Source organism: Salinicola sp. DM10 (assembly GCF_017306975.2).
In the GTDB taxonomy this organism is placed as follows: domain Bacteria; phylum Pseudomonadota; class Gammaproteobacteria; order Pseudomonadales; family Halomonadaceae; genus Salinicola.
The window spans coordinates 576,717-633,946 of sequence record NZ_JAFLEN020000002.1 but is presented as its reverse complement, the minus strand read 5'-3'; the positions used below and the strand labels follow the sequence as shown (position 1 = coordinate 633,946).

At 66.3% G+C, this 57,230-nt stretch carries 51 protein-coding genes and 1 other RNA gene (2 of these 52 cut by a window edge); 19 read left to right on the top strand and 33 right to left on the bottom strand.

The window, feature by feature from the left end:
• From pstA to J0A90_RS11475, 12 genes are all read right to left on the bottom strand, one after another.
• Positions 1-276, bottom strand: partial view of a phosphate ABC transporter permease PstA gene (gene pstA / locus J0A90_RS11530; protein ID WP_207037402.1) — the 5' portion only. The gene continues 576 nt to the left of window position 1, outside the view; only the first 276 of its 852 coding nucleotides appear in the window; the start codon lies at positions 274-276; its stop codon lies beyond the left edge, outside the window.
• An 18-nt stretch (positions 277-294) separates the two neighbouring features.
• Positions 295-1,236, bottom strand: a complete 942-nt coding sequence (gene pstC, locus J0A90_RS11525; protein WP_207037401.1) for a phosphate ABC transporter permease subunit PstC — start codon at positions 1,234-1,236, stop codon at positions 295-297.
• Between the two features lie 164 nt (positions 1,237-1,400).
• On the bottom strand, positions 1,401-2,441 hold the full coding sequence (pstS, locus tag J0A90_RS11520) for a phosphate ABC transporter substrate-binding protein PstS (protein WP_035476924.1): 1,041 nt from the start codon (positions 2,439-2,441) through the stop codon (positions 1,401-1,403).
• A 445-nt stretch (positions 2,442-2,886) separates the two neighbouring features.
• Positions 2,887-4,092, bottom strand: coding sequence for a Bcr/CflA family multidrug efflux MFS transporter (locus J0A90_RS11515; RefSeq protein ID WP_207037400.1), 1,206 nt, complete (start codon positions 4,090-4,092; stop codon positions 2,887-2,889).
• 276 nt (positions 4,093-4,368) lie between these two features.
• Entirely contained in the window at positions 4,369-4,872 is a 504-nt protein-coding gene (locus J0A90_RS11510; protein WP_207037399.1) for an STAS domain-containing protein, read from the bottom strand.
• The gene (locus J0A90_RS11505; RefSeq protein ID WP_207037417.1) at positions 4,865-5,947 is read right to left on the bottom strand and encodes a PP2C family protein-serine/threonine phosphatase; all 1,083 of its coding nucleotides are present in this window, start codon (positions 5,945-5,947) and stop codon (positions 4,865-4,867) included. Before J0A90_RS11505 ends, J0A90_RS11510 begins: the two co-directional genes overlap by 8 nt.
• Before the next feature lie 70 nt (positions 5,948-6,017).
• Positions 6,018-6,764: a VacJ family lipoprotein gene (locus tag J0A90_RS11500; protein WP_207037398.1), complete on the bottom strand. Its 747-nt coding sequence runs from the start codon at positions 6,762-6,764 to the stop codon at positions 6,018-6,020.
• Positions 6,764-7,888, bottom strand: a complete 1,125-nt coding sequence (locus tag J0A90_RS11495) for a beta-ketoacyl-ACP synthase III (RefSeq protein WP_207037397.1) — start codon at positions 7,886-7,888, stop codon at positions 6,764-6,766. The genes J0A90_RS11500 and J0A90_RS11495 overlap by 1 nt, the downstream gene beginning before the upstream one ends.
• A 252-nt stretch (positions 7,889-8,140) precedes the next feature.
• On the bottom strand, positions 8,141-12,130 hold the full coding sequence (hrpA, locus tag J0A90_RS11490) for an ATP-dependent RNA helicase HrpA (protein ID WP_233076718.1): 3,990 nt from the start codon (positions 12,128-12,130) through the stop codon (positions 8,141-8,143).
• 82 nt (positions 12,131-12,212) lie between these two features.
• Positions 12,213-13,925, bottom strand: coding sequence for an AMP-binding protein (locus J0A90_RS11485; RefSeq protein ID WP_207037395.1), 1,713 nt, complete (start codon positions 13,923-13,925; stop codon positions 12,213-12,215).
• A gap of 91 nt (positions 13,926-14,016) precedes the next feature.
• Positions 14,017-15,813, bottom strand: coding sequence for a vWA domain-containing protein (locus tag J0A90_RS11480; protein ID WP_207037394.1), 1,797 nt, complete (start codon positions 15,811-15,813; stop codon positions 14,017-14,019).
• A gap of 120 nt (positions 15,814-15,933) precedes the next feature.
• Positions 15,934-16,407, bottom strand: a complete 474-nt coding sequence (locus J0A90_RS11475) for a hypothetical protein (RefSeq protein ID WP_207037393.1) — start codon at positions 16,405-16,407, stop codon at positions 15,934-15,936.
• A gap of 143 nt (positions 16,408-16,550) precedes the next feature.
• Between J0A90_RS11475 and J0A90_RS11470 the strand changes: the two genes are divergently transcribed.
• Complete coding sequence (locus J0A90_RS11470) at positions 16,551-18,644, top strand: S9 family peptidase (protein ID WP_233076717.1); 2,094 nt, start codon at positions 16,551-16,553, stop codon at positions 18,642-18,644.
• 97 nt (positions 18,645-18,741) lie between these two features.
• On the opposite strand, the gene J0A90_RS11465 is transcribed toward J0A90_RS11470, so the two are convergent.
• The 10 genes from J0A90_RS11465 to J0A90_RS11420 form a co-directional block, all read right to left on the bottom strand.
• The gene (locus J0A90_RS11465) at positions 18,742-19,191 is read right to left on the bottom strand and encodes a YcgN family cysteine cluster protein (RefSeq protein ID WP_035476897.1); all 450 of its coding nucleotides are present in this window, start codon (positions 19,189-19,191) and stop codon (positions 18,742-18,744) included.
• Positions 19,184-19,495, bottom strand: coding sequence for a YcgL domain-containing protein (locus J0A90_RS11460; RefSeq protein ID WP_035476895.1), 312 nt, complete (start codon positions 19,493-19,495; stop codon positions 19,184-19,186). The genes J0A90_RS11465 and J0A90_RS11460 overlap by 8 nt, the downstream gene beginning before the upstream one ends.
• Positions 19,492-20,610 (bottom strand): HRDC domain-containing protein, encoded by a 1,119-nt coding sequence (locus J0A90_RS11455; protein ID WP_207037392.1) that lies wholly within the window; start codon positions 20,608-20,610, stop codon positions 19,492-19,494. The genes J0A90_RS11460 and J0A90_RS11455 overlap by 4 nt, the downstream gene beginning before the upstream one ends.
• A gap of 138 nt (positions 20,611-20,748) precedes the next feature.
• Entirely contained in the window at positions 20,749-21,354 is a 606-nt protein-coding gene (gene recR / locus J0A90_RS11450) for a recombination mediator RecR (protein WP_207037391.1), read from the bottom strand.
• The gene (locus J0A90_RS11445; protein WP_207037390.1) at positions 21,354-21,680 is read right to left on the bottom strand and encodes a YbaB/EbfC family nucleoid-associated protein; all 327 of its coding nucleotides are present in this window, start codon (positions 21,678-21,680) and stop codon (positions 21,354-21,356) included. Before J0A90_RS11445 ends, recR begins: the two co-directional genes overlap by 1 nt.
• 93 nt (positions 21,681-21,773) lie before the next feature.
• Complete coding sequence (gene dnaX / locus J0A90_RS11440) at positions 21,774-24,167, bottom strand: DNA polymerase III subunit gamma/tau (RefSeq protein WP_207037389.1); 2,394 nt, start codon at positions 24,165-24,167, stop codon at positions 21,774-21,776.
• Positions 24,168-24,560: 393 nt separating this feature from the next.
• Positions 24,561-24,657, bottom strand: an RNA gene (ffs, locus tag J0A90_RS11435) — signal recognition particle sRNA small type.
• Positions 24,658-24,963: 306 nt separating this feature from the next.
• A complete protein-coding gene (locus tag J0A90_RS11430) occupies positions 24,964-26,484 on the bottom strand; it encodes a tripartite tricarboxylate transporter permease (RefSeq protein WP_207037388.1) in 1,521 nt (506 codons plus the stop codon).
• Positions 26,484-26,930, bottom strand: a complete 447-nt coding sequence (locus J0A90_RS11425; protein ID WP_207037387.1) for a tripartite tricarboxylate transporter TctB family protein — start codon at positions 26,928-26,930, stop codon at positions 26,484-26,486. The genes J0A90_RS11430 and J0A90_RS11425 overlap by 1 nt, the downstream gene beginning before the upstream one ends.
• Positions 26,927-27,913, bottom strand: a complete 987-nt coding sequence (locus tag J0A90_RS11420) for a tripartite tricarboxylate transporter substrate binding protein (RefSeq protein ID WP_035473666.1) — start codon at positions 27,911-27,913, stop codon at positions 26,927-26,929. Before J0A90_RS11420 ends, J0A90_RS11425 begins: the two co-directional genes overlap by 4 nt.
• Before the next feature lie 349 nt (positions 27,914-28,262).
• On the opposite strand from J0A90_RS11420, the gene J0A90_RS11415 reads away from it, so the two are divergent.
• The 4 genes from J0A90_RS11415 to J0A90_RS11400 are packed head-to-tail and all read left to right on the top strand — an operon-like array spanning position 28,263 to position 32,198.
• Positions 28,263-28,934, top strand: coding sequence for a response regulator transcription factor (locus tag J0A90_RS11415; RefSeq protein ID WP_207037386.1), 672 nt, complete (start codon positions 28,263-28,265; stop codon positions 28,932-28,934).
• Positions 28,931-30,325, top strand: coding sequence for a sensor histidine kinase (locus J0A90_RS11410; protein WP_233076716.1), 1,395 nt, complete (start codon positions 28,931-28,933; stop codon positions 30,323-30,325). Before J0A90_RS11415 ends, J0A90_RS11410 begins: the two co-directional genes overlap by 4 nt.
• Entirely contained in the window at positions 30,292-31,452 is a 1,161-nt protein-coding gene (locus tag J0A90_RS11405; RefSeq protein ID WP_207037385.1) for an ABC transporter substrate-binding protein, read from the top strand. The genes J0A90_RS11410 and J0A90_RS11405 overlap by 34 nt, the downstream gene beginning before the upstream one ends.
• Positions 31,449-32,198, top strand: a complete 750-nt coding sequence (locus J0A90_RS11400; RefSeq protein WP_207037384.1) for a TlyA family RNA methyltransferase — start codon at positions 31,449-31,451, stop codon at positions 32,196-32,198. The genes J0A90_RS11405 and J0A90_RS11400 overlap by 4 nt, the downstream gene beginning before the upstream one ends.
• 26 nt (positions 32,199-32,224) lie before the next feature.
• On the opposite strand, the gene mscK is transcribed toward J0A90_RS11400, so the two are convergent.
• Complete coding sequence (gene mscK, locus J0A90_RS11395; protein ID WP_207037383.1) at positions 32,225-35,692, bottom strand: mechanosensitive channel MscK; 3,468 nt, start codon at positions 35,690-35,692, stop codon at positions 32,225-32,227.
• 287 nt (positions 35,693-35,979) lie between these two features.
• Here mscK and J0A90_RS11390 point away from each other — a divergent pair, with 287 nt between their 5' ends.
• From J0A90_RS11390 to J0A90_RS11375, 4 genes are all read left to right on the top strand, one after another.
• Positions 35,980-36,903 (top strand): phospholipase A, encoded by a 924-nt coding sequence (locus J0A90_RS11390; RefSeq protein WP_207037382.1) that lies wholly within the window; start codon positions 35,980-35,982, stop codon positions 36,901-36,903.
• 75 nt (positions 36,904-36,978) lie between these two features.
• On the top strand, positions 36,979-37,320 hold the full coding sequence (locus J0A90_RS11385; RefSeq protein WP_035473675.1) for a YqjD family protein: 342 nt from the start codon (positions 36,979-36,981) through the stop codon (positions 37,318-37,320).
• Positions 37,320-37,700, top strand: a complete 381-nt coding sequence (locus J0A90_RS11380) for a phage holin family protein (RefSeq protein ID WP_233076715.1) — start codon at positions 37,320-37,322, stop codon at positions 37,698-37,700. The genes J0A90_RS11385 and J0A90_RS11380 overlap by 1 nt, the downstream gene beginning before the upstream one ends.
• On the top strand, positions 37,693-37,992 hold the full coding sequence (locus J0A90_RS11375; RefSeq protein WP_207037381.1) for a YqjK-like family protein: 300 nt from the start codon (positions 37,693-37,695) through the stop codon (positions 37,990-37,992). The genes J0A90_RS11380 and J0A90_RS11375 overlap by 8 nt, the downstream gene beginning before the upstream one ends.
• Before the next feature lie 123 nt (positions 37,993-38,115).
• On the opposite strand, the gene J0A90_RS11370 is transcribed toward J0A90_RS11375, so the two are convergent.
• Positions 38,116-39,300 (bottom strand): NAD(P)/FAD-dependent oxidoreductase, encoded by a 1,185-nt coding sequence (locus tag J0A90_RS11370; RefSeq protein ID WP_207037380.1) that lies wholly within the window; start codon positions 39,298-39,300, stop codon positions 38,116-38,118.
• A 232-nt stretch (positions 39,301-39,532) separates the two neighbouring features.
• Here J0A90_RS11370 and J0A90_RS11365 point away from each other — a divergent pair, with 232 nt between their 5' ends.
• On the top strand, positions 39,533-39,769 hold the full coding sequence (locus J0A90_RS11365) for a YqjD family protein (protein WP_051895978.1): 237 nt from the start codon (positions 39,533-39,535) through the stop codon (positions 39,767-39,769).
• Between the two features lie 173 nt (positions 39,770-39,942).
• Here the strand turns inward: J0A90_RS11365 and J0A90_RS18755 are convergent, their stop codons facing one another.
• On the bottom strand, positions 39,943-40,359 hold the full coding sequence (locus J0A90_RS18755) for a protein YgfX (protein ID WP_353057320.1): 417 nt from the start codon (positions 40,357-40,359) through the stop codon (positions 39,943-39,945).
• Positions 40,319-40,606 (bottom strand): succinate dehydrogenase assembly factor 2, encoded by a 288-nt coding sequence (locus J0A90_RS11360; RefSeq protein ID WP_035473687.1) that lies wholly within the window; start codon positions 40,604-40,606, stop codon positions 40,319-40,321. Before J0A90_RS11360 ends, J0A90_RS18755 begins: the two co-directional genes overlap by 41 nt.
• A gap of 341 nt (positions 40,607-40,947) precedes the next feature.
• On the opposite strand from J0A90_RS11360, the gene J0A90_RS11355 reads away from it, so the two are divergent.
• The 3 genes from J0A90_RS11355 (at position 40,948) to lapB (ending at position 42,824) form a co-directional block, all read left to right on the top strand.
• On the top strand, positions 40,948-41,250 hold the full coding sequence (locus J0A90_RS11355; RefSeq protein ID WP_370635775.1) for an integration host factor subunit beta: 303 nt from the start codon (positions 40,948-40,950) through the stop codon (positions 41,248-41,250).
• A gap of 79 nt (positions 41,251-41,329) precedes the next feature.
• The gene (locus J0A90_RS11350) at positions 41,330-41,635 is read left to right on the top strand and encodes a lipopolysaccharide assembly LapA domain-containing protein (RefSeq protein ID WP_207037379.1); all 306 of its coding nucleotides are present in this window, start codon (positions 41,330-41,332) and stop codon (positions 41,633-41,635) included.
• A 1-nt stretch (position 41,636) separates the two neighbouring features.
• Complete coding sequence (gene lapB, locus J0A90_RS11345; RefSeq protein ID WP_207037378.1) at positions 41,637-42,824, top strand: lipopolysaccharide assembly protein LapB; 1,188 nt, start codon at positions 41,637-41,639, stop codon at positions 42,822-42,824.
• Here lapB and pyrF read toward each other — a convergent pair whose 3' ends face one another.
• Entirely contained in the window at positions 42,825-43,529 is a 705-nt protein-coding gene (pyrF, locus tag J0A90_RS11340; RefSeq protein ID WP_207037377.1) for an orotidine-5'-phosphate decarboxylase, read from the bottom strand.
• A 269-nt stretch (positions 43,530-43,798) separates the two neighbouring features.
• Between pyrF and J0A90_RS11335 the strand changes: the two genes are divergently transcribed.
• From J0A90_RS11335 to J0A90_RS11310, 6 genes are all read left to right on the top strand, one after another.
• Positions 43,799-44,056, top strand: coding sequence for a ComEA family DNA-binding protein (locus tag J0A90_RS11335; protein WP_207037376.1), 258 nt, complete (start codon positions 43,799-43,801; stop codon positions 44,054-44,056).
• A gap of 103 nt (positions 44,057-44,159) precedes the next feature.
• Positions 44,160-44,663 (top strand): FxsA family protein, encoded by a 504-nt coding sequence (locus J0A90_RS11330; protein WP_207037375.1) that lies wholly within the window; start codon positions 44,160-44,162, stop codon positions 44,661-44,663.
• Between the two features lie 209 nt (positions 44,664-44,872).
• On the top strand, positions 44,873-45,166 hold the full coding sequence (locus tag J0A90_RS11325; protein WP_035473701.1) for a co-chaperone GroES: 294 nt from the start codon (positions 44,873-44,875) through the stop codon (positions 45,164-45,166).
• 61 nt (positions 45,167-45,227) lie between these two features.
• A complete protein-coding gene (groL, locus tag J0A90_RS11320) occupies positions 45,228-46,871 on the top strand; it encodes a chaperonin GroEL (RefSeq protein WP_035473704.1) in 1,644 nt (547 codons plus the stop codon).
• Positions 46,872-47,014: 143 nt separating this feature from the next.
• Entirely contained in the window at positions 47,015-47,734 is a 720-nt protein-coding gene (locus J0A90_RS11315) for an RNA methyltransferase (RefSeq protein WP_207037374.1), read from the top strand.
• Between the two features lie 73 nt (positions 47,735-47,807).
• Complete coding sequence (locus tag J0A90_RS11310; RefSeq protein WP_207037373.1) at positions 47,808-48,203, top strand: hypothetical protein; 396 nt, start codon at positions 47,808-47,810, stop codon at positions 48,201-48,203.
• A gap of 300 nt (positions 48,204-48,503) precedes the next feature.
• Here J0A90_RS11310 and rpsA read toward each other — a convergent pair whose 3' ends face one another.
• The 6 genes from rpsA to gyrA all read right to left on the bottom strand — a co-directional run.
• Positions 48,504-50,180 (bottom strand): 30S ribosomal protein S1, encoded by a 1,677-nt coding sequence (gene rpsA, locus J0A90_RS11305; RefSeq protein ID WP_207037372.1) that lies wholly within the window; start codon positions 50,178-50,180, stop codon positions 48,504-48,506.
• Positions 50,181-50,399: 219 nt separating this feature from the next.
• Entirely contained in the window at positions 50,400-51,080 is a 681-nt protein-coding gene (gene cmk / locus J0A90_RS11300) for a (d)CMP kinase (RefSeq protein ID WP_035473715.1), read from the bottom strand.
• The gene (locus J0A90_RS11295) at positions 51,077-53,302 is read right to left on the bottom strand and encodes a bifunctional prephenate dehydrogenase/3-phosphoshikimate 1-carboxyvinyltransferase (protein WP_207037371.1); all 2,226 of its coding nucleotides are present in this window, start codon (positions 53,300-53,302) and stop codon (positions 51,077-51,079) included. Before J0A90_RS11295 ends, cmk begins: the two co-directional genes overlap by 4 nt.
• 1 nt (position 53,303) lies before the next feature.
• The gene (gene pheA / locus J0A90_RS11290) at positions 53,304-54,404 is read right to left on the bottom strand and encodes a prephenate dehydratase (RefSeq protein ID WP_035473721.1); all 1,101 of its coding nucleotides are present in this window, start codon (positions 54,402-54,404) and stop codon (positions 53,304-53,306) included.
• Positions 54,405-54,434: 30 nt separating this feature from the next.
• Positions 54,435-55,523: a 3-phosphoserine/phosphohydroxythreonine transaminase gene (serC, locus tag J0A90_RS11285; RefSeq protein ID WP_207037370.1), complete on the bottom strand. Its 1,089-nt coding sequence runs from the start codon at positions 55,521-55,523 to the stop codon at positions 54,435-54,437.
• A gap of 191 nt (positions 55,524-55,714) precedes the next feature.
• Positions 55,715-57,230, bottom strand: the 3' portion of a protein-coding gene (gene gyrA, locus J0A90_RS11280) for a DNA gyrase subunit A (protein ID WP_207037369.1). The gene runs 1,196 nt beyond the window's last position; 1,516 of the gene's 2,712 nt are visible here — the last part of the coding sequence; its start codon lies off the right edge, out of view — the gene reads right to left on this strand; it ends in the stop codon at positions 55,715-55,717.

Sequence of the window (57,230 nt, the reverse complement as noted above, 5' to 3'; positions counted from 1 at the left end):
GGTACCCGCGGCCACGCCGATCACGGTGCCGAGGACGGTGGCCAGCGAGGTCATCATGAAGGTCCCCCAGATCGCATTGCCCAGGCCTCCACCGTTCATACGCGTGCGCTCGATGAAGATCGAGGGCGAGATCGCACTGAGCCCCTTGGTCACGAGCGTCAAAAGGATCGCGAACAGGAATACGAATCCGATCAGGGTGGCACCGATACAGGCGGCCATGACCAGGCGGTTGAGCAGCTTGCGCCGGCGATAGAGCGGCGTCGTGTGAGTCTGCATCGTCTCTCTCCTCTCGGCTCAGGCGTGGCGGCCGGTGCTGTTGCGCAGCAGATAGCGCGCGAACGCCAGCACGGCGAAGGTGATCAAGAACAGAATCAGGCCGAGCGCCAGCAGCGCCGAGCGCTGGGTACCGTCCGATTCGGAGAACTGGTTGGCGATCAGGGCCGCGATCGAGGTGCCCTGCCCGGTGAGCGTGGTGTTCAGGAACAGGTTGTTGCCGATCACGAAGGTCACCGCCATGGTCTCGCCCAGGGCCCGCCCCAGCCCGAGTACCACACCCCCCACCAGGCCGCCCTTGACCGAGGGCAGGATGACCCGGCGTGCGACTTCCCAGGTGGTGCAGCCGAGGCCGTAGGCGGATTCACGCATCACCGCCGGCACCGTGTTGATGACGTCGCGGCTCACCGCGGTGATGAACGGAATGATCATCACCGCCAGAATGATGCCGGCCGTGGCCAGGCCGGTGCCCGCGGGAAATACCGAGGGGAACCAGGTACGCAGCAGCGGAGCCAGCACTTCCATGCCCCACATGCCGTAGATGATCGAAGGGATACCGGCCAGCAGCTCGATCAAGGTACTGAGAGGCTGGCGCAGCACGTTCGGGCAGCGCTCGGTCAGGAAGATGGCGATGCCGAATGAGATGGGAACCGCAATGACGATCGCAATCAAGGAGGTCAGCAGGGTTCCGTAGATGGCGGGCAAGGCGCCGAACACTTCGACGTTGGCCGCCCAGCGATTCTCGGTGAAGAACTCCAGGCCGTAGCGCTCGAGCGCCGGCCAGCTGGAAGCGATCAGCGAGGCGATGATCGCCCCGAGTAGCAGCAGAACCGCGAAGGCAAAGGCAAACAGCGTGCGCTCGAACCACACGTCGATGCGTGCCTTGCGCTGGAGCCGCTTACGGGTGGCCTCGCTTAGTCCGCCCAGACCGCCGCCGGTTTGAATCGCTTGGGGGGTGGCCATGTCAGTTCCTCGTCGGCTTGCCACGCTGCCGCCGGAGGTAGCGGCAGTACTGTGTCGTTGCATACGCGCTCGTCACTCACGCGTTTATTGCAGATTCGATCGTTCGATACACGATCGCGACGGGAGCTCTGAAGCACTCGCCGTCGCGATCGGGGCTCAAGGGGTTACTGCTTCCAGACGGCTTCGCCGTTCGGACCCTTGATCTCGCTCCAGCTCTCACGAACCATGTCGGCTACGTTCTTCGGCATCGGCACGTAGTCGAGCTTCTTGGCCATCTCGTCGCCGTTGCTATAGGCCCAGTCGAAGAACTCGAGCGCCTGGCGCGCGGCATCCACGTCCTGCACTTTCTTGTGCATCAGGATGAAAGAGGCACCAGTGATCGGCCAGCTGTTGTCACCCGGCTGATTGGTCAGCACCAGGTACATGCCCGGGGCGTTCTTCCAGTCGGCGTTGGCGGCAGCGGCCATGAACGAATCCATGTCGGGTGCCACGGTCTTGCCGGCCTTGTTCTTCAGGTGCACCAGGTGCAGGTCGTTCTGGGCGGCGTAGGCGAACTCGACGTAGCCGATGGCGCCATTGGTGTTGGCGATCTGGCTGGCGACGCCCGCATTGGCCTTGGCCCCGACGCCCGCCGGCCATGCCACCGACTTGCCCTCGCCCACAGTGTTGGCGAAGTCCTTGCTGACCTGCGACAGATAGTGGGTGAACAGGAAGTTGGTGCCCGACCCCTCGGCGCGATAGACCGGGGTGATCTTGGTGTCGGGCAGCTTCATGTCCGGATTCAGCTTGGCGATGGCTTCATCGTTCCAGCTGGTGATCTTGCCCTGGTAGATGTCGGCCAGCGTCTTGCCGTCCAGATTGATCGCGCCGTCGATGCCGTCGACGTGGAATGCCGCGACCACACCGCCCATGACCATCGGCCACTGCAGCAGACCGTTCTTGTCCAGTTCTTCCTTGGTCATCGGCGCATCGCTGGCACCGAAAGTCACGGTCTTGGCGGTGATCTGCTGAATGCCGCCGCCAGAACCGATGGCCTGATAGTTGAGGCCAACGCCGGACTTGTCCTGATAGGCATCCGCCCACTGGGAGTAGACCGGATAGGGGAAGGTCGCGCCGGCGCCGGTGATGGCTTCCTGGGCTTGGACGGCAGCGGCGCCCAGAATCAGGGACCCGGAAACGAGCGTAGCGAAGACATGTTTGAGCATAGCGATATCCTGTTTCCACCTTGGATGGATGCGTGTGCGATAACGACGTTGCGAAGGTTGCCTGCACTCTCAGAACGCCACGTTACGTCAGACGCGTGACACTTTTATGACAGCCTTGTCATCGTCTTGAAAAGTGACATTCGACGAATTGGGTGTGTCAGGTGTATGAAAAACCACCGCACGACCGCAGCTCGCTGGCGATCGCCGGTGATCTCGAGAGCGGCCTCGACTACCGGCCGCAACCTTCGCGGCACCCACACTGCCAAGCCAAGATGACAACAGGATGACAAGGGTCAAGACGCGTAACCGCTTGCACGTATTGAGTAAACAGCATCGACGGTGGGTAAGGTCGGCTGCGAGAGCACAGCCGAACGCACCTGAGGCAGGGGTGAAGAAGGATGATGATGGCTTCAGCGATGGCGGCCGGCGCTGCGCCGCCTGACTGTTAGGCGGAGGATGTCGAGGTACGCTTGAGTGCCGGGCCCGACAGCACGCGGACACCGATATTGCCCAGCAGGGTCGCCCCCAGCATGGTCAACAACGTGGGCCAGGCGCTGGCCAGCTCGAAGGCACCGACCAGCGCCCCCGCGACCGCCCCACAGGTGAACTGCAGACAGCCCTGCAGCGCCGTCGCGGTGGCACTCATGCGCGGGAAGTGATCGAGCATGGATGACATGGCGTTAGGGCTGATCAGCCCTTGCATGCCGACGAAGACCACCATCAGCGGCGCCACGCTGTAGATCGAATCCAGCCCCGAGGCGACCAGCGCGACCAGACCGATACCCGCGCTCAGCTGCACGCCGAGCCCCAGCAGCAGGTTCTGCTGCGGCGTGCGGCGCTTGAGCAGGCGGATGTTGAGCCGGCTGGAGGAGGCCATGATCAGGATGTTGGCACCGAACACGAAAGGATAGAGCGTGGTCGAGAGGCCGTAATGCTCCATGTAGAGATAGGGCGAGCCGGTAATGAAGGCGAACATCCCGGCGAACGACATCGATACCGCCCCGATATAGCCCATCGCCTCGCGATGGCGCAGCACGCTGCGATAGTTGTCCAGGATCTGCCCCACCGAGGGCGCGTCGGGGTCGCGCCCATGAGTCTCGGGCAGCAAGCGTCCCAGCAGCCCAAGCACGAACACCGCGTAGAGCGCCAGAAACAGAAAGATCAACCACCAGTCGGCCAGGTGCAGCAGCGCACTGCCCAGGGCGGGCGCCACCAGCGGCGCCATCATCAGGATCATCACCATGGTCGACATCACCTTGGCCGCCTCGCGCCCGCTGAAGCGGTCACGCACGATCGCCGCGGAGTTGACCACGCAGGCGCCACCGCCGAGCGCCTGGACGAAGCGCCAGCCCCACAGCGTGGCCAGTGAGCCGACCTGTGTCAGCGCTAGACTGGCGAGCAGGAAAACGGCCAGCCCCGTCATCAGCACCGGCTTGCGCCCGAACCGATCGGAGAGCGGTCCGCATACCAGCTGCCCCAGGGCAAAACCGAGCAGGAATATGCTCAGTGACAGCTCGGTATGGTGCACGCTGGCGCCGATGGAGGCCGCCAGCGCCGGCATGGCGGGTAGATAGGCATCGATCGCCAGCGGCGCCAGGGCGGTATTGGCAGCCACCAGCAGTGCCAGACGACGCGCACTCAGCGGCCTCACGCTAGACTCCTCGACAACACGACTTCCTCCTCGCTGCGGGCGGATGAAAAATACCTGATCGCGGGCGTCCGCGGCGCCACACGACAATCGGCCAGCGATGCCGCTGGCACGCAAGATAAAGACACCTGAAGACGGCAGCGGTCAGCGCCGGGACCGATGATCACGCATGCCCGCGATGACGCTCGCGCGAAGAGACAGGCACAGATGGCGCGCTTTACGGACAGTGACACCGGCCCTGGCACGCGTGGCAGATACGCCCCCGCTCGCGACTCAGAGTCAGTGCGGGGACGCCTTGGCGTGCTGAGACTCGAGCAGCTCGATCAGCGGCTGAAACTCGTGCCGATTGTGCTCGCTCATGTGCATGAGAATACGATGAGCCTCGAGAATGCGCTGCTGAATCGCTTTCTCGTCGGCCTCGACGTGGGGCAGCTCGGCAAGCTCGGCCGGCTCGGTGAGTGGCGCCTCCACCAGCGTGAAGTAACGCGCGAAACCCATCACGTCCAGCATGCGCCGCACGTCCGGATGCTCGGCCACGATCGTCGGCGGCTGCTCCAGCCGCCCACGTACCGCCAGCGCCACCTTGGCCAGAAAGCCCAGCGCCGTGGAGTCGACGTTGGTCGCTTCGCGCAGATCGACCATGACCGCACGCAGGCCCGGCAGATCCGCCAGCCGCTGCGCCTCGGCATCGAGCGTCGCGCACAGCGTCAGGCGGACATCGCCGCAGAGCTTGAGCACGAATACGCCCGACTCGAAGGCCGCCTTGACTCGCCCTTCAATCATGCTCGAAACCACTCAGTGTCATCATGCTGAGATCATCCGGCAGTTGATCTCCCAGCGCCAATCCATCCTTCAGATCGTCGACGCGGGTACAACGTGTCACGCGGCGCTCGAGTTCCTTGAGCCGCGCATCCAGTGAAGCCGCCGGCAGGCATTCGAGCACGCCGTCGGAACAGAACCAGAGCTGGAATCGCTCGGGTAGCGGACAGCCATAGATGGGGTACTCGACATCCGGAAACAACCCCACCGGCGGCCCTTCTCCGCCCAGGTAGCTCGCCCCTTCCTCGCTGACGAGGATCGGCATGGGCAGCTGAGCGCCGAGCGCATAGTGCAGAAAATGGCGCTCATGGTCCAGTACCCCGGCAAAGATCGTGGCGTGCTTGCCGATACCGGTCTCCAGCAGCTCACGATTGAGCTCGCCCAGCCAGCGCGAGGGAAATGCCTCTGGCAGCAGTGTGCGCCACTGCGACAGCCAGCGGTTGCAGAGATATTTCAGCAGGACAGTGACAAACGCCGAGGAGGCACCGTGGCCGGCGACATCGGCAAAATAGAAGAAGCTGTAGCGCTCGTCACAGCGCTGGAAATCGAGAAAGTCCCCGGAAAGATAGAGCGAGGGCGCGAACCAGTAGTCGCAGCGCACGCCCCGATGGGTCATCCCCGGCGGCGGCAGCAGCTTGCGCTGCACGTGTCCGCCGGCGCGCTGATCCTCACGCAGGATCTCCAGGTGCCGCTCGAGACGATCGTTGAGCGACTGAAGCTCAGCGCGGCTCTCGTCATGGGCGCGGGCCAGCCGGTCGAGATCGAGCGCGCGACACACCAGGCGGCGCAGGATGTCGGCATGCGCCAGCGGCTCGACCAGATAGTCGATCAGCCCGGCGTCCATCGCCTTGTGCAGATCACCGTCGCGGCGACTTTCACTGACCACGATGGTCGGCTGCCCCTGGCTCAGGATCTGCCAGCCATCGTGCGAGACCGCGCGCACGTGCGCCACGACCAGATCGCAGGCTACCGGCAGCGCCGCCAAAGAGTGCGCCGCCACCACGCGCGCATCCAGGCGGGCGATCTCGCCCACCAGCATCTCGCGCTCCCGTCCCGGCAGGTCGATCACGCCGATCACGGGCTCATCGCTCAGCGTTTTGGACACGGGGTCACTCGGCGAAGTCGTCTTCGCTGTATTGGAAATCGTTGCCGAAGTCGCCGCTGGCGAACGGATCCTTGCCCGCCTTGCCGTTACTGATCAGGAATTGACGCCGCTGCAGGTAGGCATCGCGGATGAAGCTGTAGCGATCGCCCTGGATCAGCGACTCCTGGTCGAGCAGACTCGCGCGCAGATCGACGTAGCGCAGGAAGGTCAGACCGTAGCGCACCTTGTCATCTTCGACGTAGGTCACCGGATAGGTGTACATATCGAGCGGCAGGCCGCTGGTATCACGCACCGTGCTGGGACCGAGCACCGGCAGCACCAGATAGGGGCCGGAGTCGACGCCCCACACCGCCAGCGTCTGACCGAAGTCCTCCTCGTTCTCGTCGAGCCCCATGCGCGTGGCCGGGTCGAGCAGGCCGCCGACCCCCAGGATGGTATTGATGACGAAGCGGCCAGAGGCCGTCCCGGCATTGCCCCACTCCCACTGCAGCACGCTGTTGAACGCAGTGCGGATCTCGCCGAGGTTGGAAAAGAAGTTGCCGACACCGTCACGCACGGGTTCGGGCGTGACCGCCTTGTAGCCCTGGGCGACCGGCTTGAGCGCATAGCGATCTAGCGTGTCGTTGAACTGATAGACGCCACGGTTGAACCCTTCCCACGGATCCTGTGGGTTGCTGTTCTCACCGCTGGAGGCACAGCCTCCTAGCGCCAAAGCGACGGCGGCGCCGCTCAGCCAATGGATCGATTTCATCAACACGCATTCCCTTTACGCAATATGACACTGCCCGCACTGTAGCCCGCGCCGAACGAACACACCACCCCCACATCGCCCTCCTCGAGATCGTCGCGATGCAGATGCAGGGCAATGATCGAGCCGGCCGAGCTGGTATTGGCGTAGCGGTCCAAGATGATCGGCGCCTCGTGCTCGCTCGCCTCGCGCCCCAGCACGCGCCGCGCGATCAGATCGTTCATGTGACGGTTGGCCTGGTGCAGCCACAGCCGGGTGACCGACTCGCCGGTCAGCGACTGGCTCTCCAGATGCTCGAGGATCAGCTCCGCCACCAGCGGGCAGACCTCCTTGAACACCTTGCGCCCCTCCTGCACGAACAGCTTGTCATCGGCACTGCTGTCGGCGAGCCGGTTGAGGAAGCCGAAGTTATTGCGGATGGCGTTGGAGAAGCGCGTGGTCAGGCGCGTGCCGAGAATGGTGAAGTGCTCGCGCTCGCGGGCCAGATGATCCGCCTCCAGAACCACCGCGGTGCAGGCGTCACCAAAGATGAAATGGCTATCGCGATCGCGGAAATCCAGATGCGCCGAGCAGATCTCGGGGTTGACCACCAGCACTCGCTCGAGACTCCCGGCGCGAATGGCATTGGTCGCCATGTCGATGGCGAAGGTGGCACTGGAGCAGGCCACGTTCATGTCGAAGGCATAGCCGCCGGCACCCAGTGCCGCCTGCAGCTCGACCGCCACCGCCGGGTACGGCCGCTGCAGGTTGGAGCAGGCGACGATGATCAGATCGAGCTGGTCGGCGCGGATGGCCGCCTGCTCGAGCGCCTGGCGTGCCGCCGCGAGGCCCATCTCGGCCTGCAGCGAGAGCGCCGCATTATCGCGCTCTTCGATCCGCGGGCGCATCCGCTCGGGGTCGAGGATACCGCTGGCTTCCATGACGTAGCGGCTCTCGATACCCGATGCCTTGAGGATGAAGGCTTCGCTGGAGTGGGCCAGCGGCTCGCGCTCGCCGCAGGCAATGGCCTCGGCATGGCGGGCGTTCTCGGCGTCCACCCAGGTGTTGAAACTGGCGACCAGCGCCGCGTTGTCGATCGCCTCCGGCGGCGTGAACAGGCCCGTCGCCGTGATGACGGCTTGCGTCATGACTCGCTCCTTATGCGGCGAAGGCCGCAGTCCCTCTCGATAGTGCGGCGAGCGCCGCAGTCCCTTCTCGATGGCACGGCGAAAGCCGCTGTACCTCTTGATAGTACGGCGAGCGCCCTATCCTTGCTCGATGACGCAGCGAAAGCCGCGCGCCCTGCGATACGGTGCGGTCAGCGCCGTCCAGCCCCTGGGCCCCGTGCACACCTCTACAACCCATGATACGCCGGAGGCGGGTACCGGGATGCAGCGGCGTCATAGCGCCTGCCCGGTGATCTCGCGCCAGCGCCGCGCCAGGCGCTTCTCCGAGACACTCTCGAGCGTGCCCAGCTGCTGGGCGAACAGCGACACCCGAAATTCCTGCAGCCACCAGCCGAACTCGATCAGCTCGGCGGGTACGACGCCCTCGCGCTCGGCGGCCTGACGGCGGGCATCGAGTCGGCTCTCCCACTCCTGCACCTGTTGCATCGCCAGCTGATCACGACGACGATCGCGTGGCGCCTTCTCCAGCCGGATCTCGGCCGCCTGCAGGTAACGCGGATAGTGTTCGAGCCAAGGCCCCGCATCGCGCACGAAGCCCGGATAGACGAGACGCTGCATCTGGGCCTTGAGATCACTGTAGCTCAGGGCCAGGGCAAAACTGACGTTACCCTTGAGCTGCTTGGTCACCGCCAGGTGCCCCTCCAGCGCCTTGTGCAGGTCATCGAGCAGCCGCTCGGCGTAGCCCACCAGATCGCCCCGCCACTGCTCGAGGCGGGCATCGAAAGCCTCGCCCGAGCGCGGCAGCGGGTCGGCAGCGACGGTCTGCGCCAGCACCGCATCGATCACGTCCTGGGTCAGTTGCTCGCGCGTGCCCACCTTGGTGAACAGCAGCGCGCACGCCTTGAGCTGCGGCAGCTCCCGCTGCAGGTAGCGCAGAAGCTCCGGCAGGCGGCGGCGCGCCAGCGCCACCACGCCATCCCGGTGCGCCGCGGTGGCGCGCTCGGCGTGGTCGAACCAGGCGATCTGGAGCGCGTCACCGGCCGGCACCAGGGCCGGATAGACCTCGACCTGGATACCCGCCTGGCGGCTGGTGCTGGAGTCTGGCAGCGGGGTCTGCGGCAGCGCCTCCAGGGTCTCGCTGGGGGTCGCCTGCTGCTGCGCCATGGCACGCGCGCCGGCTGCGGCGGCGTCGCCGAAGCGCTCGCGCAGAGCGGCCAGGTCGCGCCCCTCGCCCAGCACCTGGCCCTCGTGATCGACCACCCGCAGATTCATCACCAGATGCGGTTCGAGCTGATCGAGCCGCCACGCCGAGGGGTCAAGACGTACCCCGGTCTTGACCCGCAGGAACTCGCCCAGCGCGGCCTCCACCGGACGCGCATCGGGGGTCAGCGTCTGCAGCGCCGCATCGACCCAGTCGGGGATCGGCACCACCTGACGCCGCAGCGTCTTGGGCAGCGCCTTGAGCAGCGCGATGCACTTGTCGCGCAAGAGCCCCGGCACCAGCCACGACAGCCGCCCCTCCGGCAGCTGGGCCAGCATGACCGCCGGCACGGTAAGGGTCACACCGTCGTCGCTCGCCCCCGGCGCAAAGTGATAGCTGAGCGGATAGCGTACGCCGTTGAAGACCAACTCGTCTGGGTACTGCTCGACGCTGACGTCGTCGGCCTCGCGCGCCATCAGCGCGGCCTTGTCGAGTTTCAGCAGCTCGGGGGTCTCGCGCTCGGCGCGCTTGCGCCAGGCTTCGAAGTCGCGCCCGCTGGCGACCTCGGCAGGGACGCGCTCGTCGTAGAAGGCGAACAGCGTCTCTTCGTCGACCAGAATATCCCGCTTGCGCGCGCGATCCTCCAGCTCCTCGACCTCCGCCACCATCGCGCGGTTGTGGGAGAAGAACGCGGCGCGAGTGTCGTAGTCGCCTTCGACCAGCGCGCGCCGAATGAACAGCTCGCGCGCCTCCGCCGGCGCCACCTTGGCGTAGTCGACGCGCCGGCCGCTGACGATCGGTAGCCCGAACAGGGTGACCTGCTCCAGCGCCACCACCTGGGCGCGCTTGCGCTCCCAGTGCGGGTCACTGTAAGCGCGCTTGACCAGATGACCCGCCTGGGGCTCGATCCACTCCGGCTTGATGCGCGCGCAGTCACGGGCGAACAGCCGACTGGTCTCGACCAGCTCGCCGGCCATTACCCACTTGGGCGGCTTCTTGGCCAACCCCGAAGCGGGATGGAGCATGAACTTGCGATTGCGCGCGCCGAGGAATTCACGGCTCTCCGGCTGCAACTGGCCGAGATGCGACAGCAGTCCGGCGAGCAGCGCCTGGTGAAGGCGGGCGGCGTCCACCCTAGGTGCGGCCCCCTCGCCCTCACCCGGCTGCATGGCGCTGCTCGGCTCGAGCTTCATCTCGCGCACCAGCTGGCGCAGCTGACGGTAGGTATCGTGCCACTCGCGCAGGCGCAGGTAGCTCAGATACTGGTCCCGGCACCAGCGTCGCAGCTGGCTGCCGGAAAGCTCGTCGCGGGCCGCCTCGAAGCCCTGCCACAGATTGAGCCAGGCCACGAAATCGGAATCGGGATCATCCCACTGGCGATGCTTCTGATCGGCGGCCTGGCGCTTCTCGGCCGGACGCTCGCGCGGGTCCTGGGTGGCCAGCGCGCTCACCACAATCAGCGCCTCGCGCAGACAGCCGAACTGCTCGCCGGCCAGCACCATACGCCCCAGCCGCGGATCGATCGGCAGCCGCGAGAGCCGTCGTCCGATGTCGCTCAGGCGCTCACCGCCGTCCACCGCGCCGAGTTCGAACAGCAGGCGGTAGCCATCCTTGACCACCCGCGGATCGGGGGCGTCGACGAAGGGGAAATCGAGTACCTCGCCGAGCTTGAGCGAGAGCATCGACAGGATCACCGCCGCCAGATTGGTGCGCTGGATCTCGGGCTCGGTGAACTCGGGCCGGGAGAGAAAATCCTCCTCGCTGTAGAGACGGATGCATACGCCATCGGCGATGCGCCCGCAGCGCCCCTTGCGCTGATTGGCGCTGGCCTGACTCACCGGCTCGATCGGCAGCCGCTGCACCTTGGCCCGGAAGCTGTAGCGGCTCATGCGCACCAGCCCCGGATCGATCACATAGCGGATGCCGGGCACCGTCAACGAGGTCTCGGCGACGTTGGTCGAGAGCACGATGCGACGCCCGGCATGGCTCTGGAACACGCGGTTCTGCTCGGCGTTGGAGAGCCGCGCGTAGAGCGGCAGGATCTCGGTACTCTTGAGCTCGAGCCGGCGCAGCAGATCGGCGGTCTCGCGAATCTCGCGCTCTCCGGGCAGGAAGATCAGGATATCGCGTGGCCCCGAGTACCAGCGCTTGTCGCGCTCGATCTGCTCGATCTCCTCGACCGCCGCCACGATCCCCTCCTGCAGCGTCAGGTCCTCCTCGTCGCGGGCCTCGCGCACCAGCGGACGGTAGTGCACCTCGACCGGGTAGGCACGCCCGGAGACCTCGACCACCGGCGCCGGGCGCGTCTCGCCGTCGATCTCACGGGCGAAGTGGCGCGACAGCCGATCGACGTCGATGGTGGCGGACGTGATGATGATCTTGAGATCGGGCCGGCGCGCGCTGAGGCGCTTGAGATAGCCGAGCAGAAAGTCGATGTTGAGGCTGCGCTCGTGGGCCTCGTCGATGATGATCGCCTCATAGCGCAGCAGGTCCGGATCATGCTGGGTCTCGGCCAGCAGAATGCCGTCGGTCATCAGCTTGACCAGGGTGGCGTCACCGCTCTGGTCGGTGAAGCGCACCTGATAGCCGACCTGCTCCCCCAGCGGTACCTCCAGCTCCTCCGCCAACCGGGTCGCCACCGAGCGCGCCGCCAGGCGCCGCGGCTGGGTATGCCCGATCATGCCGCGTCGGCCCAGGCCCAGTTCGAGACATAGCTTGGGTAGCTGGGTGGTCTTGCCCGAGCCGGTCTCACCGGCCACCACCACGATCTGATGCTCACGCAGCGCCTCGAGGATCGTCTCGCGCCGCGCCGCCACCGGCAGCGACTCGGGGTAGTCGAGGGTGACGCGCTCTCGACGTCGGCGCTCGACCTGCGCCTGGGAGGCGTCGATGCGGGCCTCGATTTCGCCCAGCGAGCGGTCGATCGGCTTGCCCTCGCGGGCGCGCCGCTCGAGCCGCGCCAGGCGCCCGCGCAGGGCGTGGGCATCGCGCAGCAGGCAGGCGTCTAACCGCGCCTGCAGTTGGGTCAGAGCTTGGGAAGCGTTGGCAGCGGTGGCGCTCAAGAGATCCTCGACATCGACAGTCCGGTGAAGTCGCCGGGAGACCACGGCGAACCCACCATTGTAGCGCCGAAAGCGTGCTAACTCACGTCGAGGCCTTGCTGCCCGATACCTTGCCATCCGAGACCGAGCCATCCGCGGCCTTGTCGCCGTCACGCAGCTCACGCCGCAGCACCTTGCCGACATTGCTCTTGGGCAGCTCGTCGCGCAGTTCGACGAACTTGGGCACCTTGTAGCCGGTCAGTTCCTTCTTGCACCACTGGCGCAGCGCCTGGGGGTCGAGCCCCTCGTTGCGCGCCACCACGAACAGCTTGATCGCCTCGCCGCTCTCCTCATCGGGCACGCCCACCGCAGCGGCCTCGAGCACGTCCGGGTGCCCCACCACCACCTCCTCGATCTCATTGGGATAGACGTTGAATCCCGAGACCAGAATCATGTCCTTCTTGCGGTCGACGATCTTGACGTAGCCATCCTCCTGCACCACCGCCATGTCGCCGGTACGCAGCCAGCCATCGTCGCTGAGCGTCTTGGCGGTATCCTCCGGGCGATTCCAGTAGCCCTTCATCACCTGCGGCCCCTTGATGCACAGCTCGCCACTCTCCCCCGGCGGCAGCGCTCGCCCCTCGTCGTCGACCACGCGCACCTCGGTGCCCGCCACGGGGCGGCCGATAGTGCCGATCTGCGGCGCATCGGGCGGATTGACCAGGGCGATCGGCGAGGTCTCGGTCAAGCCGTAGCCCTCGACGATGCCGTTACCGGTCACCTCCTGCCAGCGCTTGGCCGCGGCCTGGGTCAACGCCATGCCGCCGGAGATGGTGAACTTGAGCCGCGAGAAGTCGAGCGCTTTGAAGTCGTCACGCTGACACAGGGCGTTGAACAGCGTGTTGAGCCCGACGAAGACGCTGAACGGTGTCTGGGAGAGCGTCTTGACGAAGCCGGCGATGTCCCGCGGGTTGGGTATCAGCACATTGTGCTGGCCGGTGGTCATCGCGTACAGGCAGTTCACCGTGAAGGTATAGATGTGATAGCAAGGCAACGGCGCGATGATCGTCTCGCTGCCATTCTCCAGGGTATCGCCGAGCAGCTGCTGGGTCTGCAGCATGTTGGCGATCAGATTGCGGTGGGTCAGCATCGCGCCCTTGGCCACCCCGGTGGTGCCGCCGGTGTACTGCAGCACGGCGATCTCTTCGTCCTTCCCCGACGCAACCGTGGCCGTCCGCTCGCCCGCGGACAGGGTGCGGCGAAAATCGACCGCCTGAGGCAACGAATAGGCGGGCACCATCTTCTTGACCCGACGCACCACGAAGTTGATCAGCGGACGTTTGGGCCAGTCGTGGAGGTCGCCCATTTCGGTCACCACCACGTGGCGAATCTCGGTCTGGGCGAGCACGTTCTCGAGCTTCTGGGCCATGTTGGCCAGCACCACGATCGCCTTGGCCCCGGCATCACGGAACTGGTGGCGCATCTCGCGCTCGGTGTAGAGCGGGTTGGTGTTGACGATCACCAGCCCGGCGCGCAGCGCGCCAAACACCGCCACCGGGAACTGCAGCACGTTGGGCAGCTGGATGGCGATACGATCCCCCGGCTCGAGGTCGGTGTGGTTCTGCAGCCAGGCGGCGAAGCGATCGGCGAGGCGATCGACATCGGCATAGCTCAGGGTCTTGCCCATGCAGGTGAACGCCGGTTTGTCGGCGTAGCGATGACACGCATCGGCGATGATGTCGTTGATCGAATGAAAAGCCTCGAGACCCGTCAGGGGCACTCCGGACTCGACGTAGGCGTTCGCGCTGTCACCCATGGGATCTCCTTGATTAGGCTTGAATAACTCCCTTATATCAGGTTCCCCGCGCCCCGGCGCTGCCACCAAGGTGGTAATCGCACCGTCACTTTTACAGGGAAGGCTCCGAGCGCCGCGCCCGGCGTCTGCGGCTGACGGCGCGGCGCCAGCGCTCGAGCAGCAACAGCAACACCAGCAGCGCGATCACACCCCAGGTGACCGGCCGCTGGGCATAGCGCTCGACATAAGGACGCGCGACCTGCCAGCCCTCGCGCGCCTTGGCCACGGCGGCATCGGCCATCTGCGACGCCGACAGCCCATCGGTAAAGCTGTCGTCACTGCCACTGCCGAGGCTATCGTCCTGCTCACGCTGCTGGCTCTTGACCGCACGTGACAGATCGGCGCCGGTCAGCCCCACCCCAGCTTCAGGATTCAGGCGCACGATGGGCAGGTCGAAGTGCCAGGTACGACCGTCGAGATCGGCCTCGGCGGAGATGGTCACCGGCAGTGAGGCGTTGGGGTCGGTACGCGGCACTTCGATCGCCCAGGTGCGTGCATCGATACGCTCGACCGTCAGCGGGCTGCCGGTGAGTTCGGCGCTGAGCCGGGTGTTGTCGGCATTGAGTTCAGGGTGGTTGGCGCGGATAACGATGCGCGAGCCGTCTTGGCTCAGTTCGGCGCTGAGTGCGGCGACCACATTGACCGTTTGCACCCGCTGGCGAATCAGGCGCTCGCTGCGCGCAGTGATCACCAGGCGCGCATTGCCCAACTGCTCCGCGCCGGGCAGCTCACCGCGGAAGTGCCCCGCCTGGGGCGAGAGCGTGGTCTGTGACAGCAGGTTGCCATCGAGGTCGCGCAGCTCGGCGCGCACCGCAAGTCCGGCAGGCAGCGCATCGCCCTCCAGACGCTGACCCTTGGCTTCCAGCCACACGTCCAGCGGCGTGGTGAAACCGCGGTAAAGCGTTGCCGGCAGCGCGGTGCTGCGCAGCGCGATATCGGCCTGGATGCCGACCCGGCTGTCGTCGCCGATGGCGCCTTCGATGCGCCATTCACCAGACATCGGCTCGGGCACCTTGATCAGATCGTAACGATCGCTGCTCTGCCACTCGACCCGCCCGGGGTGATCATCGCGGGAGTAGCGCTGGCCGTCGGGGGCGATCAGTACCGGCGAGTCGGCATTCGGGGCGTGGAACAGCAGTGCATTGAAGGCCTGGATATCGTCATCGATAGTGAAGCGCTGCTGCGCGTCGATGGGCACCTGATCCCCCGGCAGGATGCGGTCGAGCACGTCGAGAAAGGCGCGCAGTAACTGATCCGGAGTGTCGGCCACCGCCGCCAGCCCGCCGGTGGTCTGCGCCACCTGCTCGAGCAGCGGCAGGTCGACGTTGCGCGAGAGCGCGATCAGATGGACGGTCACGCCTTCGGCGGCCAGCTCGGGGGCGAGCTCGTCGATCACTCGCTGCCGCGAGGCCGCGTCCTGTGCACGCTTGTCACCGCCAGTGGCGGGCAGATCGATCATGCCGTCGGTGAGCAGGATCAGATGGCGGTTGGGCCCCTGGGGCGGCGCCGCGGCGGCGCGAGTCAGGGCTTGCTCGATATCGGTGAACTGCTGGTAGTCGGTGAGCTGCGGCATCAACCGGCTCACCCGCTGACGCCAGGCGTCATCGACCCCGGCATCGGGGACCGGGTTGGCCACGGTGGTACCGAAAGTCCAGATGGAACCGCGCGCCTCCTGAGGCAGCAGGATCGCGGCAAGATCCAGCGCGTTGGCGCGCAGGTTGCCGGGGTCGTTCTGCTTCATGCTGCCGGAAACATCGACCACGATTCTGACGTCCGGCGCCGTCTGCGCCAGCACCCAGCCCGGCAGCAGACCGAGCAGACACACCAGCCATACCCTCAACGCACGCATGCCGCGCTTCCTTCTCGCCACCCGGCTCCGGCGTGGAGTGCGCACGAAGCCCTATCAAAAAAAGCGTCCGGCGCGACTCCGCCCCGGTCACCCACCGAAGCCCCGCGGGCGAGGGCTGAATCAGCCGACCATCGGTTCGCGGCGGCCGCCACCCTGGCCACGCTCACCCGTCTTTTTCGCAGCGGCAGTACGGGTGGCACCCGACTGCTGTTTGCCGCCACGTCCGCCGCTGCGGCCATCGTCACCGCCGCGGTGACGCAGTTTGCGCCACGCCAGCACGCCGATACCGGCACCCACTGCCGCCCCCAACAACAGCAGCGGCAGCGCCGCGAAGACCTGGCCGCCGTCGTGTTGCAGCACGCCCACCGCCATCACCACGATGGCCGGGGCCAGACCGGAGTAGGTCTCACCCGGCTGCGCCAGTGGCAGCGTGAAGGGGGCGACCATCCACAGCGCCCCCGCGACCACACCGACCAGCGCCAGACGCGGCAGCAACGGTAGCAGCCGCACCCCCAGATAGCCGGTGACCAGGACCACACAAGAAAGCGCGGCGTAGCTAAGCCACAGCTGCGGCAGGGAATCGGAAAACAGCATGATGACGACTCTCGATTCGAACGGTTTGGGACATGGTACACTTCCCGCCTGGAAAGCACAGCCGCCCGGGGTCCGTGCCAGAGGGTCGGGTCGCGGCGGCGTTCTCGCCATGTGAACTACCTACCCGAGCAGCCCGATAGCCTATGCCCCGCGCCCAGATCACCGAGTCCTCCCCCGTCAGTCACTTCCGCCGCGAGGACGACCCCGCCTGGCACTGGCTGGAGTCGCGCGACGATCCTCAGGTGAAGGCCTTCCTGCGCGCAGCCAATCGCCAGAGCGAGCGCTTCTTCACACCATTGAAGCCACTCGAAGACGCGCTCTACGACGGCCATCTGGCGCGGCGCGAACTCGCCGTCACCGGGCTGCCGACCACGCTCGACCACTACCGCTACTGGAGCGAGACGGCCGCCGACGCCGACTATCCACGCTGGTGGCGTCAGGCGTGCCAGGGTGACGCCGCCCCCGAACTGATTCTCGATCTGCAGGCGCGGGCCGCCGACCACGACTTCCTCGAACTCGGCGACATGGCGCTCTCCCCCGACGAGGGTTGGCTGGCCTGGACCGAGGATGTCAGCGGCAACGAGTTCTTCGATCTCTATCTCAAGCAGCTGCCGGATGGCGAGCCGCGCCGGCTGCGTCGACGTCTGGGCCCGGAGCTCTTGTGGGCGGAGGATAACCGCACCCTGCTCTTCACCCGCTACGACGCTACCCAGCGCCCCGCCAGCGTGTGGCGGCTGTGCGTGGAGAGCGACCGCTGCGCCAAGCTGTTCGAGGAGCCGGATGTCGAGTTCTGGGTCGGCGTGGGCAAGACACGCTCGCGCCAGTGGCTGGTGATCGAGACCGCCTCCAAGGATACCGCCGAGTGCCATCTGATCCCTGCCGCCGAGCCAGAGCGCGCGCCGCGCTGCGTGCGCCCGCGCGAGAGCGGCATCGAGTATGGCATCGACCACCGCGGCGATACCTTCTATGTACTGCACAATCGCGATGCTGCCCACTTCCGCCTCGACACCGCCCCGGTGTCCGCGCCCGATCAGTGGCAGCCGCTGGTGGCGCATCGCGAGGACGTCACCTTGGAAGGTGTCGACGCCTTCGCCTGGGGGTTGATTCTCACCGAGCGTGACCACCACGAGGCGCAGGTCTATCTGCGCGCGATCGAGCTCGCGCCGGACGCTGAGACCAGCGATGCCGCGGGCGTACCCGGCTATCGCCTGCCGCTACCGGAAGCGCCGTGCAGCCTGGCGCTGGGCGATACGCCGGACTTTCACGCCCGCCGTCTGCGCCTGCGCGAAGAGTCGTTCACCCTCCCCGTGCGCTGGGTCGAGCACGATCTCGACAGCGGCGAGCAGCGCCTGCTCAAGAGCCAGACGCTGCACGGCGACCTGCAGCCAGCGCAGCTGACCTGCCGCCGCCTGTGGGCGACGGGGCACGACGGCGAGCGCATTCCGGTTTCGGTAGTCGCCCGCGCCGACCTGCTGGGGCAGGCCCCGATGCCGACCCTGCTCTACGGCTACGGCGCCTACGGCGAGGTGCTCGACCCCTGGTTCTCGGTGGCTCGGCTCGAGCTGCTGGCACGCGGCGTCGCCTTCGCCGTGGCCCACGTGCGCGGCGGCGGCGACCGCGGCGAGCCGTGGTATCTGGCCGGCAAGCTGGAGCACAAGGAGAACAGCTTCCGCGACTTTCTCGCCGCACGCCACGCCCTGGTCGACTCGGGCCTCGCTGCCCCCGAACGCATCGCCGCCTACGGCGCCAGCGCCGGCGGCCTGCTGGTCGGCGCCAGTCTCAACCTGGAGCCCACCGCGTTCTGCGCCGCGGTGCTCGACGTACCCTTCGTCGATGTGCTACGCACCATGGAGAACCCCGACCTGCCGTTGACCACGGCGGAGTACACCGAGTGGGGCAACCCCGACGAGCCCGCGGCGCGCCGGCGCATTCGCGACTACTCGCCGCTGGATAACCTAACTCCGCAACCCTACCCCAGCGTCCTGCTACAGGGCAGCTGGCATGACTCGCGGGTGCCCTACTGGGAACCGGCCAAGCTCTATGCGCGCATGACCGAACTCGACAGCGCCCGCGGCCCGGTACTGCTGCGAACCGATATGGCTGCTGGCCACGGCGGTGCCTCCGGGCGCTTCAAGGCGTGGCGCGACAACGCGCGCCAGGACGCCTTCCTGCTGTGGGCACTGGGCGTCGCCGAGCCGCAGGCGACCATGCGCGCGGCACAGCAGACAAGCGAGTGAGGCGTGCGCGGCCGACCACCCGGGTCGGCCGCGGCAAGCGTCAGTCGGTGGCCGCGACGGCCGGTCCGCTGACGAGCAGGCGGGCAAAGATGGGGGGTCAATCGCGCAGCGGCAGGATATCGATGATGTGCGCTTCGTAGTCCGCCTCGTCGACCTCGCGCTCGCTGACCGCGAAGTGACGCACACTCATGCCGCGATCGTGCATGCGCCGATCGCTGCCGCTGCGCAGCGGATGCCAGCTGGCCAGCTTGCGTCCTTCGGACAGGCGGCGATAGGCGCAGCTATGCGGCAGCCAGTGAAACTCGTCGAGATTGGCCAGACTCAACTGGGTGCACTCCGGCACCCGCTCGAAGCGGTGGGCATAGTCGCCACAGCGGCAGCTGTCGATATCGAGCAGGCGACAGGCCACATTGAGCGTGGCCACGTCGCCGCTCTCCGGGTGCTCCATCTTGACCAGACAGCACTTGCCGCAGCCGTCGCACAGCGCCTCCCACTCCTGCGGGGTCAGCTCCTCGAGCGTGAACCGCTCCCAGAATCGCTCACGCATGGGGTGTGTCGTCCGTATCGCGCGGAGTGAACAGATCGAGCAGATAGCCCTCCTTGGCCGGCGGCATCTGCAGATAGAAACCTTGGGCGCGGATAGCCGCCATCACCTGATGCACATCGACCCGGGCCAGCGGCCGCTCGGCACGTAGCAGCAGCGTCATCACCGGAATCGGGCGGCCGAAGCGCTCGCGTAGCGCCTGCGGCACCGCCGCCATGCCCCGCGCCTTGTCGAGATAGAGATACATTTCATCGAGACGCGGGCTCTTGACCACCTCGCACAGCAGGCGCTGCTCGCCGGCACTCATGCCGCCCCCTCCAGCGCGGCGCGCCACGGCGCCGCCAGGCACTCACCACGCCAGCCGCCGGGCAGCGGCAACGCCCGCCCATCGAGATGCGCCGCCGCGATCATCTCCATCTCGGCGCGGTTGGAGAGCCGCTCCGGCGCCAGCCCCAGCGCCGTGGCGCGCTCGCCGACCACGCCCTTGAGCGCTTTCATGCGCCGCTTGAAGGCCGGCGCGGTGGGCACCGGCGGCGGTGTCGGCAGCGCGGTCTCGTCGGCGTGCTGCGCCTGTTTGACCAGAGCCAGCAGCGCGTCGCCTTCACGCTTGACCAGCGCCGGCGTCACGCCGTCGACCGCGGCCAGCTCGAAACGGTTGGCCGGCATCGCCTCGGCGATCGCCAGCAGCAGCCCATCCTTGGCCAGCCAACCCCGCGGCGTATCGCGACGGCGCACCTCCGCCTCGCGCCAGCGCGTCATCAGACGGTAGGCCTCGACCTGACGCGGGGTCAGCCGCCATAGCTGACGCTGGCGCAGATACCAGCGCTCGCCGGCATTGACGTCGCGCCCGGCGCCGAGCGCGGCACACTCTTCGTAAAGCCACGCAAGCCGACCCTCCGCCTCCAGCGCCTGGCGCTGCTGGGCCCAGATCTCGGGCAGGAAATAGACGTCGAGTGCCGCGTAGTCGAGCTGCGCCGCACTCAGCGGGCGCTCGAGCCAGTTGGAGCGGGTCTCCTCCTTGGGCAGATCGACCCCACAGCGCGCCTGTACCAGCCCGCGATAGCCGATCGCCGCCGACTCGCCCAGCAGCGACTCGGCGACCTGAGTATCGATCAGCGGCGCGATCTCGACCCCGGCCCACAGCGCGAGCACCTCGAGATCCTCGCTGCAGGCGTGGATCAGCTTGGGCGCACCGCCAGCGAGCAACGCGCGCAGCGCCTCGTCCGCTGCCACCGCCTGGGGGTCGATGAGATAGATACGCTCGCCGGCGCTGAGCTGGACCAGCGCTGGCACCGGATAGAAGCTGGTCTCACGGAAGAACTCCGTATCCAGCGCCAGCACCTCGGCGTCGGCCAGGGCGGCACAGGCGGCGGCGAGGCCCGCCGGCGTATCGATCCATTCAATGGGCGTGTCGACAGTCATTCGAACTCTTTCATGGTTGAGCGCGTCACGGCCACGGCCGCGTCACGCTGGAAGGCGCTTGATCGTGCAAGGTGCAGCGTGGCACGAAGCCCCGCCGCCGCATGGTGGCAATGGCAGTTGGGCCGCGCAGGGTGCGACTCACTCGCGGGCGAAGGGCTGGCGCCCGAGGAAGGCGCGACTCAGCGTGCCGCCATCGACATACTCGAGCTCGCCACCCATGGGCACACCGTAGGCCAGGCGCGAGAGCTTGGCCGCCTGCCGTACCAGGTGCTCGGCAATATAGTGCGCGGTTGCCTCGCCCTCGACCGTGGGGTTGGTGGCGAGGATCACTTCGTCGACCGCCTCGGCCGCCAGCCGCGCTTCCAACTGATCGAGACCGATATCGTCGGGGCCGATGCCGTCGAGCGGTGAGAGATGGCCGTGCAGCACGAAGTACTGGCCGCGATAGCCGCCGGCCTGTTCGATCGCCAGCATGTCGGCCGGCGATTCGACCACGCACAGCAGCCGTGCGTCGCGCCGTGCGTCCTGACACACGCCGCACAGCGTCTCCTCGGTCAGGGTACGGCAGCGCTCGCAGTAGCCGACCGACTCCACGGCTTCCACCAGGGCCTCGGCCAGCCGACGGCCACCCTCACGGTCGCGCTCGAGCAGATGCAGCGCCATGCGCTGGGCGGTCTTGGGCCCGACGCCAGGCAGCACGCGCAGGCTCTCCAGCAGCTGTTCGACCAGCGGCGAAAAGCTCATCAGAACGGCAGCTTCATGCCCGGTGGCAGATTGAGGCCGGAAGAGACCTCTTCCATGCGCGACTTGGATTGGCTCTCGACCTTGCGTGAGGCGTCATTGACCGCAGCCGCGAGCAGGTCCTCGAGCAGCTCCTTGTCCTCCTGCATCAGCGAGGGATCGATCTCGACCCGGCTGACGTCATGGCGACCATTCATGGTGACCTTGATCATGCCGGCGCCAGCTTCGCCCGAGACTTCCATCTGAGCGATCTCTTCCTGCACCTTCTGCATCTTTTCCTGCATTTCCTGGGCCTGCTTCATCAGGTTGCCCATGCCACCTTTGAACATCTCGCACTCCTTGGAACGACGATTGAATCGATTGAAACGGAAAATGTCGGGCTTCAGCGTCAACCACGCCCGCGACCGTGATCGGTCAAGAGGTCAGGCGCGGTCGCTGGTCACGCTCTCTTCCAGCAGACGCGCACCGAAACGCGACTCCAGCTCCTGAACGTGCGGGTCACCGCGCAGCGCTTCAACGGCCTGCGCGTGACGCTCACGCGCTTCACGGTCGCGCTTGTCGCGAGCGGTCTCCAGGCGGCCATCGAGCGGGCCCACCTCGATCGCCACGCGGCGCGCAAAGCCCTGCGCCGCGAGCGCCTTGGTGATGCGCTCGACGTGCATCTCGGAAAGGATCGCCGACTGCCCCGGATCGAGCGTCAGCGCCAGGGTCTGGCCATCGTCCTGGGTCACCACGCAGTGGGCGGCGAGATTACGCGTCAGGCCGCCGATCTCCAGCGTATCGAACCGCTCGAGCCAGGCCGCGTGGGTCAGATGCTCCCCCGCCGCCGCAGGTGCCATGGGCGCAGCGGCACTGGATGCGACCGGCAGAGGCTCCTCGTCGGCCTCTTGCGTCGCCGGTACAGCGGGTGCCGGCGCGGACTGCCAGTCGGCATAGGCCGCTTCGGCGGCGGCCTGGTCCTGGGCCAGATCGGCATCGTCGAAGCCGGCATCCGCCTCCCAGTCACCCTCGGAGGCAGCTTCGGCGGCAGCGGGCGCATGGTTGGACTGCTGGGCCCCTGCGGTCGGTGTCGGAGGCGTTGAATCGACGGTCGGGGTCGGGGCCGCTGAATCGACGGCCGGGGTCGGGGCCGCTGAATCGACGGCCGCTGAATCGACGGCCGCTGAATCGACGGCCGCTGGCGCCGAGTCGACCACCCAGGGCGGCGTATCCGCTGCCGGAGCTTGCTGAGGCGCCGCCGCGGCGGGCTCGGCAGTCGGCGCTGCCTGCATTGCAGTTACGGCGCCCGAAGGCGGCGTTGCTGGTGTTTCGGGCGCTGAATCCACGCCCGGCGTCGGGGGCAGGGAGTCTACTGCCGACGGCGCAGCAGCCGGCGTGGATTCGACCGCCCAAGGCGGTGCATCCGCCACCGGAGCCTGCTGAGGCGCTGCCGCGACGGGCTCGGCAGGAGCCGGTGGCGCGGCGGCCGGCGCTGATGCTTCCCCCCAGGGCGGTGCGTCCGCTACCGGAGCCTGATGGGACGCCGCGCCGGCGGTCTCGGCGGCTGCCGGCGTATGCGCCTGGGGGGCGGGAGCCGCTGACACGGCGCTCTGAGCTGGACCCGCTGAATCGGCGCTCGGCGCAGATGGCGCCGAAGGTACCGCAGCCGGCTGCGCATCAGCGGGCGCGCTCGATGCCCGTGTCGGCTGTTCGCCGCGCAGCGGCAGATCGGTCTGCGGCGGTGTCGGTACCCCCTGGGGGCGGAACGCCAGCATGCGCAGCAGGGTCATCTCCAGAGCGGTGCGAGCATCCGGTGCGCTATCGATATCGCCGCGCCCCTGCAGTGCGATCTGGTAATAGAGCTGGACGTCTTCGGCGGTGAAGCGCGAGGCCAGTGCCAGCAGTTGATCACGATCACCGTGGCCGTTATCGAGGGCGCTGGGCACCATCTGGGCAATGGCGAGGCGGTGCATCAACCCGGCGATCTCGTCGAGAATCCCGGCGAAGTCGGGCCCCTGCTCGGCCAGCGCGGCGACTTCGGCCAAGAGCCGCTCGGCGTCCACCTCGGCCAGCGCTTCGGCCAGCGCCAGCAGGTGCGCATGATCGAGGGTGCCCAGCATCGCCGCGACGTCATCGCGACGGACCTCGCCCTGGCCGAAGGCGATCGCCTGATCGGTAAGACTCATGGCGTCGCGCATCGACCCATCGGCGGCCTTGCCCAGCAGCCACAGCGCCGGCGGCTCGAACGCCACCTGCTCCGCCTCGAGCACCCGGGTCAGGTGTTCGACCACCCGCTCCGGCGGCATGTTCTTGAGCGTGAACTGCAGACAGCGCGACAGCACCGTGACCGGCAGCTTCTGCGGATCGGTGGTGGCGAGCAGGAACTTCACATGCGGCGGTGGCTCTTCCAGCGTTTTCAACAGGGCGTTGAAACTGTGGGTGGAGAGCATGTGCACTTCGTCGATCAGGTAGACCTTGAAGCGCCCTTGGGTCGGCGCGTACTGGACGTTATCGAGCAGCTCGCGGGTATCCTCGACCTTGGTCCGCGAGGCGGCGTCGACCTCGATCAGATCGACGAAGCGGCCGTCGTCGATATCGCGGCAGGTCTGGCATACGCCGCAGGGCTTCGACCCCACCCCCTGCTCGCAGTTGAGGCACTTGGCGAGGATGCGCGCCAGGGTGGTCTTGCCGACTCCGCGTGTCCCGGTGAATAGATAGGCGTGGTGCAGCCGCCCCTGGTCGAGTGCGTTGACCAGCGCCCGACTGACATGCTCCTGCCCCACCAGCTCGTGGAAGGTGCGAGGACGCCACTTGCGGGCCAGAACCTGATAACTCATACGACGCGGAATTCCTTGGGGCTGGACGACACCCTCTCCCGGGCGAACCGGCCACACGGATGGCGGCACGGCCAGGCTCAGGGAGCGGCGATGATCGCGCCATTCTAGCAGGATCGAATGAAGGGTGACGAGGTAACCGGTACCTCAACGAGCAGCGACTCAGCGGACAGATAGCACGCCGGCGCGATAGCCCCGATAGACTTGATAGCCCCGATAGACACCCGGGGTCGAGCGCTAGGCGCGCAGAGGACGCAGCGGTCAGCAAACGGCTCGGCAGAAACGATGCGGGAAGGATCAGGCAGACTGAATCAGCAGGAGCGTAAAAGCGCGGGCCAGCAGGACGCAGGCCGGACAAGCAGTCCAGATAACACCGAGGCTTGAAATGGAGGCGGCCCCGACCAGCCACATCCCGGCACACGCGGCCACCACTACCGTTGCTCCCTTCCGGGCCTGGCGGGGTTTGCGGTTTAGCGTTGCGGGAGGACCGGTAAGGGCCACCATAAACGCGATGCTCGGCGCTGTTTCGACATCGATCATATCGCGATCGAATTGTCTCGTGACCGATCATCGTTGCAGACGATTGCCAATCGACTCTCACGGCTTGCAGTGCTTGGCTCTCGTCGTGCCGCTGACCAACAACCTTAAGTACATCAAGATGTTGTCGAGCGGCGCAAACTATACCAGCGTCTCGAGCCGGCAGCAACCGATGCGCGTGAATCCCTTTCTTCTGCACGCGCTTGAACGACAACGCCCCGGTGACCGGCACCGGGGCGTGATAGAGGCACCACCAACGGCGTCAGTCGCCGATCTTGGCCTTGGCCGCCTGCATGCGCTTGCGCAGGATCGGCCCGACGATCACCGGCAGCAGCAGCCCGATGATCGCCACCAGCCACAGCCCGATCGACAGCCCGCTGCTCCACAGGATCGACCAGTCGCCGTCGGAGATCTGCATCGCATGACGCAGGTTCTTCTCCATCTCCGGCCCCAGCAGCAGCCCCAGGATCACCGGCACCAGCGGTATCTCCAGCTTGCGCAGGATATAACCGGCGACGCCAAAGGCGATCATGAAGTAGAGATCGAAGGTCGAGTGGCTGATCGAGTAGATGCCCACGAACGCGACCATGGTCACGATCGGCAGCAGATACATCGGCGGCACCGAGAGGATCTTCACGAACACCCCGACCAGCGGAATGTTGAGCAGCAGCAGCATGAAGTTGCCCACCAGCAGCGCAGCGATGACGCCCCACACCAGGTCGGCGTTCTGGGTGAACATCAGCGGACCGGGGGTGATATTGAGCGACACCAGCATCGCCAGCAGCACCGCCGTGGTGCCACTGCCCGGCACGCCCAGGGTCAGCATGGGCACCAGTGCGCCGCTGGAGGCGCCGTTGTTACCCGCCTCGGGCGCGGCCACACCGCGCGGATCGCCCTCACCGAAGTAGCCCTTCTTGCCCAGGATCTTCTTTTCCAGGGTGTAGGTGATAAAGCTGCCCAGCGATGCCCCGGCCCCCGGCAGCACCCCGGCGATGAAGCCCAGCACCCCGCCGCGCACGGTGGTCGGGAAGATCGAGGTGATATCGCGCCAGTTCAGCTTGAGCGGATTGATCTTGATCATCTCGCGCCCCTTGCCGGCCTTCTCCTCGATGAAGAACAGCAACTCGGAGACCGCGAACAGACCCACGATGGCGATGATGAAGTCGACCCCTTCGTAGAGCTCCAGCACGTTGAAGGTGTAGCGCTGGGTGCCGGTGGAGAGATCGATCCCCACGGTGGCGATGATCAAGCCGATGGCCGCAGCCATCAGCGTCTTCATCGGATTCTTGCCGGTGATACCGCCCAGGGTGGCAAAGGCCAGCACGAACAGGGCGAAGTACTCCGCCGGGCCGAAGGTCAGCGCAAAGCGTGCCAGCAGCGGTGCCAGCAGGATCAGGCCAACGGTGGCGATCAGACTGCCCATGAAAGAGGCAATGGCGGAGATCGCCAGGGCCTCGGCGGCCTTGCCCTTGCGCGCCATCGGATAGCCGTCGAGACAGGTCATCATCGCCGGCTCGTCGCCGGGGATGTTGAGCAGGATCGACGAGATGCGCCCGCCGTACATCGCCCCGGCATAGACCGCGGTGAGCATGATCAGCGCGGTCTCGGGCTTGAGCCCCAGGGTGAAGGCGAGCGGGATCAGAATCGCCACGCCGTTGGCCGGGCCGAGCCCGGGCAGCGCGCCGATCAAGGTGCCGATGAAGCAGCCCATCAGCGCGAACATCAGATTCTCTGGCTGCAGCGCAACGCCGAAGCCGAGCGACAGGTAATGCAGCGTATCCATCAGTTCAGCTCCAGCAGGCCCAGCGGCAGCGGCAGTTCGAGGCCGTAGGTGAACAGCACGAAGACCACGGCGCCACTGATCAACCCGGTGAGATAGGCCTTGAGCGGCTTGGCGCCCATGCGCCAGCACAGGGTGCCGACCGCCAGCATGGTGGCGAGGATGAAGCCGAGGGGCTCCAGCAGCAGCGCGTAGAGGACGAGTACCACCACCGCGATGCCCAGCTCGGCGAAGGTACGCAGCGCCGGCCAGTGGTTATCGGGGTCGGGTTTGACGATCATGTAGAGACTGCAGATCGCCAGCACCACCCCCAGGATCTTGGGAAACGTCTCGGGCCCGACGGCTTCCGATCCCCCGAAGGGGACCGGAAACTGGGTAGCGCCGTAGAAATAGGCCACGGCGATGACCAGCATGACCAGGCCGAAGACGCGGTCATTGAGCTTGCTCATTGAATCAGCCCGATTTCCTTGGACAGCGCCTGGATGTCCTGTATCTGCTGCTTGACGAAGGCCTGGAACTCATCCGCCTTGGGGTGGAACGGCATCAGACCGTTGCTGGCCATGACCTTCTTCCACTGGTCGCTGGCGTAGAGCTTGTCCATGGCATCGACCCAGTACTGCTTGGCGTCGTCGTCGATACCCGCCGGCATGTAGAAACCGCGCCAGTTGGGGCCGACCGCGTCGATGCCCTGCTCCTTGGCGGTGGGGATGCTGGAGAGATCACCCGGCAGACGCTCGTCGGAGAGCACCGCCAGCACGCGCAGGTCGCCAGACTTCAGGAAACCCTGGGTTTCGGTGACGTCACCGGTGAAGGCGTCGACGTGGCCGCCGATGACCTGGGTCATCGCTTCGCCGCCGTTGTTGTAGGAGAGATATGGGATGCGCGGCAGGTTCTCGACCCCGGCCGCCTTGGCCGCGATCAGTACCTTGAGGTGGTCCCAGCCGCCGTTGGCGCTACCGCCGGCGAACTTGACCGCCCGCGGGTCTTTCTTCATCGCGTCCATCAGCTCGTTGAGGTTGTGGTAAGGCGAGTCCTTGGAGACCGCGATCACCCCGTAGTCGGCACCCACGGCCCCGATCCAGTTGACCATGTCGGCGTTCATGCCCGGGAACTGCCCCTGGGCGAGGCGCGTGGTGGTGGCGGTGGAGGCGGCCACCAGCAGCTGGTCGTCACCCTTGCGCTTGCTCACGGTGTGGGCAAACGCCACGCCGCCGCCGGCACCGGCCATGTTGATGGTCTGGACGCTGGCCGGCACCAGCTTGAGCTCCTCGAGGACGTTACCCACGCTGCGGCAGGTAAAGTCCCAGCCGCCACCCGGATCGGAGGGCGCGATACATTCGACCTTGCCCGAGGGCTGAAACGCCATGGCGCTGGAGGCGACCAGCGTGAGGGCCGCAGCGGCGACCCATTTCAAGGATTTGGCGGAAATCATGGCTTCTCCTTTCTTGTGATGAAGCAAGCGTTGTGATGAAGCAGGCGCTGTGATGAAGCAAGTGTTGGCATGACTCAGAGGTCGTCGTCGAGCGCAGGTCGTCATGCCAAGGAGTGCATGGCGGCCGACGCACGACGTCCCGCGTGATGCCCGACGCGGATCGAGCCAACCTTACAATTCTGTAAGGCAGAACTCTGTTCCCGTAGGCGGAATTTAGGCGCCTCCCTTTCGCGCGGTCAACGGCGCTGCGGCAAATGCCAACTAAAGTTGAATGCGCGCTCTCCGTGATCGTTTACAATCCCGCCACCGCCCGCAGACTCACCACCAACGCCCTGCAGGAGCCGCTGCCATGCCGCCGACACTGCTACTGGTCGAGGACGACCCGCTGCTCGCCGACACCCTCGCCGCGACCCTCGCCACGCCCGAACAGCAGGTCGAGCACATCGCCGATGGCGGGATCGCTGCGGCGCGCCTGTGCGAGCCCCACGCCTATGCGCTGGTACTGCTCGATCTCAACCTGCCCACGCGCAGCGGCCTGGAAGTGCTGGCCACGCTGCGCGCCGTGGATCGGCAAACGCCGGTGCTGATTCTCACCGCGCGTGCGGCGATCGAGGACCGGGTCAAGGGGCTCGACCTGGGTGCCGACGACTATCTGGCCAAGCCCTTCGCGCTCGACGAGCTGGAGGCCCGCGTACGTGCACTGCTGCGCCGGCGCAGCGCCACCGCGGACGAAGCACCGAGCCTGGGCGCGCTGCGCCTCGACCCCCAGCGCCAGCGCTTCAGCCTGGGCGAGACGCCGCTATCCCTGCCGCCGCGCGAGCACCGCCTGCTCGCCTGCCTGCTGCGCTACGCCGGCGAGCCGGTGGACAAGGCGCGCCTGATCGACGAGGCGTTCGCCGGCGAGACCGTGGGCGACAACGCCATCGAGGTCTATGTGCATCGTCTGCGTCGACGCCTGACCGACTCGGGCATCGGCCTGCGCACGGTACGCGGCATCGGCTATCTGCTGGAGACCCAGTGACGGCCCTCCCCCGCTCTCGCCTGGCGCATCTGAGTCTTTATCGCCGCCTGACGGTGCTGCTGCTCTGTCCGCTGGCGCTGGTGGCGGCGCTCATCCTGGGGCAGAGCTGGTTCGCCTCGCGCGCCGCCGCTGATCGTGCCTTCGATCGGCTGCTCGATGCCGCCTCGCTGTCGATCGCCGAACAGGTACGCTGGCAGCAGAGCCGGCTGTGGATGGACCTGCCCCCATCGGCCCTGGAGATGCTGGCAACGGATGCCCAGGAGCGGGTCTTCTACGCCCTCTATGATGCCCAGGGGCACTTCGTCACCGGCAACCGCGCCCTGCCCGAGCTGCCGCCCTCGCCCAGCGGTCAGATGAGCTACGCCGATGTCGACGTCGACGGCCTGTCGCTGCGTCTGGGCGTGCGCCGCTCGCGCCTGGAAGGCTGGGATCGCAGCGACCGCTTCGAAGTGCGCGTGGCGCACTCCCAGGAGGGGCGCACGGCGCTGGCCAACCGCCTGTTCCTGGCGAGTCTGCTCAACGTGGCGCTGATCGCCCTGCTGGCGATGGTGGTGGTCCTGCTCTCGGCGCGCTTTGCCCTGGAACCGCTGACCCGGCTGCGCCGGGCGATCCGCCAGCGCGACCCGCGTACGCTGGCACCGCTGGCGCTGGAATTGCCGCGTGAGCTCGACGAACTACGTCAGACACTGAATGAACTGCTGGCCCGCATGCGCCGGGTGCGAGCCAACCAGGAGCGCTTCATCGGCGACGCCTCGCACCAGCTGCGCACACCGCTGGCCGGCCTGTCGGCCCGCGCCGAACTGGCCCTGCGCCAGACCGACCCGGCACAGTGGCGCGCCGCGCTCGACAGCATGCACGCCACCGCCGCCCAGACCGCCCGCCTGGCCGGCCAGCTACTCTCGCTGACCCGCCTCAACAACCCCGAGGCCGCCCCGGCACACACCCCGGTCGACCTGTGTGCGCTGGCCCAGCGCGCGGTACGCAGCGGCTTTGCCAGCTTCGACCGGCGTGGTGTCGATCTCGGCGTGGAGAGTCCGGCGCAGGCGGTGATGGTCGCCGCCACCGCCTGGCAGCTCGAGGAGGCGCTCGCCAATCTGCTCGAGAACGCCGCCCTCTACGGCGCCCGGCGCATCACCGTCAGCGTGCTCGCCGACCCGCCGCGGCTGTGCGTCGACGACGATGGCCCCGGCATTCCCGAGTCGCAGCGCCTGCTGGTGCTGCGGCCCTTCCATCGCGGCCGCGAAGGTGGCAGCGGCACCGGCCTGGGGCTCGCCATCGTCGATAGTATCGCCCGCGCCCACGACTGCCGCCTCACCCTCGCGGACAGCGACCCCGCCCACCCTGAACGGCCTGGCCTATGCATCACCCTGACCTTTCCCGACGCCGCCTGAGCGGCGCCCTGCTGAGCCTGGCTGGTGCAGCGGCGCTGGGCTCACCGGCCTGGGCAGGCACTCTGGAGTTTGCCGCCAGCACCGCGCCGGCCACGCCGCTGACGATTTATGGCGTGCTCGACCCACCCCAGGCGCGCCCGCTGCTGCAGGCGTTCACACGGCAACACCCGGAGATCGAGCTGGTCTATCAGCACATGGATACCCTGGCGCTGCACCGGCGAGTGCTCGCCGAGCAGGACGCGCCCCAGGCCGATGTGATCATGTCGCCGGCCATGCCGTGGCAGTACCAGCTGGCCAACGCCGGGCTCTCCAGCCCCATCGACTCCCCTGTCACTGCCGCCTGGCCGCGCTGGGCGCGCTGGCGTCACGAGCTGTTCGGCTTCACCTTCGAGCCGATCGTGATGGTCTATCGGCGCGATCTCGTCGCGCACATGTCAGCGCCCGAGAGCCACGCCGAACTGCTGGCACGCCTGGACACCCATAGCGAGCTGCTCAAGGGCCGAGTGGTCACCTACGACCCGCGGCTGAGCGGCGCCGGCTACACCTACGCGATCGAGGATGCGCGCATCTCGGCGCGCTACTGGGACCTGGTGGCGGCCCTCGGTCGCAGCCATGCAGCGCTCGAAGCGACCACCTCGGCGATGCTCGCAGGGCTCAGTGCCGGCCGCTACTGGATCGGCTACAACCTGATCGGCTCCTACGCCCAGGCTTACGTGGCGAATCACCCGGAGCTCGAGATGGTGATCCCGCGCGACTACGCCCTGGTGCTACAGCGCCTGGTCATGCGCCAGCGTGGCGCGCCACATCCGGAAGCCGCCGAACGCTTCATCGATTTTCTGCTCGGGCGCTCGGCGCAGACGCTACTGGCGACCCGCACCACGCTCGGCGCGGTGGACCCCGGGGTCAGCGGTCCCGGCACCGCCGGTGCCCTGCGCGAGCGCCTAGGTGACGCCATTCGCCCGGTCCAGATCGGCCCCGGCCTGCTCGCCACCCTCGACACGCTCAAGCGCCAGACCCTGCTCGAACAGTGGCAGCAGGCGTTCGCCAACCGCACTACCTTTGCCGACGGGCCGCTGGCGGATCCCGCACCGCTGCCCGCGACCACCAAGGAATCACCCTCACCATGAAACGTCTCGATCAACTGGTGGCCGCCCAGCTGCGGTCGCGCACCCGAGCCCAGCGGCTGATCCGCCAGGGCTATGTCAGCATCGACGATGGCCGCGGCTGGCGGATCGCCGACAAACCCGGCGAAAAGCTCCCCGAAGAGACCGCGCTGAAGATCGAGACCGCCCCAGAGGAGCGCTACGTCTCGCGCGCCGGGCTCAAGCTGGAAGCGCTGCTGAGCGCGCTCGAACGCCGCCTCGACGGCCTCTGCGTGCTCGACATCGGCCAGTCCACCGGCGGTTTCAGCGACTGTGCGCTGCGCTTCGGCGCCGCCCGGGTGATCGGTATCGAGGTGGGGCACGGCCAGCTCGACGCTAGCCTGCGCGAGGATCCGCGGGTCACCTGCCTGGAGGGGGTCAACGCCCGCGCGCTGCCCTACGCCACGCTCGCCGAGCTGGCGCCGGGCGGTATCGATGCCGTGGTCATGGATGTCTCGTTCATCTCGCAGACGCTGATCCTGCCGCAGATCGCTCAGGTACTGGCGCCAGGGGGCGAGCTCTTCTCGCTGGTCAAGCCGCAGTTCGAGGTCGGCCCGGGGCGGGTCGACGACCGCGGCATCGTGCGCGATACAGCACTTTTCGAGCAGGTCGCCGAGACCCTGCAGAGCCACTGCAAAAGCGTCGGGCTGGCGCTCACCCACTGGCGCGAAAGCCCGATCCAGGGCGGCGACGGCAACCGCGAGTTCCTGCTCCACGCCCGCCGCGTCTGAGCGCCTGAGCGCCTCGGGCGCTCGCCTCAGCGCCCGCCGTCCGCGCCGCCGTCACCGCCATCCGGGCCGGCACCGCCCACATCGCTGTCACCCAGGTGGCCATCGTCGCCGCTGCGCGCCTGGCGTCGCTTGGGCTCGCCCAGCGCCACCGACTCGTCTGGCCGGCGGCTCTGGACCTTGGCCGCCTGGCCGTTGTCGCCGTGCAGCCATACGTCCATCTGGTTGAAGGCGACACGAATGCCATGCTCGCGGAACAGCCGGTCGAGCTCGCGGTTGATCTCGTCGCTGGCGTATAGCCGGTCGAGCAGGTCGTTGACGAAGATACGCAGCTCGAAGTTGAACGCGGTCGGCCCGTAGCTGATACAGAACACCTGCGGCTCGGGGTCCTTGAGCACCCGACGATTGCCTTCGGCGGCCTGACGCAGCAGCCGATGCACCGTATCCAGGTCCGAGCCGTGGGCGACCCCATAGGTCAGCACTACCCGGGTGACGTTGTCCGACAGCGACCAGTTGATCAGTTGATCGGTGACGAAGGTCTTGTTGGGGATGATGATCTCCTTGCGGTCGAAGTCGGTCACCGTGGTGGCGCGGATGCGGATCCGGCTGACCGAGCCGTGCAGCTGCCCCAGGGTGATGGTGTCGCCGATCCGCATCGGACGTTCGAACAGGATGATCAGGCCAGAGATGAAATTGGCGAAGATCTCCTGCAGACCGAAGCCGAGACCCACACCGAGTGCCGCCACCAGCCACTGCAGCTTGTCCCACGACACCCCGAGGGTCCCCAGCGCCGCGACCACCCCGGAGCCGACGATGGTATAGGAGAGCAGCGAGGAGATGGCATAGGCGCTGCCCTGCTTGAGGCTCAGCCGCGACAGCACCATCACCTCGAGCAGGCCCGGCAGGTTGCGCGCCATCATCATGGTCAGCGCCAGGGTGATCAGGGCGATGATCACATCGGCGAAGGTGATCGGGTCGACCGTCATCGCCTCACCCTGGCCATGCTGGATCTCCCACACCCGCACGTGGTCGAGGTAGGAGAACACCTCGAGCAGATCCGACCAGATCAGGTAGAAAGCGAAGGTGAAACCGATGAACAGGATCAGCTTGGAGAGTCGCAGCGACTGCTGATTGACCTGCTCCATGTCCAGCGGCGGCTCCTCGACCACCTCGAGGCCCCCCTCGGCGCCCTCCTGAATCTGTGCCCGCCGCCGCGCCACCGCACGCCGATAGGCCAGCCGCCGCTGCGCCACCGCCAGCCCGCGCACCACGGTCGCCTCGACCAGAATCCACAGCCCGAAGAGGTAGAGCGAGTTGATGAAGCGCCCGATCAGGCGCAGCGCCGCGTACTCGTAGCCGAGCGCGATCATCCCGGCCAGGATCAGCGGCACCAGTGCCAGACCCAATCCCAGCAGCAGACGGAACAGTTTGAGTCCGAAATAGGGCACGTGGGCCAGGATCAGGCGCACCAGGATCGCGCTCATCGCCAGTAGCCCGGCGAGCAGCAGCAATAGCGACAGCGGCCTGCTCGACAGCTCGGCCTGACTCCCCGGCGAGATTCCGCTGATCAGGATCACCGGGATCAGCGAGAAGCCCAGCCACAGCAGCAGCCCGCGCAGCCGCGCCACATAGCCCGAAGACCAGTGGAAGTGACGCGTGGCGACACCATCGGCGACCAGCAGCCGGCGCGCCCAGCCGAGCACACCCCAGGCCAGCGCCAGCTGCAGCAGCGTGCTGCCCAGGCGTTCGGCGAAATCGTCCCCGCCGAGACGCAGCAGACCGCCCACCGCCGCCAGCAGCAGCGGGCCGTGAGCCGCCAGCAGGGCGTTATAGAAGATTGCCCGCGGGGTGTGCATCTGGGTGTCACGCTTGAGCCGCCCGATCTGCTCGTGGAGGTTGAGCAGACGCACCTTGATGCGCCGGCGCAGCAGCAACAGCACGCCGGTGATCAGGATCACCGGGATCACCCCCAGGGCGCGCAGGTCGGGCACCTGCCACAGGCTCATCAGGGCCTGCTGCCACTCGCCCCGGCTCACTTGGTGCGCCATATCGACGGGCATGTCACGCCACCAGGAGAGCGTCAGCGGACGCGCACTGGCGACCCAGAACAGCTGCTCTTCGATGATCGCGCGCAGCGAGGTGGTGATACTCGCCAGCTGCTCCTGATTGAGCTGCAGATCGATCGCCACGGTGAGCAGGTTGCCGTACTCGGCATCGAGCTGCTCGAGGATCTCGCTGCGCGAGCGGAACAGCTTGACCAGCGCATCGACCAGCGACGGCGTCACCGTGATACCGGCATCCTCCAGGCTCTTCTTGGCCAGCACTTCCGGCTGGCGCAGTGCATCGCGCTGGTCGACGAGATCGAACTGGCTCAGCCGGGCCTGGGCGATCTCTCCCTGCAGCCCGCTCAGAGTGTCCAGCTCGGGCAGCGCGTGGCGCTGCTCGTTGAGAATGCGCGAGAGCAAGGGACTGCCGCGAATCGCCTCGATCTGCTCGTTGAGGGTGCGCCGCACCTGGCGTACACGGTCGAGCTGCGAACGCACGTCGATCGCCCGTCGAATCAGCTGGTTGGTACGGTCGGTCACCGTCAGCAGGCGATCACTGAGGTCGCGGTTGGCCGCCTGGATCTCACTCAGCACCGGGTGTTCGGCAATGGTACTGGCGTCCTCCTCGCTGACATCCGCCACCGCCTGCTCGGATTGTGCGCGGCGGGCACGATCGAGCGCCGCCTGCAGCGCGTCGAGACGCGCCTCCTGCACCGCCACCTGGCGCGCCAGCAGATCACGACGCAGCACGTCGAGTTCACGCAGCTGGGTATTGTTGGCCAGTTCGCGACGGTGGTACTCGGTCTGCAATTCGGCCAGCGCCAGTGCCAGCTGGTAGCGCGCCTGGGCGGGGTCGAAGGCGGCGTCCTGATCGTCGCTGCGGGTCTGCACCTTGCCCCTTGCCTGCTCGGCCCGATCCATCGCTTCGGCCATCGCCGACTGCGCGCGTTCGGGCAGCGTCTCGGCACTGATCAAGCGGGCATTGACCGTGGCCAGCTGGTTCTGCAGCGTCTCCAACTGGTCGAGCGCATCGGTGGTACGCTCGGCCAGCGAATCCACCGACAGCTTGTCGAGGGCAGCGGCATCCGGCGGCCGATCCTCGCTCAACGCAGAGAGTTGGCGCTGGAGCTCACGCCGCTGCTGCGGCGCCTGACGCACGTTGCGCTCCAGCGTTTCGAGATCCTTACGCGTCGCTTCCAACCCATCGAGTGCCTGCAGCGCCGCGCGCAGCTGCTCCAGATCGGCCTTCTGCTGCTCACTCGGGGTCTCGATCTGCTTGAGCTTGTCGAGTTCCGTCTCGAGTTGCTGCCGCGACGGTAGATTGTCCGGCTGCTGCGCCAGCGCGACCGCGCTGACCAGCAATAGGCAAACTGCCAACAGCGTGCGCATGATAAGCTGCGCAGCGCCAGGGGCAGCGCGCCTGGCGAGTGACCCGAGCGGGTGATCCGACATGCCAACTCCTTGTAAACACCGTCCCCCGGGGAAACGTCCCTGGAATCGTCGGGGCGATTTTCCAGGGTTTCAGTGCCGATCGCCAGCACCACTCGCCAGGCTAACCCGCTTGGCTCTATCATCAGGCCCGGGCGACGCACCGCATGCATATGAGCGCATCGCCCCGGCTCGACGTCGCCATCCTGCCTCAGAGGCAAGGGCTGCCGGCGTTACGACGACCCACGAAGCGCCTCGGCAGCCGCCGCGATCCGCCTTCGCGACCAGGACTCTATCGACAGGACAGTCTCATGACGCCAATCCGCTCACTCTCCTTTTCAAGCCTCATGGTCATGAGCACGCTGACGGCACCGCTGGCGCTGGCCCAGACCACCGAGGCCACGTCTGACCCGGTCCAGCAGGCGAGCGAGAAGGCTGAGGTTCGCCGGGATCTGGAAGCGGAAACGGCCGACAACCCGCTGGCGATTACCGCCTATCGGCGCAACTACGTCATGCCGTGGACCTACAACACCAACCCGGACGAGGCCGACTTCCGCGAGATCTCCACCGACGGCGGCGTCGATCACTCCGAAGTGAAGTTCCAGCTCAGTTTCAAGGTCAAGCTGCTCGACGACATCCTCGGCCGCAATGGTGATCTCTACTTCGCCTATACCCAGCGCAGTTGGTGGCAGGCCTACAATTCCGAGGCCTCCTCGCCGTTCCGCGAAACCAACTACGAGCCGGAAGCCTTCATGAGCTTCGACAACAGCTGGACCGTGCTCGGCTGGACCAACACCATCAACCGGATCGGCTTCGCTCACCAGTCAAACGGACGCTCCGACCCGCTGTCACGCAGTTGGAACCGCCTCTATGCGGAGACGATCTTCCAGCGTGGCGACTGGGCCTTCAGCGTGGCGCCCCACTGGCGCATTCCCGAGAAGGATCGCGACGATGACAACCCCGATCTCGAGGACTACATCGGCTATGGCGATATCACCCTGGTGCGCGCGATCGGCGATCAGGAAGTGTCGCTGATGCTGCGCGGCAACCCGGGCCAGGCCCACTACGGCGGCCAGCTCGACTACTCCTTCCCGCTGTTCGGCAAGGTCCGCGGCTATGTGCAGTACTACCGCGGCTACGGCGAGAGCCTGATCGACTACGACAACGACGTGCAGCGTTTCGGGCTGGGCTTCAGCATCAACACCTTCCTCGCCGGGATCCCCGGCACGCGTTGATGCCTGACGCCGGGCTGACTATGCTGACTGCTGTTCGTCAGCACTCTGCCAATCGACTGTCAAAGGAAGACAACCATGACCATGCAACCCACCGGCGGCCAGCACCCGGAACGCGAGCGCGAAGCCTCAACCGCACAGCTCAAGGAAGATCTGCGTCATCTGTCGCAGACGGTCGAGGAGCTGATCCACGCCACCGCGGATGATTCGCGCAGCAACATCGCCGAACTGCGCGAGCGTGCCCAGCAGCGCCTGCAGGACACCCGCGAGCGACTCGAAGCGCGCGGCGAAGCGCTCTACGACAGCGCGCGCGAACAGATCGACGCCACCGATCGCTATGTGCGTGACAACCCGTGGACCAGCATCGGTATCGGTGCGGCTGCCGGCGTGGTACTGGGGCTGCTGCTGGGGCGGCGCTGATGGCGGGGCCTGCCGAAAATGTGATCGGTGCGGCGCGGCGGCTGATTGCCAACCTGATCGACACCGGTGAGACGCGCCTGCGTCTCGCCGTGGTCGAGTGGGAAGCCGAGCGTGAGCGGCTGCTCACGCTGCTGCTGCTGGCCGGCGCAGGCTTGATCATGCTCTCCTTCGCCGTCGGCATGCTGCTGCTGCTGATCGTGGTGGTGTACTGGGAGGAGAATCGCCTGCAGGTGATCGCGATCTGTGCCGGTGCCCTGTTCGTGATCGCCGCCGGTCTGATCCTCGCTGCCCGCCGCGTGGCCCGCCGGCGCAAGCTGATGGCGGCGACGCTGCGCCACCTCGACCACGACCGCCAGGCACTGAGGCCGGATCATGAGTGAACGCAGCCACCGTCAGCGAATCGAAGCGCTCGAGCACGAGATTCTGCAGCAGCGTCTGGAGATGACCGCCGCCATGCGCGAGTGGCGCGATGCCACCGCCCCGATCGATAGCGCCTGGGAGAAACTGATGAGCTGGCGGGTGCCGCTGATGGCGGCCGGCAGCCTGTTCGCCCTGCGTGGCGCGCGCAAGCCTCGCGCGACCGGCCGCCTGCTCCGGCGCGCACTGACCGGATTGATGATGTACAACCGCGGCAAGGCCCTCTACCGCGCTACCCGCGGGCGTCGGCGCTGAGCCGCGACCCGTCTCCAGGTTACGCGACACGCGCACGGCCGCCCTCATCGGCGGCCGTCGCCTCTCTTATACGCCCCCTCTTATACGCTCCTCTTATACGCTCCTCTTATATTCTCCCAGGATTTACACGGCCTGACCGCAGGCCACACCCGACGCCCACGCCCACTGGAAGTTGAAGCCACCCAGCTGGCCGGTGACATCCAGCACCTCACCAATGAAGCGCAGCTGCGGCAACCCCTCGACGGCAAAGGTCTTGGAAGAGACGGCGCCGGTATCGACACCGCCCAGCGTGACCTCTGCCGTGCGCCAGCCCTCGGTACCGGCGGGCTTGAACTGCCACCGCGTCAGCGCCTCAGCTAGAGCCTCGATCTGGGCATTGGAGAGATCCGCCAGCGGCGTATCCGGCCACCCCTGCCACTCGCCCAGCGCCTGGGCCAGACGACGCGGCAAGTGCTCGCCCAGCCAGCCAGCGAGACGCTTGCGCGGTGCTTCACGCCGGCCCTGGCGCAAGGCCTCTGCCACCTCGAGCTGCGGCAGCCAGTCGATGGTCAGCGCCATGCCCGGCTCCCAGTGACTGGAGGCCTGCAGCATGGCCGGCCCGGAGAGCCCGCGATGGGTGAACAGCAGCGGCTCGCGGTAGTGGCCATCGCCGCAGCTCACCGCCACCGGACAGGAGAGCCCGGATAGCGCCGCGAGCGCCGTCTTCCACTGCGAGGTCACGGTGAACGGCACCAGCGCCGCCCGGGTTGCGGTCACCTCCAAACCGAACTGGCGCGCCAGCTCGTAGCCGAAACCACTTGCGCCCAGGGTCGGGATCGACAGCCCACCGCTGGCGACCACCACGGCACCGGCGTCGAGCGTGCCGGCAGAGCTCCTCAGGCGCATGCCCTCCCCCAGACGCTCGACCCGCTCGACCGTGGTCGACAGCGACACCTCGACCCCGGCCCAGGCGCACTCGGTGAGCAGCATCTCGACGATCGCCTTGGCAGAATCGGCGCAGAACAGCTGCCCCGGCGCCTTCTCGACATACTCGATGCCGTGACGTTCGACCAGCTCGACGAAATGCTGCGGGGTATAGCGCTTGAGCGCCGAGATCGCGAAGTGCGGGTTGCGCGAGAAGAAGTGGCGGGGCGCGGTGGCCAGATTGGTGAAATTGCAGCGCCCGCCGCCGGACATCAGGATCTTCTTGCCCGCCTTGTTGGCGTGGTCGATGACCCGAACTCGCTGCCCGCGATAGCCCGCGGTGAGTGCGCACATCAGCCCGGCGGCACCGGCACCGATCACGATGACGTCATAGGATGAGGGCATGGTCTGGCGGCTCCCGGCGGCGTTGAGTGGGCGCGCATTCTAACAGGGAAACACCGCTTCGCCCGGCGGCGGTGGCGAATCGGCAGGCGGCTTAGCGCTGCCTCCTTGGGATTGCCCCGTCGATCCGCGGCAGCAAACGCCAAGGCAAGGCCTAGCGCGTCATGAATCTGCAACTACACTGAGAATGCGACGCTCTCGCCCGCGATTCATCCACTTCGATTAAGGAAGATCCATGAGCAGACACTATCGAGACGACGCCCGTCACTACTATCGTGAGGCCAAGCAGCGTGGACGTGCCGGCGTGCAGCGTGCGCGTCAGCGCGCCGATGACATGGGCCAGGATCTGATGGAGCACGCCGAAGAGGCATGGCGGGACACCGACGACTACGTTCACCGCAATGCCTGGAGCGGGATTGGCGTCGCCGCCCTGGCCGGCTTCGCGATCGGCTTCTTTGTCGGCCGTCGGTGAGCCACTGCGGCCCGGTGGCACCAGCCACCGGGCCGCGACCGTGTCGACCCCACAGCGAGCTGCCGAGGTCTATTACTCTTGCCATAGCCGGCCTTGGTCGTCCGAAGGCCTTGGTCGTCTGAGCTAGTGAAGCGGGCGTAAAGCAAGTGCGCCATCCCCCACCTCACGAGCACTCAAGCACCGTTGGAGATTGACTGAAGCTCTGCAAGCAGAAGCTGGCGCAGCCTTCGCATCTCGGCGACATCGCAGGCGTCTGGCCATAGCCACCAATGTCGGCCGTCGAGAGACAGCCCGCATACCCAAGGCGCCACTCGTAGCGGACGGCAGTGCACGCCGTGCCAAGAGTGTGCATCCTGGGAGCTTTCCCAGTACCTCAGCCCACCCTCCTCACGACAGCGTAGATAGCGTAACCGTGGCTGGCGCAGCCATTCCCAGACGAGCCCCGCCAATCCGACAACCCCCAGACAAGACGCCACGTCCGGGCCGAGAAAGTACGCAGCAAACAGCGTCAGCGCCACGACCCACCCGGCGCCGAGTGCCAGCGCCAGCCTAGAGCGCCTGACGCCGATCGCGGTCAGTGTTCTCGGCATGCTCGACGATCATCTGCACGATGCGCCGCAGTTCCGGGTCGCTGGGCCACTCGCGACGCATCAGCCAGACGAACAGGTCCTGGTCCTCCTCGGCGATCAGCTCGCGATAGCGGGCCTGATCCTCAGCGCTCAGCGCGTCATAGCGCGCTTCGAGAAACGGCACCAGCAGAAGATCGAGTTCCCACATGCCGCGACGCGAGTGCCAGTAGAGGCGCTTGCGCGCAATGTCTTCATCGTTATCGGCCACGAACGCTCCTCACTACTGAAATGGTCCGCCACTCGGGGACGCCAGACCGCAATGCGCCATGTCGCCCCAGGTTAGCGGGTTCGGGCGCCATTATAGCCGAGCCACCGCGCGCCCACTATGAGCGCCGCCGACCGGCCGTAGCGGGGTTAGCGCGGATAGCGGCCGAGCCCTGTCCGCCGCGTGCTCCGTGGCATTTGCACCAACGTCCTCGGCGCACGCTTTTTGCCGCGCGTAATGCGTTGTTTTATCGAAACTTGCGCAGTATGCTGAAGCGACAATAATAGAGGTCGGATGCCCTTCGGGGCAGCGTCCGTCACCGCCGGGCAGACGGCTCACGGAGAGTGTCGATGACCAAGTCTGAATTGATCGAACAGATTGCTTCTCGCCGACCCGAACTATCGGCCAAGGAGGTCGAGGCGGCGGTGCGCGTCATACTCGACGATATCACCCATGCGCTGGCCGAAGGTGGGCGCGTGGAGATTCGCGGCTTCGGCAGTTTCTCGCTTCACTTTCGCGAACCGCGAACCGGGCGCAACCCCAAGACCGGCGATCCCGTCGATCTCGACGGTAAGTATGTCCCGCATTTCAAGCCGGGCAAGGAGTTGCGCGAGCAGGTCAATGCCAGCCGGGCGCTGGGCTATTGATCGGTCAGTCACCGCGCCGTGACGCCACTATCCGCCGGTCCGGCGGAAGTGTCATTTCGGCTCGTCATTGGAAATCACTATGCGCTGGTTCAAAGGCGTCTTTCTCGCCATCGTTCTGATCATCGTGCTGCTGCTCGGCATTCTCTTCGCCGTCAACAACCAGCAGCCGCTACCGCTGGATCTGATCTGGGTCGAGCTACCCCCCGCATCGCTCTCGCTATGGCTGTTGGTGGCCCTGGCCTGCGGCGTGATTCTCGGCATGCTGGCAATGACCGGTATGTACCTTCGCCTGCGCACACTGCTGACCCGAGCCCAGCGTCACAATCAGCAACAGCGCAAGGAACTCGATCGTCTGCGCACGCAGGAGTTCAAGGAAAGCACCTGACATGGCGAACGTTCTGCTACTGGCGTTGCTGGTGGCAGCCATCGCCATTGGCTGGTGGCTGGGACGCTGGGAGGGCAGCCGTCAACGCACGCAGCGCGCCCCTCCCTCTCATCCGCTACCCCGCGACTACTTCGTGGGGCTCAACTATCTGCTCAACGAGCAGCCCGACCGGGCCATCGAGACCTTTACCCAGGCCCTCGAGGTCAACAGCGACACGGTCGAAACGCATATCGCCCTGGGCAATCTCTACCGCTCCCGGGGCGAAGCCGACCGCGCCGTGCGCATCCACCAGAATCTGCTCGCCCGCCCGGCGCTGACAAGCGCCCAGAGCGGCCAGGTCCAATTGGAACTCTCCCGCGATTTTCTCAACCTGGGGCTGCTCGATCGCGCCGAGCGGCTGCTGCTCTCGCTCCATAAGGCCAACGTCGATGACGAACAGAAACTCGCCGCCAAGCGTCTGCTGGTGGATCTGTTCCAGCGTGAGAAAGAGTGGAGCCAGGCGCTAGAGATCGCCCAGCCTCAACTGGTACGCCAGGACCCCGATATGCGCCGCGCCGCCGCCCACTGGCTTTGCGAGCTGGCGCTTGAGCACCGTCGCAACGCCAGTCCGTCGCTGGCGCGCAAGGCGCTACGTCAGGCGCTGCACATCGACGAATCCTGTGTGCGCACCAATTGGATTCTGGGCCAGCTGGAGTGGGATATCGGCCAGTATCGCAGCGCGATCCGCTACTGGCAGCGCGTGCCCGAACAGGACCCGAGCTTCACCACGCTGGTGCTGGAACCGCTACGCGATGCCTATCGCCTGCTGGACGACGCTGACGGCTGGTGGCAGTTCCTCGAGCAGCTGCTGCAGCGCTCGCCACCCACCAGCGTGGTGATCATGGCCGCCGACGCCCTGCACCAGCGTCAGGGAGCGGAGATCGCCTGCGCCTTTGTCAGCGACCAACTGCGCGACCATCCCAGCCTGCGCGGTGTCGACTATCTGATGGATCTCTATCTGGCTGACAGCGACCCCGGCGAGCGCGACCGCCTGGAGCTACTCAAGCAGCACACCCATCAGCTGCTCAGCGTCCGCCCGCGTTACCGCTGCCAGCGCTGCGGCTTTGCCGCCGAGCAGCTCAACTGGCAGTGCCCCAGCTGCCACAGCTGGGGCACCAGCAAACCGATCACCGGCCTCGAGGGCGAATGATCAGCCTACCTCCAGCGCGCGCTCGATCTCGGCCAGCGCCGCCATCGGCTCGGCCGCCTGGGTCACCGCGCGGCCGATCACCAGATGCGTGCTGCCCGCCGCCATGGCCGCCTCAGGCGTCATGACCCGGCGTTGATCCCCCGACGCCGCGTTGGCCGGGCGAATCCCCGGGGTGACCTTGAGAAACCCCTCACCACAGATCGCACGCAGTCGCTCGCTCTCGCGTGCCGAGCACACCACGCCATCTAGCCCGCTCTGCTGGGTCAGCCGCGCCAGGCGCTCGACCTGGCTCATGGCGTCCCCCGCCACGCCGATCTCTTGGAGTTCGTCATCTGCCATGCTGGTGAGCACGGTCACCGCGATCAGACGCGTGACGTGCCCGCGCTGACGCAGCCGCTCGGCACTCGCCTCCATCATCCGCCGCCCGCCGGAAGCGTGGACATTGACCATCCAGACGCCCTGATCCGCCGCCGCCTCGACCGCACCGGCCACGGTGTTGGGGATGTCATGAAACTTGAGATCCAGAAACACCTCGAAGCCGCGCCGGTGCATGGCCTCGATGGCCTGAGGCCCGACCCGAGTGAACAACTCCTTGCCGATTTTGACCCGACAGCGCGCCGGATCGAGCGTATCGGCCAGCGCCGTGGCCGAGGCCAGATCCGAGTAGTCCAGGGCGATGATGAGCGGCGACTGCGTAGCGGCCATGGGCGGCATCTCCGGCATGATGAATTCGCGCCGGAGTATACCGGAGTTGCCACCGCGCTGCCGCGGCGCGGCGGCCATTCGAGGGTGACACAAGTCGTAGGCGATGACGTACGTAGATCGAGGGCGAATTCGACGTCAAGGGACTCGCACCAATGTCGATAGCCTCTATGAGGGCTGGCCGAGCAGCCGCCCCACCACGCCGGCACGCCAGCGGTGCTGACCGGCAAGCCTCGTCGTACCGACGAGATCGACACCAATAGGAGATCGACATGAAAAAGCTGTTCGGTATCGCCCTGCTGTCGCTGTTCATGGCCGCCAGCCTGCCGGCGCTCGCCGATCCGGTGAACATCAACCAGGCAGATGCCGAGACCCTGGCCACGCTACCGGGGATCGGCGAGGTCAAGGCCCAGGCGATCGTCGAGGACCGCAAGGCCAACGGCAAGTACGAATCGCTCGACGAGCTCACCCGCGTCAGCGGCATCGGCGAGGCCACCATCGCCAAGCTCAAGGACGACGCCACCCTCTGAGTCCCGCCGGCAGGTCCGGTCGATCACCGCCAGGGAGTGGCGGTGCTTGCATTTCTCCCCGGTCGTCTCCATCTGAGGAAAATCGGTTTTCCCGGGAGACACCATGCCTCTTCTGCTCGCGCTGTTCCTGCTGGCGGACGTCATCGTCCTATTCACGCTGGGAGCCAAGCTCGGGCTGGCGCTGACCCTGATCTGGATCGTGCTCAGTGCCGCCTTTGGCCTGCACCTGATTCGACGTGAGAGCCTGCTCACCCTGCAGCGCGCCCGCGAACGTCTGGCGCTCGGCGAGCTGCCCTCGGACGAACTGCTGGCTGGCGCCACCTTCGTGCTGGCTGGCGTGCTGCTGATGGCGCCAGGCTTCCTGTCCGACCTGCTGGGACTGATCTGTCTATTGCCGGGCAGCGGCCAGCTGGCACGCCGCTGGTTTCCCCGCGCGACAGTCGGTGGCGCAGGCAGCGGTGGCCGTTCCCAAGGCGCCAGCCACAGCGAGTGGGAGCCGGCGCCGCGTGCTGCCGACAACGCCTCCAGCGATCATGACACATCCGCAGGGCGGCCGTTGGAAGGCGACTTTCTCGAACGCGACGGCCGCGACGGTGACTCGCGCTGAGCGCGACCGTGGCGTGAGATTTCTTCGACGAATAGGGATAAAAAATTTGTGACATGCCCTTGAAAGCGTCTGGCTCGACCCAATCAAGGCAGCAGCGATAGCTTTAGGCCATCAGGCCCATTAACCGGAAGGCGCAAGCCTTCTCCCGCTGAGCCGGGCTCATCGGGAACGTGCATTTGCAACATGCAACCATCAGGAGAACGTGAGCAATGAAAATCCGTCCCTTGCACGATCGCGTCATCGTACGTCGCACAGAAGAAGAGCAGAAAACTGCCGGCGGCATCGTGCTTCCGGGCAACGCCCAGGAGAAGCCGACCCGCGGTGAGATCCTCGCCGTCGGCAACGGCCGCATCCTCGACAACGGCGAAGTTCGCGCCCTGGACGTCAAGGTCGGCGATACCGTCATCTTCAAGGAAGGCTTCGGCGTCGAGAAGCAGAAGGTCGACGGCGAAGAAGTTCTGATCATGAGCGAGAGCGACATCCTGGCCGTCGTCGAAGGCTGATCGATCGCTCGACTCGCTGATTCATCACGTTTCCACGCATAGCATTTAGGAAGATCGGACAATGGCAGCTAAACAAGTCAAGTTCTCTGATGATGCCCGCAAGCGCATGGTTCGCGGCGTCAACGTTCTCGCCGACGCCGTCAAGGCCACGCTGGGCCCGAAAGGCCGCAACGTCGTGCTCGAGAAATCCTTCGGCGCACCGACCGTCACCAAGGACGGTGTTTCCGTCGCCAAAGAGATCGAGCTGAAGGACCGTTTCGAGAACATGGGCGCGCAGATGGTCAAGGAAGTCGCTTCCAAGACCTCCGACGCCGCCGGTGACGGCACCACCACCGCTACCGTTCTGGCCCAGTCGATCGTCAACGAAGGTCTCAAGGGTGTTGCCGCTGGCATGAACCCGATGGATCTGAAGCGCGGCATCGACAAGGCCGTCGCCGAAGCCGTCAAGCACATCCAGTCGCTCTCCGTGCCCTGCACCGACGCCAAGGCGATCGCTCAGGTCGGCACCATCTCCGCCAACGGCGACGCGCGCATCGGTGAGATCATCGCCGAAGCGATGGAGAAGGTCGGCAAGGAAGGCGTCATCACCGTCGACGAAGGTCGCGGTTTCGAAGACGAGCTGGAAGTGGTCGAAGGCATGCAGTTCGATCGCGGCTACCTCTCGCCCTACTTCGTCACCAACCAGGAAACCATGGCGGTCGAGCTCGAAGACCCCTACCTGCTGCTGGTGGACAAGAAGGTCTCCAACATCCGTGAACTGCTGCCGGTGCTGGAATCCGTCGCCAAGGCTGGCAAGCCGCTGGTGATCATCGCCGAAGACATCGAAGGCGAAGCGCTGGCCACACTGGTGGTCAACAACATGCGCGGCATCGTCAAGGTCGCGGCAGCCAAGGCACCGGGCTTCGGCGACCGCCGCAAGGCCATGCTGCAGGACATCGCCATCCTGACCGGCGGTACCGTGATCTCCGAAGAGGTCGGTCTGAACCTCGAGCAGGCCAACCTGGATCACCTGGGCAGCGCCAAGCGCGTCACCATGTCCAAGGAAAACACCACCATCATCGATGGTGCCGGCGTCGAATCCGACATCGAAGCTCGTGTCAGCCAGATCCGCGCGCAGATCGAGGAAACCTCCTCTGACTACGACCGCGAGAAGCTGCAGGAGCGCGTCGCCAAGCTGGCTGGCGGTGTTGCCGTCATCCGCGTCGGTGCTGCCACCGAGTTCGAGATGAAAGAGAAGAAGGCCCGCGTCGAAGACGCCCTGCACTCCACTCGTGCAGCGGTCGAGGAAGGCGTCGTGCCTGGCGGTGGTACCGCCCTGGTCCGCGTGCTGACCATGGTCAATGGCCTGACCGGCGACAACGAAGACCAGACCCACGGCATCGCCATCGCGCTGCGTGCCATGGAGTCTCCGCTGCGCCAGATCGTCACCAACGCTGGTGAAGAGGCGTCGGTCATCATCAACCGCGTCAAGGATGGCGAAGGCAACTTCGGCTACAACGCGCAGACCGGTGAGTACGGCGACCTGTTCGAGATGGGCGTCCTCGACCCGGCCAAGGTGACCCGCACCGCGCTGCAGTCCGCCGCTTCCGTGGGTGGCCTGATGATCACCACCGAAGCGATGATCGCCGAGGATCCGGAAGAGAAAGCCGCCGGTGGCGGCGCGCCGGACATGGGCGGCATGGGTGGCATGGGCGGCATGATGTAAGCCTCCCCCGCCATCGCCTGAGACTTTCAGGTATCATGGAAAGCCCCGCCACTGGCGGGGCTTTTTTTGGTTCAGGGTCTTGGGTTCAGCGCGCGTTCCGCGATGCTGCCGCTCCCGCCGTCTCGTTTCAGGAGCCTTCTCGCATGCTCGAGCGTATTCGTATCGTCCTCGTCCAGACCTATCACCCCGGCAATATCGGCGCCAGCGCGCGGGCGATGAAGACCATGGGCCTGAGCGACCTGGTACTGGTGGCGCCGCGCCAGTTCCCCGACCCCGAAGCGAGCCGCCTGGCGGCCGGCGCCCTCGATCTGGTCGAGAACTGCCGGGTGGTCGACTCGCTGGAAGAGGCGGTGGCCGACTGCGTGCAGGTGATCGGCGCCAGCGCGCGCCTGCGCAGCCTGCCGCTACCCTGCTACCACGCCCCGGATGCCATGCTCGAGGCGGCCTGGCAGCGCCTTCCCGATGGCCCGGTGGCCGTGGTCTTCGGGCGCGAGCGCTCCGGGCTCACCAACGACGAGATCGGCCACTGCACGCATCAGCTCAACATCCCCGCTAACCCCGAGTACGGCGTACTCAACCTCTCCCAGGCGGTCCAGATCGTCGCCTACGAGGCGTTCCGTCAGGCCAGTCGCACCGCCGTCGCCGAAACGCCAGCATCGCGAGAAGCGATCTACCCGACGCTTGCGCAGCTCGAGCACTTCCATGCGCACCTGCATCGCGCGCTCGATAGCGCCGGCTTCCTCAACCAGCCCCACGCCAAGACCGAAGCGCACCTGCGCGCCCTGTTCGCCCGCGCCGAGCCCAGCCGCAAGGAGCTCTCGATTCTGCGCGGCGTGCTCAATGCGCTCGAACGCCACGATTGACGGCAGGCTTTGACACGGACACTCAAGCCATAGAGAATGGTAATCACTCTCATCAATAGAGTGATGGTGAACCATGCATTCAGAGCGCTCCCGACTCCACTACACCTGCGTCTTTCTGCTGGTCTCCTTTCAGGCCGTGCGCCAATCGCTACCCGCCGCCACCCCCTCGGCGACGCCGTGCTGGCTGGACGCCGAGATGCTGAAGATGCTGCTGCGCGAGCTCAAGCGCTGTCGCGAAGAGGCTTCCCCCTTCCCGCCGGTGCACGCCTCGCTGGATGTCGCTACCTACCACTGCGGCCTGCTGATGGCGCAGTGCCCGGCAGCACTGGATCCCTCGCTCTGCAGCTATCATCTGGATGCCATCACCCAACCGCTCAAGCAGGCCATCGCTGAGCTCTCCGGCCACCACGCTGCGACCGCGGGCACGACACAGAGCGGACGAGGCTGGCGCGGCTGGCTGAAGCGTTAAGCGCTCGTACCCAATCCTGTGACGATTTTCCAAAGCCTTTGATGAAGGGCGCCGGGGGGGGCAGGGCAAAGCGAGGGTCCTTTGCCAGGGATGGCAAAGGTAGCGCCCAGGGAGGGGTTCACAGCGCCCTCGCGACACCCTGCCGCCGGAGGAGCCCACTATCGTCTACCGGCTTTTTGAAAGGCGTTCGTCGTCGCACGCGGAGAGGCGCCATCACCGCCCCACCGATCAGCGAGTGACAGACATAAAAAAACAGCGCCCGAAGGCGCTGTTTTTAATGGGAAGACCGAATCCGAAGGATCAGTCCTGGCCCATCTGCTGCTTGATCAGATCACCGATGGTGGTCGGACCGTTGGTCTCGACTTCCTGATCGCGCAGTTTGGTCATGTTGCGACGCGTGTCGACCTGATCCTTGGCCTTGATCGACAGGTTGATGGCGCGGCTCTTGCGATCGACGTTGACGATCTTGGCTTCGACGCTATCACCTTCGTTCAGCACGTTGCGCGCATCTTCGACGCGGTCGGCGCTGATCTCGGAGGCCTTGAGGACACCGATGACATCGGTGGCCAGTTCGACGTGAGCTTCCTTGGCATCGACTTCGATGATGCGGCCGGTGACCACGGAGCCCTTGTCGTTGACAGCCAGGAACTCGGAAACCGGATCGGTCTCGAGCTGCTTGATGCCCAGCGAGATGCGCTCACGCTCCGGATCGATCGAGAGGATGACGGCTTCCGCTTCGTCGCCCTTCTTGAACTGACGTACCGCTTCTTCGCCAGCTTCGCTCCAGGAGATGTCGGAGAGGTGCACCAGACCGTCGATGCCGCCTTCCAGACCGATGAAGATACCGAAGTCGGTGATCGACTTGATGGTACCGGCAACGCGGTCGCCCTTGTTGTAGCGCGCGTTGAAGTCTTCCCACGGGTTGGTGGTGCACTGTTTGATACCCAGGGAGATACGACGACGCTCTTCGTCGATGTCGAGAACCATGACTTCGACGTCGTCACCGACCTGAACCACCTTGGACGGATGGATGTTCTTGTTGGTCCAGTCCATTTCGGAGACGTGAACCAGACCTTCGACACCCTCTTCCAGCTCGGCGAAGCAGCCGTAGTCGGTGAGGTTGGTGACGCGGGCGTTGACCTTGGTGCCTTCCGGGTAGCGGTCGACGATGTTGACCCAGGGGTCTTCGCCCAGCTGCTTCAGGCCCAGCGATACACGGTTGCGCTCGCGGTCGAATTTGAGCACCTTGACATTGATCTCGTCGCCGACGGCCACGATCTCGCTCGGGTGCTTGATGCGCTTCCACGCCATGTCGGTGATGTGCAGCAGGCCGTCGACGCCACCGAGGTCGACGAAAGCGCCGTAGTCGGTGAGATTCTTGACGATACCGTTGATCTGCTGGCCTTCCTGCAGCGTGGCGAGCAGCGCTTCACGCTCGGCGCTGTTCTCGGCTTCGAGCACGGCACGGCGAGAGACGACGACGTTGTTGCGCTTCGGATCGAGCTTGATGACCTTGAAGTCCAGCTCTTTGTGCTCCAGGTGCGCAGTGTCGCGAACCGGACGCACGTCGACCAGCGAACCCGGCAGGAACGCACGGATCGAGGAGACGTCGACGGTAAAGCCGCCCTTGACCTTGCCGTTGATCACGCCCTTGACGATTTCGTCTTTCTCGAAGGCCGCTTCCAGTTCTTTCCACGCTTCGGCGCGCTTGGCCTTCTCGCGCGACAGACGGGTTTCACCGAAACCGTCTTCAACGGCTTCCAGTGCGACCTTGACTTCGTCACCGACCGCGATGGTCATCTCACCGTTGTCGTCGCGGAACTGCGCCGCGGGGATCTGACCCTCGGACTTCAGACCGGCGTTGACGGTGATCCAGTCGCCTTCGATGTCGACCACGGTTGCCATGACGATGGCACCGGGCTCCATGTTGATGTCCTGGAGAGATTGTTCGAACAGTTCAGCAAAGCTTTCGCTCATGTGATTCCTACGTGATCAACGTTGATGGCGGGCGGGCCGCCTTCCTCCGTACCACCAGCGAGTACGGGCCTTATCGACATATCCCTGGGGATGTTGGCGCTGGTTCGACCTGCCGCGACTTGACTGTCGATGTCGCCGCACGTCTTCACATCTTGCCAGGGGCCCCGGGAGCGGAAGTGTGTCGTCATTCCACCGACGGGCGCACGACTCGAGAAGCTCTCAGGTCAGGCCGCGCTCGGCCAGCAGTGTTTCGATACGCTCCACGACTTCCGGTATATCCAGCTGCGTGGTGTCCAGCTCGACGGCATCTGCGGCCGGTTTGAGCGGGGCTACCGCACGCTGCATATCACGCGCATCGCGCGCTTGGATTTCTTCCAAAAGGGTCGCGAGTCTAGCATCTTCACCGGCCTCGCGCAATTGGCGCAGGCGACGCTGGGCGCGTTCCTCGGCCGAGGCGGTAAGATAGATCTTCAGCGGCGCGTCGGTGAACACCACGGTGCCCATGTCGCGACCGTCGGCGACCAGCCCGGGCGCCTGGCGAAAGTCGCGCTGACGCTGCAGTAGCGCTTCACGCACCGGCGGCAATGCGGCTACCTGGGAAGCGGCGTTGCCCACTTCTTCGCGGCGGATCGCCCGGGTCACGTCATCGCCCTCGAGCAGGATACGCGCCGCACCGTCCTCCACCGCAAAGACCACGTCCAGCCGCTGGGCCTGGCGGGTCAGCCGCTCGACATCGTCCAGCGCCATCTCCTTGCGCAGCGCCGCCAGTGCGGTGAGCCGGTAGAGAGCACCGGAATCGAGCAGATGCCAACCCAGGCGTTCGGCGATCATGCGGCTGATGGTGCCCTTGCCGGCGCCACCGGGGCCATCGATGGTGAGGACAGGCGCGGTCTGACTCATGCCTCCACCTCCTCGAGGGTGAGTCCCACCCGCTCGGCCAGCGCCACGAAGCCGGGAAAAGAGGTCGCCACGTTGGCACAGTCGTCGATCTCGATCGGCGCGCTGGCGCGCAGCGCGGCCACGGTGAAGGCCATGGCGATACGGTGATCACCGAGGCTGTCGACCCGGCCGCCACCATAGTTGGCGCTTTCGCCGCCCTTGCCGACGATGTCGATGCCATCCTCGAACACCGTGGCCTCGACGCCCAGGATCGCCAGGCCATCGGCCATCGCCTGAATGCGATCGGACTCCTTGACCCGCAGCTCTTCGGCGCCGCGCAGCCGCGTCGTACCCTCGGCGTTGGCCGCGGCGACGAACAGCGCCGGGAATTCATCGATCGCCAACGGCACCTGGTCGACCGGGATGTCGATCCCCTTGAGCGGCGCATAGCGGATATGCAGGTCGGCCACCGGCTCGCCGCCTACCTCACGCGGATTCTCCAGCCGCAGATCGGCGCCCATCAGCTTGAGAATGTTAATCACCCCGATGCGGGTCGGGTTGACGCCGACATGCTCGAGCACCAGGTCGGCCCCCGGCGTGATCGCGGCGGCGACCAGGAAGAAGGTCGCCGAGGAGATGTCCGATGGCACGTCGATCGGCGCGCTGGTCAGCTTGCCGCCGCCGCTCAGGCGCGCCACGTCGCCCTCGCGGGTCACCGCATAGCCGAAACCATTGAGCATGCGCTCGGTATGGTCGCGGGTCGGCGCCGGCTCGCGCACGCGGGTCTCGCCCTCGGCGTAGAGCCCCGCCAGCAGCAGGCAGGATTTGACCTGGGCGCTGGCCATCGGCATGTCGTAGTCGATGCCCTTGAGCGGCTGACCGCCATGGATCTTCAGCGGCGGACGCCCGCCCTCGGCGGTGTCGATACGTGCACCCATCAGCCGCAGCGGATCGGCGACACGCGCCATGGGGCGCTTGGTCAGCGAGGCGTCACCGGTGAGCTCGGTGTCGAAGGCCTGCCCGGCGAGCAGCCCGGCGAACAGCCGCATGGCGGTGCCGGAGTTGCCCACGTAGAGCGGGCCGGCGGGCGGTTTGAGCCCGTGCAGACCGACCCCATGGATGGTCACACGGCCCTGATGCGGCCCTTCGATCGCCACGCCCATGTCACGGAACGCCTGCAGCGTCGCCAGGCTGTCCTCGCCTTCGAGAAAGCCCTTGACCTCGGTCACCCCGTCGGCCAGAGCGCCGAGCATGATCGAGCGGTGGGAGATGGACTTGTCGCCGGGCACGCGGATACGCCCGCTGACCGATCCGCCGGGCGAGACCCGATACTGCACCTGTCGTGATTCCATGGCTTGATAACTCGTCTGATTCAACAGCGTTTGGAAATAGTGTCGCGCGTGGCTGGCCCGGTCGAAGGTGCCCAGCATGGCATCGCTGTCACCCTGCTCGACCGCGCGACGCAGTCGCGCCAGCCCGCTCTCGAAGTCGTCCAGCGCGCCGAGCAGCGCGTCGCGGTTGGCGGTGAAGATGTCGCGCCACATCACCGGATCGCTGCCGGCGATGCGGGTGAAGTCGCGAAAGCCGCCGGCGGCGTAGCGGAAGATCTCCAGCCGCTCGTCCTGGCGCGCCAGGGTATCGACCAGCGAAAAGGCGAGCAGATGCGGCAGGTGGCTGGTACGCGCCAGCACCTGATCGTGGCGCGCCACCGGCATCTCCAGCACCTGGGCGCCGCACAGCTCCCACAGGTCGCGCACCGCCTGCACCGCCGCCGGATCGGTCTCCGCTTCCGGGGTCAGGATCACCTTGTGATGACGATAGAGCGAGGGGTTGGCGGCGGCGACCCCGCTCTTCTCCGAACCGGCGATGGGGTGACCGGGGACGAAGCGCGCAGGCAGCGTGCCGAAGACCCGCCTTGCGGCGTCGCACACTGCGCGCTTGGTGCTGCCGACATCGGTGACGATACGCGACCCCAGCACCGGGGCCAGCGCTTCGAACACCGCCGGCATTGCCAGCACCGGCACCGCCAGCACCACGATATCGGCACGCTCGACCAGCGGCGTCAGCGCACTGCCGCCGTCGTCGATCACCCCCATGGCCAGCCCGGTGGCGATCTCGTCGCCATTGCGGTCGCAGCCCAGCAGCGTGCCCCGATAACCCGCCGCCTTGAGCGCGGCGGCCAGCGAGCCGCCGATCATGCCCAGCCCGACGATGAGCAGCGTGGGCGCGGTCTCTGCCGACATCCTAGAGCACACCCACCGGGTAGGAGCCGAGCACCTTCATGTCGGAGGCGTGCTGCTTCACCGACTCCAGCACGCCGGCGACAGCCGGGTCGTCGACATGCCCCTTGAAGTCGATGAAGAAGACATAGGTCCAGACGCCATTACGCGACGGCCGCGTCTCCAACCGGGTGAGATCGATGGCATGGCGATGGAAAGGTTCGAGCAGACCGTGTAGCACCCCGGGCTGGTTGCGCATGGCGACCACGATAGAGGTCTTGTCCTGGCCCGAGGGAGGCACCGACTCGTTGCCGATGATCAGGAAACGCGTGGAGTTGTCCGGGCGATCCTCGATCTTCTCGGCGACATGATCGAGACCGTAGAGCTGGGCGGCCATGTCGCCGGCGATCGCCGCGCTGTGCCACTCGGTCTTGACCAGCCTTGCGGCCTCGGCGTTGGACGAGACCGCCACCCGCTCGGCGTGGGGATAGTGCGCGTCGAGCCACTTGCGACACTGGGCGAACGACTGCGGATGCGAGTAGATCCGCGAGATCTTGTCCTGGCGCGTGATATTGGAGACCAGCAGGTGGTGATGAATCCGCAGCACCACCTCGCCGCTGATGTGCAGGCCGGAGTCCATGAACGAGTCGAGGGTGTTGTTGACCACGCCCTCGGTGGAGTTCTCCACCGGCACCACCCCGTAGTTGACCGCGCCCGCCTCGACCTCGCGAAACACCTCATCGATCGCCGCCATCGGCAGGCTGATCGCGCTATGGCCGAAGTGCTTGAGCGCCGCCTGCTGGGTAAAAGTACCCTCCGGCCCCAGATAAGCGACCTTGATCGGCTTCTCCAGCGCCAGGCAGGCAGACATGATCTCGCGGAACAGCCGCGCCATCTCTTCGCCGTTGAGAGGCCCGGGATTACGCTCCATCACCCGGCGCAGCACCTGGGCCTCACGCTCGGGGCGGTAGAACACGGCATCGGGGTCGTCGGCGGTCTTGACCTGAGCGACCTGGGCGGCGCACTCGGCGCGCTCGCTGATCAGGCGCAGAAGCTCGCTGTCGATGCTGTCGATACGCTGGCGCAGGGACGCGAGATCCAGCGGCTTGTCGGTGTTGTCAGTCATGGGCATGTCCTGGCTGCATGCGGCCTCGTCTCAGCCGCGGCGACGTTCGAAATCGGCCATGAAGGTGATCAGCGCCTGCACGTCGGCCTCGCTGACGGCATTGTAAAGGCTCGCGCGCATGCCGCCGACGCTGCGATGCCCCTTGAGATTGAGCAACCCCTCGGCTTCGGCATCCGCGAGGAAGTCGCCGTTGAGCGACGCGTCCGCCAGCGTGAACGGCACGTTCATCAGCGAGCGGTTGGCCGGCGCGATCGGGTTGGCGTAGAAGTCGCTGGCGTCGATCGCCGCGTAGAGCGCCTCGCTCTTGCGCCGGTTGATCGCTTCCATCTCGGCGACGCCGCCGATGTCGTTCTTGAGCCACTCGAACACCAGGCCGGCGAGATACCAGGCGTAGGTCGGCGGCGTGTTGATCATCGAGTCGTTGTCGGCGTAGACCTTCCAGCCGAGCAGCGAGGGCGCCGAGGGCCGCGCCCGCTCGAGCAGGTCCTCGCGCACGATGACCACGGTGATGCCGGCGGGGCCGATGTTCTTCTGCGCCCCGGCGTAGATCACCCCGAAGCGGCTCACGTCCAGCGGCGTGGAGAGGATCGACGACGACATGTCGCAGACCAGCGGCACGTCGGCCTCGAGTTCGGGGATGTAATCGAAGGCCAGCCCGCCGATGGTCTCGTTGTGGCAGTAGTGCAGGTAGGCGGCATCCGCGGAGAGCGCGATGTCACCCTGGCGCGGCACCTGCACGTAGCCACTCTCGCGGCTCGAAGCGGCAATGTGCGAGGCGGCCAGATGATCCGCCTCCTTGATCGCCTTGCTCGACCAGATGCCGGTGTCGAGATAGTTGGGTGTCCCGCCCTGCCCGAGCAGATTGAGCGGCACGCAGGCGAACTGCAGGGTGGCACCGCCCTGCATGAACAGCACCCGGTAGTTGTCGGGGATCGCGAGCAGATCACGCAGATCGCGCTCGGCCTTGGCCGCGATCGCCTCGAAGGTCGGGCTGCGGTGACTCATCTCCATCACCGACAGACCCTGCCCCTGGTAGTCGAGCATCTCGGCGCGGGCGCGCTCCAGCACCGCCGTCGGCATGGCCGCCGGACCGGCACAGAAATTGTGCAGACGTGTCATTCTCGGAATTCCCCGTGGGCTCTTTCACTCGACCCGGGCGCTTGCGTTCGACCGGGCTTGTTCATCAGGTCGTATCATCAGGGGGCCACCACCCCCTGCATCCAATCTCATCTCACCGCCCCTGCCCGGCCCACGCATCGGGCCAGCTCGGCAATGCGCCCCGACCCAAGGCGGGCGGGGGCGCAGCGGCGTCAGGCGTCGTCGTCCGCCGGCGGCGTCTCGCCGGCCTCCGGCGGTACTTCAGCATCGACCGCCTCGGTCTCCTGCGGCGTCTCGGGCTCGTCGAGCGCTTCGTCCTGCGGCTCGTCGACCCGCACCGTCTTGACCAGGTGCTCACCTTCGCTGGTGCGGATCAGGGTCACCCCCTGGGTATTGCGCGAGGTGATCGACACCTCGCCGACCCGGGTACGCACCAGGGTACCGCGGTCGGTGATCAGCATCATCTCGTCGCTGTCGCGAACCTGCATTGCCGCCACCAGGGCGCCGTTGCGCTCGGTGGTCTGCATCGCGATCACGCCCTGGCCGCCGCGGCCGCGGATCGGAAACTCCTCGAGCCGGGTGCGCTTGCCATAGCCGTGCTCGGAGGCGGTCAGAATGTAGATCTGCTCCTCGCTGCCATCCGCGCTGGTGGCGGTGTCGCCGTCGAGCTCGTTGTCGGCGTCGGCATCGATGGTCTGGCTCTGCGGGATGATCAGACTGATCACCTCGGCACCCTCGGCCAGACGCATGCCGCGCACGCCGCGGGCGGTGCGTCCCATCGGGCGCACATGGCCCTCTTCGAAGCGGATCGCCTTGCCGTTGGAGGAGAGCAGCATGACGTGATCGCTGCCGGTGGTGATGGCGGCGCCGATCAGGCGGTCGCCCTCCTCCAGGTCCAGCGCGATCAGGCCGACGCTGCGCGGACGCGAGAACTGGTCGAGCGAGGTGCGCTTGACCGTGCCGCTGGCGGTGGCGAAGAAGATGTAGCTCTCCGGGTTGTAGTCACGCACCGGCAGAATGGCATTGATCGACTCGCCGTCGTCCAGCGGCAGCAGGTTGACCAGCGGCTTGCCGCGCGACCCGCGGCTGGCGTTGGGCATCTCGTAGGTCTTGAGCCAGTAGACCTTGCCGCGGTTGGAGAACAGCAGCATGGTGTCGTGGGTCGAGGCCACCACCAGATGCTCGATGACGTCTTCATCTTTCATGCTGGTGGCCGACTTGCCGCGCCCGCCGCGTTTCTGCGCCTGGTAGTCGGAGATCGGCTGGGTCTTGGCATAACCGCCACGCGACAGCGTGACCACCATGTCCTCCTCGGCGATCAGGTCTTCCATGGTGAGATCGAGACGGCTGGTCTGGATCTCGGTCAGGCGGGCGTTGCCGTACTGATCACGGATGCCTTCGAGCTCTTCTCGAATTACCTCCAGCAGCCGGTCCGGCGAGGCCAGGATATGGTTGAGCTCGGCGATACGCTCGAGAATGCTCAGGTACTCGTCGAGCAGTTTCTCGGTCTCGAGCCCGGTCAGACGGTGCAGGCGCAGCTCCAGAATCGCCTGTGCCTGGGCCGGCGAGAGCCGATAGAGCGCGCGGTCGTCGGTGAGCCCGTAGCCCTCGTCGAGGTCCTCGGGCTTGCACGAAGTGGCGCCGGCCCGCTCGAGCATGCCGGTCACCTGCCCCGGCTGCCAGTCGCGGGCGATCAGCTTTTCCTTCGCCTCGGCCGCGTTGGGCGAG

Bases quoted from the DNA above. Each gene is read 5' to 3' on its own strand.
- pstC (WP_207037401.1), bottom strand. From the start codon at position 1,236: ATGGCCACCCCCCAAGCGATTCAAACCGGCGGCGGTCTGGGCGGACTA.
- pstS (WP_035476924.1), bottom strand. From the start codon at position 2,441: ATGCTCAAACATGTCTTCGCTACGCTCGTTTCCGGGTCCCTGATTCTG.
- J0A90_RS11510 (WP_207037399.1), bottom strand. From the start codon at position 4,872: ATGATTGAAGGGCGAGTCAAGGCGGCCTTCGAGTCGGGCGTATTCGTG.
- J0A90_RS11505 (WP_207037417.1), bottom strand. From the start codon at position 5,947: ATGCTGGTGGGCGAGATCGCCCGCCTGGATGCGCGCGTGGTGGCGGCG.
- J0A90_RS11500 (WP_207037398.1), bottom strand. From the start codon at position 6,764: ATGAAATCGATCCATTGGCTGAGCGGCGCCGCCGTCGCTTTGGCGCTA.
- J0A90_RS11495 (WP_207037397.1), bottom strand. From the start codon at position 7,888: ATGACGCAAGCCGTCATCACGGCGACGGGCCTGTTCACGCCGCCGGAG.
- J0A90_RS11485 (WP_207037395.1), bottom strand. From the start codon at position 13,925: ATGGGTGACAGCGCGAACGCCTACGTCGAGTCCGGAGTGCCCCTGACG.
- J0A90_RS11480 (WP_207037394.1), bottom strand. From the start codon at position 15,813: ATGCGTGCGTTGAGGGTATGGCTGGTGTGTCTGCTCGGTCTGCTGCCG.
- J0A90_RS11475 (WP_207037393.1), bottom strand. From the start codon at position 16,407: ATGCTGTTTTCCGATTCCCTGCCGCAGCTGTGGCTTAGCTACGCCGCG.
- J0A90_RS11470 (WP_233076717.1), top strand. From the start codon at position 16,551: ATGCCCCGCGCCCAGATCACCGAGTCCTCCCCCGTCAGTCACTTCCGC.
- J0A90_RS11465 (WP_035476897.1), bottom strand. From the start codon at position 19,191: ATGCGTGAGCGATTCTGGGAGCGGTTCACGCTCGAGGAGCTGACCCCG.
- J0A90_RS11460 (WP_035476895.1), bottom strand. From the start codon at position 19,495: ATGAGTGCCGGCGAGCAGCGCCTGCTGTGCGAGGTGGTCAAGAGCCCG.
- J0A90_RS11455 (WP_207037392.1), bottom strand. From the start codon at position 20,610: ATGACTGTCGACACGCCCATTGAATGGATCGATACGCCGGCGGGCCTC.
- recR (WP_207037391.1), bottom strand. From the start codon at position 21,354: ATGAGCTTTTCGCCGCTGGTCGAACAGCTGCTGGAGAGCCTGCGCGTG.
- J0A90_RS11445 (WP_207037390.1), bottom strand. From the start codon at position 21,680: ATGTTCAAAGGTGGCATGGGCAACCTGATGAAGCAGGCCCAGGAAATG.
- dnaX (WP_207037389.1), bottom strand. From the start codon at position 24,167: ATGAGTTATCAGGTTCTGGCCCGCAAGTGGCGTCCTCGCACCTTCCAC.
- J0A90_RS11430 (WP_207037388.1), bottom strand. From the start codon at position 26,484: ATGGATACGCTGCATTACCTGTCGCTCGGCTTCGGCGTTGCGCTGCAG.
- J0A90_RS11425 (WP_207037387.1), bottom strand. From the start codon at position 26,930: ATGAGCAAGCTCAATGACCGCGTCTTCGGCCTGGTCATGCTGGTCATC.
- J0A90_RS11420 (WP_035473666.1), bottom strand. From the start codon at position 27,913: ATGATTTCCGCCAAATCCTTGAAATGGGTCGCCGCTGCGGCCCTCACG.
- J0A90_RS11415 (WP_207037386.1), top strand. From the start codon at position 28,263: ATGCCGCCGACACTGCTACTGGTCGAGGACGACCCGCTGCTCGCCGAC.
- J0A90_RS11405 (WP_207037385.1), top strand. From the start codon at position 30,292: ATGCATCACCCTGACCTTTCCCGACGCCGCCTGAGCGGCGCCCTGCTG.
- J0A90_RS11400 (WP_207037384.1), top strand. From the start codon at position 31,449: ATGAAACGTCTCGATCAACTGGTGGCCGCCCAGCTGCGGTCGCGCACC.
- mscK (WP_207037383.1), bottom strand. From the start codon at position 35,692: ATGTCGGATCACCCGCTCGGGTCACTCGCCAGGCGCGCTGCCCCTGGC.
- J0A90_RS11390 (WP_207037382.1), top strand. From the start codon at position 35,980: ATGACGCCAATCCGCTCACTCTCCTTTTCAAGCCTCATGGTCATGAGC.
- J0A90_RS11385 (WP_035473675.1), top strand. From the start codon at position 36,979: ATGACCATGCAACCCACCGGCGGCCAGCACCCGGAACGCGAGCGCGAA.
- J0A90_RS11380 (WP_233076715.1), top strand. From the start codon at position 37,320: ATGGCGGGGCCTGCCGAAAATGTGATCGGTGCGGCGCGGCGGCTGATT.
- J0A90_RS11375 (WP_207037381.1), top strand. From the start codon at position 37,693: ATGAGTGAACGCAGCCACCGTCAGCGAATCGAAGCGCTCGAGCACGAG.
- J0A90_RS11370 (WP_207037380.1), bottom strand. From the start codon at position 39,300: ATGCCCTCATCCTATGACGTCATCGTGATCGGTGCCGGTGCCGCCGGG.
- J0A90_RS11365 (WP_051895978.1), top strand. From the start codon at position 39,533: ATGAGCAGACACTATCGAGACGACGCCCGTCACTACTATCGTGAGGCC.
- J0A90_RS18755 (WP_353057320.1), bottom strand. From the start codon at position 40,359: ATGCCGAGAACACTGACCGCGATCGGCGTCAGGCGCTCTAGGCTGGCG.
- J0A90_RS11350 (WP_207037379.1), top strand. From the start codon at position 41,330: ATGCGCTGGTTCAAAGGCGTCTTTCTCGCCATCGTTCTGATCATCGTG.
- lapB (WP_207037378.1), top strand. From the start codon at position 41,637: ATGGCGAACGTTCTGCTACTGGCGTTGCTGGTGGCAGCCATCGCCATT.
- pyrF (WP_207037377.1), bottom strand. From the start codon at position 43,529: ATGGCCGCTACGCAGTCGCCGCTCATCATCGCCCTGGACTACTCGGAT.
- J0A90_RS11335 (WP_207037376.1), top strand. From the start codon at position 43,799: ATGAAAAAGCTGTTCGGTATCGCCCTGCTGTCGCTGTTCATGGCCGCC.
- J0A90_RS11330 (WP_207037375.1), top strand. From the start codon at position 44,160: ATGCCTCTTCTGCTCGCGCTGTTCCTGCTGGCGGACGTCATCGTCCTA.
- J0A90_RS11325 (WP_035473701.1), top strand. From the start codon at position 44,873: ATGAAAATCCGTCCCTTGCACGATCGCGTCATCGTACGTCGCACAGAA.
- groL (WP_035473704.1), top strand. From the start codon at position 45,228: ATGGCAGCTAAACAAGTCAAGTTCTCTGATGATGCCCGCAAGCGCATG.
- J0A90_RS11315 (WP_207037374.1), top strand. From the start codon at position 47,015: ATGCTCGAGCGTATTCGTATCGTCCTCGTCCAGACCTATCACCCCGGC.
- J0A90_RS11310 (WP_207037373.1), top strand. From the start codon at position 47,808: ATGCATTCAGAGCGCTCCCGACTCCACTACACCTGCGTCTTTCTGCTG.
- rpsA (WP_207037372.1), bottom strand. From the start codon at position 50,180: ATGAGCGAAAGCTTTGCTGAACTGTTCGAACAATCTCTCCAGGACATC.
- cmk (WP_035473715.1), bottom strand. From the start codon at position 51,080: ATGAGTCAGACCGCGCCTGTCCTCACCATCGATGGCCCCGGTGGCGCC.
- J0A90_RS11295 (WP_207037371.1), bottom strand. From the start codon at position 53,302: ATGTCGGCAGAGACCGCGCCCACGCTGCTCATCGTCGGGCTGGGCATG.
- pheA (WP_035473721.1), bottom strand. From the start codon at position 54,404: ATGACTGACAACACCGACAAGCCGCTGGATCTCGCGTCCCTGCGCCAG.
- serC (WP_207037370.1), bottom strand. From the start codon at position 55,523: ATGACACGTCTGCACAATTTCTGTGCCGGTCCGGCGGCCATGCCGACG.